Genomic DNA, 57671 nt, shown 5'->3' with positions numbered 1-57671 from the left:
GCGCCGTCCTCGCTTGTCGACAGATCGCATCTCGCCGGCGGGGCTGGTCGGAGTTCCTGCGGATCAAGCGTGCGGCGGCGCGGGAGCTTTTCCGGCGCCCGAGCTGTCGGCGGACGCCGTGTCGGTCATTCGGCGTCTTCAGCCCCGAAGGAGCGGCGGAACGGAACACCTGCGAGCGAGGTCGCGCGGTTTCGTCTCGACTGGCTCTGCGGGGCTCCCGCGAATTCGATTCCGGATGGATCCACCGGTTTTGCGTCGGTGACTCTGCCGCCCGCCGCTGCACCCGTGGCCTTGAAGCGTCGCCTCTGCCGGGGCGAGGAGCCGCCCGGGCGTCGGCGGTCTCGAAACGGAATCCGGCAGAGTTTACTCACATTTTGGCTTTGCCCGATGGCGGGGGCGGAACGTCCGCGCCTGGAACGGGCAACTCGGCAGCTTCCGCGGGAGCGGGCGGCACGGGCTGCTGATCGGGGGCGGTCATGACGTCCTCGGAGAAGTAGCCGGCGAATTCCTCCTCGGAATTCGCCATCAAGCCGCCGCCGAGGGCCTGGTAGGCGTTGACGATGGCGGAGAGCTGCTGCTGCTTGGTTTCGATCAGGACGGTTCTGGCATCCAGGAGGTCGCGCTGGGCGAACAGGACGTCCATGTATTCGACTTCGGGCTGAGCCCCCTGGAACAGGTCGGTGGCGACGGTGACGGATCGTTCCAGGGCCTGGACCTGTTCGCCCTTGATGGCGACGCTCTGGCGGTAGTTTTCAACTTTGGAGACGCTGTTGGCGACTTCGGTGAAGGCGTTGAGGACGGTGCGTTGATAGTTGTAGACGGCCTGCAACTGCCGGGCGTTCGCGTTGAGGTATTCGGCCCGAATGGCCTGCTTGTTGATCAGCGGCGCGACGAGCCCGCCCGCCGCATTGGCGACGAATGAGCCCGGATCGAACAGGTATCTGGGATTGAAGGCCTCGAAGCCGACGCCCGCCGTGATGTCGAGGCGGGGATAGAAATTCGCCTTGGCGACGAGGACGTCGAGCCCTGTGGCGGCCAGCTCGCGTTCGGCGGCGAGGATGTCGCGTCGGTTCTGGAGGAGTTGTGCGGGGACGCCGACGTTCAGGATGCGCGAGTCGAGCTTGATGAAATCCCAGGACTCGCGTTCGACGGGCTGCGGATAGCGACCGACGAGGAAGTTGATGCGGTTCTGAACCTCGATCATCTTCTGTTTGATGATCAGGCTCTGACTTTCGTTCTTGCGGACTTCGGCCAGGAATCGCACGACAGCCAGCTCGGTGCCGCGGGCCGCCTCCTTTTGAAATTTGGCGACTTCGAGGCTTTTCTGCTGCAGCTCGATGGTCTGATTCAGATAGATCAGGCGCTGATCGAGAGAGGCGAGTTCGTAGTAGTTTTCGGCGGTTTCCGCCACCAGCCGGGTGATGAAGTAGTTTCGCGCCTCGATGGCTTCGCAATAGCGCTGCATCGCCGCGTCCCGGGCATTGCGCAACTGCCGCCAGATATCGACCTGCCAGTTGAGATTGGCGGAAAGTCCGACATTCGGCACCGGGCTGGGAAAATGCCTGTCGCCCGGATAAGTGAGCTGGTCCTCCGCGGCTCCCAGCGGAGTGTAGCGACTCCCTTTCATGAACCCGCCCCCGGCGCCGGCGGTGACGAAGGGGAGGTAGGCACCGCGACGGGCCATGATTTCGTTGCTGGCGATCTCGACTTCCTGATTCCGGATCTTCAACTCCTGGTTCTGCGCCAGGCCTTCCGAGATCAGTTGCGTCAGGACCGGTTCGTTGAAGAACTCGGCGAGGCCGATGTGGGCCGAGTTCTCGGCGCTGGTCGCCCCGTTGAAGTTCTCCGGCAGAACGGGACCCGGTTCGGGTCCGTAAAGCTGGGGAGTGCGGCATCCGGACAGAGCCAGCAGCACGATGCCGGCCAGCATGCCGGCTGCGAGTCGCTGCGGGGGACGGGCGCGCAAGGACCGCGCGGAGGGATTTTGCTGTCGCATTGACCAACCTTCGACTGTCGCCATTCAGCGTAAGGCGGAAGACTTCCCTTCCCCGCACTCCATTTGCGGAGAGCCGGCGCTCCGTTAACGCGGCATCGGCGCTGGCGGAATCCCGATGTCTCGACCCTGCGGTCGATCGGGATGGGGCTGCGTGCGGATGGGCGGAGTCGGAGTCGGCTCAGTCCTCATCGGCAGAACAATCGAACCAGTCCGCAGAAAAACGTCGCCCGCTACACGCGGTCGCCGCTATCTGGCCTATTTTTCCCGCAGAAAGGGCCTCGGACTGCTGGAAAATGCCCCGTTGTGGGACCGTGGGAGAATTTCATTACAACCCCTTCAGGGTCCCTCACTTCGGGAAAAAGCTCTGTACGGGCATTCATATCCGGTTTCGAAAGGATTCGGACGTTGCTGCAGAATGCTTCTCGAAGGGCTGGGAGGAACCGCTCTGACGGCGACGGAATCGCGGGCCGATGAGCTGGAGGATGTGGAGATGCGGACACGTCAGTTGCTCTTCTTGCTTTCGTTCTGCCGTCGCGGTTGGTCTCCGGGAGGGCGATGAATCGGACTGCAAGCCGGCCCCGCCTCGAGCTGACTCACGGCGAGTGTTTTGTCCCAGGGGTTGCACTCCGTCCGTCTTGGGACGGACTCTGTTTCGGTCGTGGCTCCTGAGGAACACGCCGGTTCTGTGTTTGGGAAAAAATGAGTTGTCGGCGAGCCCCCCCGGGGTTGAAGCCAGTCTGCATTCGCTGGGGCGGTCGCAGACGCCCGACCCCAGCCACCCGTCCTGCGCGGAGCCCGCGTTTCCCTGACGAACGCCCCCGCGGCAGCGGAGCAACTTCCTTCCGTCTCCTCTGTGGGGATCAAGGGGCGGAACAAATCCTTACGGCCTCCACAGTGCCCGTTTTCTCACCACCGAACTTCGACAGCTCCTTGAGCGTCAGCCTGCAGGGCTGGTCGTGACCTGACGAGATCGGGCTTGTCAGCCCTTGCCCGTGGGCGAGAAATGGGGGGCGACCGCGAGCGGGAGTATGGCCGCGGGGATGCCATAGGGGTTGCGCCGCGGGATCTATCATCCGCGGGGCCATTGGAAATCACTCCGCAGCAGCCGGCTGAAGAATCGGAGACAGACTGGAATGTCTGCCTCACCCAAACGAGAGATCCCTGAGTCAGGCCGCCCGCATCGTCAATGGGGTTTCCCGGCGAAAGGTTCCAACGGACGGCTCACCCTGCGGCCAGCTCGGACGCCGGTTGCCGATTCCGCAGGCGTTCGCCGTTCGGCTCACTTGGAGGAGTCCGATGCGGCCAAGCCGAGGCGTTCGAGATCCGATCCCCTCGGTCTTCGCCGCCGCCCGGCAGACGTCAGGCGGCTGCGAGGCGGAGGAAGAGATCGGGTTCCGAAAACCGTCTGCTTTCACGCCGGCGGGTCACGGGGCGATCGCCCGGCAACGTCAACCGATCCTCCCGGCTCGCGAGATCAGGAATGCTCAGCGGGCTCGTGGCGCTCAAAGATTTCGGTGACCGGCGCATCATGTTCGTCCTGGATCAGTTTGCGACCGTCGGACATCTTGGCGAACAGGTAGTACAGGCCGGGAATTACGAGGACTCCGATCAATGTTCCCATCAGCATACCGCCGACGGCGGTCGTGCCGATCGTGCGGTTGCCGATGGCGCCGGGACCGGTTGCGCGGACCAGCGGAATCAGACCGGCGATGAAGGCGAAGGAGGTCATGACGATCGGCCGGAATCGGAGTTTTCCCCCTTCGATGGCTGCGTCCTTGATGCTGAGGCCCTCGTGGCGGCGCTGGACGGCGAATTCGATGATCAGAATGGCGTTCTTGCCCAGCAGGCCGACCAGCATGACGAGGCCGATCTGACAGTAGACGTCGTTGGCCAGTCCCATTCCCTTGAGCATCAGGAACGAGCCGAACAGACCGACCGGCAGCGAAATGATCACCGCCAGGGGGAGCAGGAAGCTTTCATATTGTCCGGTCAGAACGAGATAGACGAAGACGATGACGATCAGGAAGATGTAGATGGCCATGTTCCCCTTGTTGGCCTCGTCGTAGGAGAGGCCCTGCCAGCCGATGCCGTAGCCGTAGGGGAGCGTTTCTTTGGCGATTTCCTGAATCGCCGCGATGGCCTGGCCGCTGCTGTAGCCCGGGGCCGGAGCCCCCTGAATGATCGCGGTCGTATACAGGTTGTAGCGGTTGATTTCGTTCATGCCCTGCCGCTTCTCGATTTTCATGAACGCGGAGTAGGGGACCATTTCTCCTTCGTGGTTCTTGACGAACATGTTCTCCAGATCCGAGGGGTACCGTCGGAACTCGGGGGAGGCCTGGACGTAGACTTTGTAGAATTGACCGAAGCGAATAAAGCCCTGCTCCCAGGTGCTGCCCACCACGATCGAGAGGTTGTCCATTGCGTCGGCGATCGACACCCCTTTCTGCATGGCCACGTCGTTGTCGATGATGATTTCGTACTGCGGATAGTTGTTGGCGAAGAAGGTGAAAATGCCCTTCAGCTCTTTACGTTTCTCCAGGGTTGCCAGGAAATCCTGGGTGACCTTTCCGAAGGCGTCGTAGTCGCCGCTGTTCGTCTTGTCGAGCAGGCAGAGGGAGAAGCCGCCGGCGGCGCCGAAACCGGGGACGGCGGGAGGCTCAAAGAACTCGAGCTTCACGTTGGAGATTTCGCGTCCTTTTTTCTCCAGCCGCTCGATGATCTCTTTCGACGTCAGCTCGCGCTCGGCCCAGGGCTTCAGGTTGATCAGGCAGGTTCCGGCGTTCGAACCCCGGCCTTCCGTCAGAATTTCGTAGCCGGCCAGCGAGGTGACCGACGTGATTTCGTCGAACTCTTTGCAGATCGCCTGCAGCTCGTGGGACTTGGAGTTGGTGTATTCGAGCGTCGATCCCGGAGGGGTCTGAATGATCCCGTAGATGACCCCCTGGTCTTCGAGCGGAATGAAGCCGGCGGGGAGGACCTGGTTGACCAGCAGGATGCCGTAGCTGAACGCTCCGATGACGAGCATGGTCAGCAGGCGTCGGGTGACGATCCGGCTGACGATGGCGACGAAGCCGCCCGTGACCCATTCCACGGCCCGGTCGAAGACGCGCAGGAACATGCCGATCGGCCCGCGTTTTTTGACTTCGCCCGGTTCGCTGCCCGAGAACATCGAGCGGAAGGTGAGTGCGAACAGCACGGCCATGACGCCGCCGATCACGGCGGTCGTCGTATCGGTCAATTCGATCTGTTCCGACACCACTTCGTGGACGAGTTCGATGTGCAGGAGCTCGTAGACGCCGTACCCGGCCGCCAGGCCGAGGAGGAGGGCCAGCACGCCGCGCACGGCGTTGGCGCCGCGGCCTGCGAGGCGCTTGATGCAGCGGTTGACGAAGCCGATCAGGCCGCGCTGCTGTTCGTGTTTTGTGTGGGGTTTCAGAATCATGGCGCAGAGGACGGGGGTGAGGGTCAGGGCGACGACGCCGGAGAGGACGATGGACATGGCCATCGTGAGTGCGAATTCGCGATAGAAGACGCCGACTGCGCCGGGCACGAAGGTGACGGGAATGAACACGGAGGTCATCACCAGGGTGATGGCGATGATGGCGCCGCTGATTTCGCCGACGACTTCTTTAGTTGCGGCGTAGGGGGAGAGGTGTTTCTCGTGCATTTTGGCATGCACCGCCTCGACGACGACGATGGCGTCGTCGACGACGACGCCGATCGCCAGCACGAGCGCGAAAAGCGTGATCAGATTGACCGACATGCCGAACATGCTCATGAAGAAAAAGGTTCCGATCAGCGAGACCGGAACCGCGAGGGTGGGGATGAGCGTGCTTCGAAAGTCTCCCAGGAACAGGAAGACGACGAGGGAGACGAGAATGAACGCCTCAAACAGCGTGTGCAGCACCTTTTCGATCGAGGCGTCGAGAAAGTTGGAGACGTCGTAGCTGATGGCATAGTCCATGCCGGGCGGAAAGGTTTCTTCTTTGAAGACCTTGAGCTTCTCTTTGACTTCCTTAATGACGTCTGCGGCGTTGGAGCCGGGGATCTGCTTGAGCACGATGGAGGCGGAAGGGAGGCCGTCGATGTCCGAATAGAGGTCGTAGAATGCGGAGCCGAGGGTGACTTTCGCGACGTCTTTGATCCGGAGGATCTCGCCGTTCGGGTTGGACCTCAAGATAATGTTCGCGTATTGCTCCGGCTTGTCGTAGCGTCCGATCCAGGTGAGGACGTACTCGATCGTCTGGGAGGTGGTTCCGGTCGCCTGGCCGAGGCGGCCGGGGGAACCGATCATGCTCTGCTCTTTGATCGCCTCCATGATGTCGGCGGAGGAGATGGAATAGGCGCGCATGCGTTCGAGGTTGAGTTCGACGCGCATGGCGTAGGCGCGGTTGCCGAGGATCTGGGCCCGGCCGACGCCGCGGGTCCGCTGGATTTCGGGGAGGAGGTTGGCGCTGACGTAGTTGTAAAGAAAGTTCTGATCGATATTCGGGTCTCGGCTGAAGACGTTCACGTACATGAGCATGCTGGTCATGTTCTGCATGACGATGATGCCCTCGCGCTCGACGATCGGAGGGAGCTGGTTCTTGACCATCTGGATGCGGTTGTTGACGTTCAGGACCGCGACGTTCGGATCGGTGCCCGGTTCGAAGGTGATCATGATGGTGGCTTCGCCGGCGCTGGTGGCGGCGGAGGTCATGTAGCGCATGTCCGGAACGCCGTTGATGGCGCGTTCGAGGATCACGAGCGTCGAATCGACGAGGATTTTGGCGCTGGAGCCGGGGAAGGAGACCGCGACGACGACGCTCGGGGGGGCGACGTCAGGGAACTGAGAAATCGGCAGAGCGAAAATCGCCAGTCCGCCCATGAGCAGGATCAACAGGGAGATGACGATTGCCAGAGCGGGCCGATGCAGGAACTTTGAGAACATTTCTGAGGGCTGCCTATTTCGCGGAACGCATCAGGTTGCCGGGGATCTCTGCGGGGAGGGAACGTCGTCGGCGGTCTGGTCGCCGTCGCGACCCTGGCGGGATCCTTCGCAGAAAAGTCCGTCGTCCTGTTGAAGGCCGAATTCGAAGATCAAAACACCGTCCAGTTTACTCTGGACGGGAGATATTGCGCTGGTGCAAGTCGGGGGATTGGTCGATGGCGGAAACGCTGCGTCTGCCGGGACGCTCGAAGGCGCCCGCCGGGGGGGACAAAGACATTCCGCGCCGGGCGCAGGGTAGGAACCGCGTCGGGGACGACGACGTCCGGCGTTGCGACGGCGGGGGAGAAAACGGCAGGATCGTGATCGCCAGTCCGTCCGGGAGCAGGATTCTGCAGCGAGATGGGGATCGCCGACGCCGGCGGCTGCAGAATCCTTGGGGCCATGTTTGCGGGTCGCCTATTCCGCGTGATGCTTCTGGTTGCCGAGGATGTCTTCGGGGGCGAGGAATTCGTATTCGATCTTTTCGCCGTCGCGAACCTGGCGAATGCCTTCGAAGATGATTTTGTCGTTCTCGTGCAGGCCGTCTTCGATGATGAAGATGTCGTCCTGCTCGCTCTGAGTCGTGATGTCGCGCTGGTGCACGACGTGATCGTCGTCGACGACGTAAACGTAGCGTTTATCGAGAATCTCGAAGGTGGCCCGCTGAGGAATGACGAAGACGTCCTTCATGTGGCGGCGGATCAGAATGGTGCCGGTCTGGCCATTGCGCAGCAGGCCCTCGGGGTTGGAGAAGTCGGCGCGGAAGGGAATGTTTCCGGTCACGTTGTTGAAATCGGCTTCGATGGCGCCGATCTTGCCTTTGTGAGGGAAAATCTGGCCGTCGGCCAGTCGGAGTTCGATCTGCAGGCGTTTGTCGTTTCCGTCGTCGTCTGCTCCGTCCGCTTTCAGTTCGGCCTTGTACTCGAGATAGCGAGCTTCGGGGACGTTGAAGTAGACCCACATGAGGCTGTTGTCGGAGAACGTGGTGAGGACGTCGCCCTCTTCGATGAGGCTTCCCAACTGGTTGTGCTGGCGGTCGACGATGCCGTCGAACGGGGCCTGGACGCTGGTGAAGTTCAACTCGGCCTGCGCCAACTGCACCTTGGCCTGGGCCTTGGCCAGTTCGGCCTTTTTAAGGGCGATTTCCTGGGGGGAGACGATCCCCTTCTGGTTCAAGGTGATGGCGTTGTTGAGGGCGATCTGGAGCCGCTGGGCTTCGGCGATTTCGGAGTCGAGCTCGGCCTGGTAGAGCGTCGGGAGGATCTGGAACATCAGATCTCCCTTCTTGACCGCCTGTCCTTCCTTGACGCAGATCTCCTGCAGATATCCCCCTTTGAGGGCGCGGACTTCGATGTGCTTGCAGGAGTGGATCTGGCAGACGTAGGGTTGAGTGTTGATCACGTCCTGTTTGACGGGGCTGGTGACCACGATTTTATGAGCGTGGTGCTCGGCGCCCTCTTCGGAATCGGATTCGGAGTGGGAGTCTTCGTGCGACTGTTCGTGCGAAGCGGCCTCCGACATGCAGCCGGACAGGGAGGGGAGCATCAGCGCCAGGAAAATGAATGGAATCGCTGAGATCTTCATCGTGTCTGTGCGTACCTCTCGATTCGACGTGTTCGAGTCTGGCTCTGGGAGTGCGGCGGAAAGCGAAACCGGAGATGGTCAGTCATCTGGCGGGAATTCGGCGGGGGGTATCGTCAGTGCTCGTTGAGAATAATACCGGGGTGCAAACCGAAAGGGATATGTCAGGTTGAAGTGTGAACGATTTGTAATGCTTAAAGGTCCTCGACATTGCGGAATCGCAAGCTTCCGCAGTTGGCTGAGGCGGGACTGCGACGGAGAGGCTGTATCGGGGGAGGGGGCGCGATCGGTCGGAGGGATTTGACGACGGGCGATGTCGAAGCACGCCGTTGAATGCCTCGATCAGTCCGAGGCGGGAATTGCGATCAGCGGGGCACGGATTTGCCGCCGCTCCCGGCGCCTCCGCCGCGGTCATCGTTGACGGAAGGCGGCATGAAGTGCAGGACCTGGCGCGCCCGGTGCTCCTGCACTCGGAGAACTTGTGCAGGGGGCTGCTCCGATCACAGACGGTACGCCACTTGCGCGCGACTTTTCTCGCGCCGCTCGCCACCGCCAGTTTTGTGGTTATGCGCGCACTTCTGGTTGGGGAGCTGGTCTCTGCACAGTGCAGACGATTGGCGCCTATGCCTTTCCGAAGCGTTCCAGGGCGAGCTGTTTGATCGCCTTGAGATCGGCTTTGCCGGTTCCCAGCAGCGGGATTGACGGGACCTCGACGAAGCAGTCGTTACCGGGGAGCCAGAGGTTGGGGAGGTCGCATTCGGCAAGTTCCTTGAGGACCTGCGGGATGGGCTTCTTGCCGGGCTTGTGCAGCACGACGATCCGCTCGCCCTTTTTCTCGTCGGGGACGGCGGTGACGGCGACGACGGGGCCGGGTTCGTCGTTTTCGGCGTCTTCCATGATTCGGACGAGGTGTTCTTCGATCTTGATATGCGGCACCATTTCGCCGCCGATCTTGGAGAACCGGCTGAGGCGGCCGGTGATGAAGATGAAACCTTCGGAGTCGACTCTGGCCATGTCGCCGGTGTTGTACCAGCCGTCGTGGATGACCGCGGCGGTTTTGTCGGGGCGGTTGAGGTAGCCCTGCATGATGTTCGGGCCTTTGATGAGCAGCAGGCCTTCCTTGTCGATCCCCAGGTCGGCGCCGGTGTCGGGGTCGACCGTTTTGACGACGACGTTGGGGAGGGGCCGGCCGACGGAGCCGAGCTTGGTCCCTTTCTGGCTGGTCATGTCGCTGCGGTGATCGGGGATGTTGACCGCGGCGACGGGAGAAGTTTCGGTGGCGCCGTAGCCTTCGGAGGGCATGACGCCGAATTTCTCGCGGAACTGCTCGGCGAGATCGAGGGGCATTTTCTCGGCCCCGACGATTACGAGGTCGAGTTTGGAGAACTGCTCTTTGTCGATGCGTTTGATGTAACTGCGGAGGAAGGTGGCGGTGGCCATGAGGATGGTCATGCCGTGCTTCTCGGCGAGTTTGCCGATCTCGCGGGCGTCGAGGGGGTTGTAGTGATAGACGGCGCGGAGTTTAAGGGCGATGACCAGCCAGAGGCAGGCGGTGTAACCGAACGAATGGAAGAAGGGGAGTACGCCCATCATGCAGTCGTTGTCGTCGAACTGGAACAGTTGATCGACCGCAGTCACGTTCGAACCGACGTTGTGATAGGAGAGCATGACCCCCTTGGGTTCGCCGGTGGAGCCAGACGTAAAGATGATGGTCATGAGATCGTCGGGCTTGAGGCGGGTCAGGCCGAGCCAGCGGTCGAGAATGAACATCGGGGTGGCGTAGGTCTGGAGGCCGGCGATGGCTTTGTCGAAGCCGGTGATTTCGGTCTTGAGATCTTCGAGGAAGATCCACTGGACGCCTGGGAGTTCGACGGGCCGTTTTTCCAGCATTTTCTTGCTGGTGAGGACGTGTTTGAGGCCGGCTTCGCGGACGCAGAACTGCAGATCGGTGTCGGAGAGGGTGTAGTTGAGGTTGACCGACACGCGGCCGGCGAGGGTGACGGCGGTGTTGGCCAGGACGCCGCCGACGGAGGGAGGGACGAGAATGCCGATCATTTTTTCGTCGGGGGCGAAGTGCTTGGCGACGAGCTTGTTGCGGAGCGCGAGGGAGCCGGCCATGAGTTTTGCGCCGGTCAGTTGCGCGCCGCCGGAGTCGGCGACTTTGGTGCGGTTCATGCCGCGGCGGCAGGCTCTGAGGAACATTCTCGGCAGGACGAACTCGGTCGACTTGGCCCGCTCCACGGCTTCCACTCCCAGTTGACGAACAGCGCTGGCGACAGTTTCTACGTTTTCGACGACGGCGATCGGCTCGCCGAAATGGATCGAGACCGGATACGGAATGCGGGAGGGCCACTTCCAGAAGAATTTGCCCCCCCGATAGCTGAAGATGCTCCCCCAGAGTCCGTGCAGATAGACGGGGATCACGGGGGCGTTGGTGCCGTTGATGATGCGGAGCAGGCCGCCCTGGAAGGGCTGCATCTGTCCGGTGCGGGTGAGGGTGCCTTCGGCGAAGATGCAGACCAGGCTGCCCTGTTCGACGGCTTCGCGGGCGGTTTTGAGGGACTGCAGCAGGGCCTTGGGGCCGGCGTCGGCTTTGATCGGGATGACTTCGTAGATTTTCGCGAGCCATCTCAGCCGGGGGTGATGGACGAAATCGGCGAAAGCGATAAAGCGGACGGGGCGGGGGGCGGCGAGCATCAGCAGGATGCCGTCGACCCAGGTGACGTGGTTGGAGACCATAAGGGCTCCGCCGGCGAGGGGGACGCGCTGCCGGTCGTAGATCCGCATGCGGTAGCAGAGCTTGACGAAGAGACCGAAGAGGAGACGGATGCAGGCTCCGGGGAGGAGCACGACGATGTAGATCAGGACGGGAATCGTGGCGAGTCCCGCGAGGAGAAAGACCTGACTTGCCGACCAGCCCCACATGCCGCGCAACACCCAGAACAGCCCTGCGATCAGCAGAATGCCGCAGAAGGCGAGAAAGTTCGTCGCCCCGACCACGACCCCCAGCCGGGCGGGGTTGCTACGGTACTGCAGGTAGGCTTCGAGGGGAACGTCAAACAGGCCCGCGCTGACGCCCAGGCAGAAGAGCGCGCCGCAGGCGATCTGGAAGTCGAGATTGAGTGAAGAGAATTCGAAGTGCGAGCCGGCGGCAAAGAGGACGAACGAGCAGAGAGTGATGCCCAGGGCACCGACCGGCACAATGCCTAGCCCGAATTATTCACGGCGCTCCAATGCAAAGGCCTCCCGCGGCGTAGAAGGTGTTGTCAGATCAGCACTTCAACGCCACAAGGAGGCCGGGCATGAGTTTACAGGGTGTGCTGCCGTTTGTCCTCGATTTCCTCCCCCGAAAACCGATCGAAATCGAAGTCTCCCGGGCGCAGCTCACCGGCGACGCCGGGCTCTTGCCGATCCGCCAGTTCGATGAGGCGATTTGTCTGACGCAGCGCTTCGCCGACGCGCTGACCGACGCCCGAACCGGGGATGTCCGGCATTCGAATCGGTCGCTGGTCCGGCAGCGGATCTACGGCATCCTGGCCGACTACGAGGACCAGAACGACCACGATGCGCTGCGCAGCGACCCCGCCTTCAAGCTGGTCTGCGATCGCCAGCCGGACGGGCGCGATCTGGCCAGCCAGCCGACGCTCTCGCGGTTCGAAAACGCCGTCACGATCGCCGACCTCAAACGTCTGCGGGACGTCCTGTGCGATCAGTTCCTCGACGCCTTCGCCGCGCCCCCGTCCCGCATCACGCTCGACATCGACGCCTTCGACGATCCCGCACACGGCCGGCAGCAGTTGATCGCCTTTCACGGCTACTACGAGCAGTACCAGTACCTGCCGATCGCCATCACCTGCGCCGAGACGGACACGGTCGCGCTGGTCGGGCTGCGTCACGGCACCTGCGCGGCGTTCCTCGGAGCGGACGACGACCTGCGGTATCTCGCCCGCCGCATCCGCGAGCGATTCCCGGACGTGGAGATCGTCGTCCGCGGCGACAGCGGCTTCGGCGTGCCGCTGATGTACGACGTCTGCGCCGAACTGGGGCTGACGCACACCTTCGGCTTGGCGATGAATGCCCGCCTGAAAGCCGCCAGCGACGCCCTGCTGGCGCAGGCCCAGCAGCAGTTCGACGAGACCGGCGAAAAGCAGCGGCTGTTCCTGGCGCTGGAGTACCAGGCCGATGCGTGGCCGCAGCCGCGGCAGGTCGTCGTCAAGTGCGAAGTCCACGAACAGGGGACCAACCGCCGGGCCGTGTCGACCAACCGGCCCGGCTGGACCGTCAACCCGGCGGCCGTTTACGACGAGTACGCCGAGCGGGGCGAGAGCGAGAACCGGAACAAGGAGCTGAAGCGGGAGCTGGCGGCGGATCGGCTCAGCGATCACCGCTTCCTCGCAAACTTCTTCCGGCTGCACCTGCACACAGCGGCGTTGAACCTGCTCGTGCGTCTGCGGCGGGCGACCGCGCGCCCGCTCCCCACGATCGATCCGAGCGGAGAGATCCCGGTGGAAGCGTTCGCCGACCGGCAGCGGCGAGGCTGGTTCAATCGTCGTCGTCGCGAGGATCCGCTGGGCGAGGGGTTCGCTACGACATGGCGTCAGCATCTGATCAAGGCGGCGGCGGAGATTACGGTCAGCGCCCGCCGGGTGGTCGTGAAGTTGAGCGCGAGCTGGCCGTATGCGGAAGAGTACCGCCGGATCTCGCAGGCGGTGCTGGCTTGGCCGCGCACCTCCTGACTGGCCTCCTCCGTCGCGCCGCCACGGACCCGACATCACCATTCAACGTCCCCGGGGAGGGGGGCCTTCCGCGCACCGCCCGGCGCAGATCACCGTTCAACGGCCACTTGCTCTCAGACCGCTGCGACGAACCGGGTGATGAATAATGCGGGCTAGCTCAATCTGATGGCCCGACCACAGCCCGGCCATCACGCTGCCGACGGCGACGCCGAGGACGAGCGTCATGCCAAGGACGCCGATCCCCATCTGGGAGAGCCCCAGGTCGTGGATGCCGAAGGGGTCGATGTTCATGTTGGCGAGGGAGGCGAGCATCCAGAAGAAGGCGATCCCGAGTGCGGTGCGGAGCAGGGCGCCGTCGCGGGCGAGCTCGACGACCCCTTCGATCGACTGTTTCGGCAGATTCCACGAGAACGGCCGGCCGGGATCGGCGGCGGGGACCCGCTTGACGAGCAGGCTCGCTCCCCAGCCGGCGACGGCGATGGTCATGACGATGACGATGGCAGGGACCAGGCGGGCGAAGGTGATGGCGGTTTCCGGGGTGGGCTGGATGAGGCCGGCGAGGTAGTTGCCGAGCAGGAAACCGAGCGCGCAGGGGACGACGTTCATCAGGCCCATCAGGCCGTTGGCGTTGGAGAGCTGGCTGTCGTGGACGAGCTCGGGGAGGCTGCCGAGTTTCGACGGAGCGAAAAGGGCCGACATCGACCCGGTCAGGAAGATCGTCAGAAATAGCAGCGGCACACTGCCGGTCAGGATGGCGAGCATGCCGCCGGCGAGGATCACGATCTCGGAGAACTTACAGGCCGAGATGACTCGACCCTTGGCGAACCGGTCGGCCAGATATCCCGCCGGCGCTGACAGCAGAATAAAGGGCAGGGTGATGGCCACAAGGCCGAGCGAGAGCGCGGCGGCGTCGTCTTTCAGCAACGGTTTCGCGAGCGGGACGACGAGCCAGCGGAAGGTGTTGTCGTTGAGGGCGGTGAGGAACTGGACGCCGAGCAGACTCAGGAAGCTGACGGATCGCAGGCGTTCCTGGGAGTCGGAGGTCGGAGGATTGTTCATAGGAACTCGGCCCGCGGGACGCGTCGGGGAATGCGGATCAGCCGAACCCGAGATACCGGGCGGGGATAGGTCAATGGATTCGTAGAGACTATTGCGAAAAACTGGCGAAATGGAAAGGGCGGAAGGCCGATTACCAACGGGGCTGGAAGTTTCACGAATGGCGGAAAAATCAGGGGACGAACGTGTAGCGTCCGCGATTGTGCTCGGCGAGCTGCCGGAGGACGTCTTCGCCGAGGCGTTCGCCGAAGGCAAACGTGTCGATGGCGGTTCGTTCCTGGCGGAGTTTGATGAGCGCCAGATTGGCGCCGCGTTCGAATTCGCCGTCGGTGAGAAAGTAGATTCGATCGGGTTGGAGGCGGAGGCCAAGCGCGACAGCCTGGCGGGGATCGGTGGGGCTGCCGCCCGATTCCATGCCGCCGACCCAGCGGAGCGCGGCGTCTTTGGTGGCCGGGTCGGCGGATCGCAGGCCCGGGGCCGGGAGGGGATAGACTTCGCGGGAGAAGAAGATCACCGAGAACCTGCCATCCGCGGGCATCTGGGCGATGCACTGGATGAGCTCGGCTTTGACGCGGCGAAAGCGCGTCTTGAACTCGCTGTCGTGGGGGTGGTTCATACTGCGGGAATTGTCGACGATGAACACGATGCTTTCGCCGGGACCGGGGATGTCGAAGAAGGGTTGACCGGCCCCGGTTCCCTGTCCGGTCCCCCGGCCTGTGCCGGAGCGACCTTTCCGAGGGCCGGTTGCGGCCTTCGGTTTTGCGGCGTTCTGCCCGGTGGCGATCGAGCCGACTTCGATCGTGAGATCCGGGATTTCCGCCGCTGACGACTCGGGGGTCAGGTCCATCGCCGGGAGGGCTGTCGCCGCGACGGGCGCCCGGTTGGGTGCAATCGGCAATTCCGGTTCGATCATGAGCGCCGGAGCTTCTGTCGGGGACCAGCGGGAGGTGACGGGGTCGGTGGGGAATTCGGCCGGGATCGGGAAGTGAATGAGCAGCAACACACCCAGCGCGGCGGCATGGAGAGTTATTGAGACTCCGACGCCGTAGAGCGAATTGACGCGGGGGGGGCTGGCGAGAGGCATGACGTCGATCCCGGGGCGGGCGGTCAACCTCGGGTAATCATCGTCGGAGCGAGAGGGATTTCCCAGCGAAATCGGAGTCTGCGAAGCAGGAATCGGACTTCGCGACAGAGCATCACGCATCGCGGGCGGCCTGAATGAGAGGCCGCCCGCGGTTTGGTTTCAGTTTCTCGATCAGCCGATTCAGGCGGCTTCGGACTTTGACAGACGACGTCGGCGCCACGCGCTTGCGGCCATTCCGATGCCGGCGAAACCGGCGAGAGCCAGCGAAGTCGGTTCGGGAACAACGGGACTGTTCGGAGGAACGCGGATGGCATCCCCGTAGATCGTGAATGCGTGGGAAGGAATTGTGCCGCTGCCGAACACGCCAATCGGCGTCGATCTCGCCGTTACTGCGATATCGAGTTCGGGGTTTGCGAAGGAAACTTCAGCGGATCTTGCGGACTCGCTCTGCAAGCCACTTCCGGGCTATGCCACGTCGGCGCGATTTCAAGTCGACTCTCCCCAGAGTCGCTGCGCTCGTCGGATATCTCCATCCGCCAGAGTCGCCGTTCGACCGGCTGAGAGAGTCGGGTACATCAGATCTGCCGGGTTGCCGCTGTGATCCAGTCCCAGGAGGTGTCCGATCTCATGGCAGACCGTCGCCAGAAACCTATCCTTGGTCCACGTTTCGGAGCTGTCAATCAGAAAACTGTAGTTCTGGATCGACCCTGGGCCTCCTCCAAGCGTGGCTCTGGCCAGTTCCCCTCCGCTGCCATCCGTAACGACAGATCGGACGATCACGTTAGCGGTTCCCGGGGCTTCTTCGCGCTGGACCAATAGCCGAGTATTCGACGTCCAGCGATCAAAGGCCTCGTCGAGAAGCTGGAGCGCCGAGTCCGGGCCAGGAGCATCCACGATTGGCGGAAGATTTCCGTCGATCCGATAGATCATGAGCCGGCGACGGCGAGAGGGATCAAGGTGCTTATCCTTCTTCAATTCGGGGAGCTGGATCGGCGCCACGCTCGTTCTCGTCCGAGGCAGGCTCAGCGGATCTGCGCCGTTGTCCGAACTGGTGGAGCCATTGCACCGTTCCAGAAAGGCTTTCACAAAATCGACGTCAATCACGTCGTTGTTGCCCATGCCCAGTTGCAGCTTGGTCATCCGTACGACAGTGCGGATCAGGGGGACACTCAGGCTGCCCGGCATCACCGTCCAGTCGAGCAGATTCGAGGCCAGAATTCGTTCAATTACTCGCGCAACATCGGTTTTGTCCTTTGGAAGCCTCGCCAGATCGGCGGTCGACTGGGCGAATTCCTGCTTCATCTGTTCCAAGAGCGTCTTGGCGGTAGTTGCGATTTTCTTTTTGAAACTCCCGACCAACTCGTCCGCCATAGTCCAGGACTCCTCAATCAGCAATTGAAGTCATTGAAGGGATCTTTAATTGATTGAACTCGAAAGTCTTTGAAACCCTCAGCGGCCGATCCGGCCGCAACTTTCAGTCCGAGCTTGAACAAGCGGCGATGAATCGCAGGGCGACTGCCATCCGGGCGAGAGCTTGCTCGAAGGGGCCTCTGGCGTTCGGAGCTTTAGAATCCGAACAGCAGAGAAGCGCATCGACATCGCCGTTTTCGGCAACGATCACATGCGCCGGCAGAGGTTCCGGCCGCTCCGGACGTATTGCCGTATCCGCTATTGACTCCTGCGGGAGTCAGTGCCTGGGTAGTCCCCAACTGTTCGTCGAGGAAGTAGGCCCGAAGTTCGCGGAAGGCCTCTGCGATTTCCAGCAGCACGAACTGCGCATGTGCGACGTTTGTCAATTGGATGGCGGGAAACTTGGTCGACAGAGTTTCATCAAGGTGGCGAAGGAACGGCTGCCAGTCTTCGATGGCGGGATTGATCGTGCGCAGGGGTTTCTTCTGAGACTCGTAGAAAGTCTGCAGTCGGGCCTTCAATGAATCTTTTGCGCCCGCCAGGTCTGCATCCGTCTTGAGCGGCGACGCCGTCTCTTCGAAGATCTTTGCGATCGACTCGCATGTGGCGGCGGGAGTGCGATCGAATCTCTGGATGTAGTTCTCGCGTCCCGCGCCGGTCGAACCCCAGGTTGCCGCGGTTTCGAGGACCCATTTCTTGACCTGACCCTGGAGATTCAGGCCTGCGGTATTCGCCACCGAAGCCGCACTGGGCGTCGTCGCCCCCGAGAGGTTCATGCTGACTGGCGTCGGAGGCGCCGCTGCAGGCGGGCCAGGTGAAATCGGCGTCAGATTGACGCCGTCGTATTGAAGGACTTGCGCCGTCGCGGTAGTGCCGTCTTTGAACTTCAATACAAACAGACCGGGACTGCCGCCCAGGAGCGTGTGAGTGCGATTGTCGCTACTGTGTTGCCAGAAGGGCTTGGCGTCTTCCAGCAGTACGCCATCTTTACTGATCCACTGGGCGGATTCTAATGCTGCTGGTTTGCTGAGCGTAACGACCTTGCCATTCAGCGTCGGAGGCTGAGCGGAAGCGAAACTGAGGAGAGAAAGGGCTGTTCCGACAGCCAGAACCAACGAACGGAATCGATTCATCGAACTCTCCCGATTATTCAGACTCAAAAGGCATCTCGATCAAATTCTGCCAGGAGCAGCCGACAGTCAATGCGTCCGCGTACATTGCCGGGACGGAGGAGAGTATAGCTGCCTGGAACGAGTCGATTCCAACAAAAAACGGGGTGTTCCGATCGAGAGACGTCTGGAGTGATTCAATTCTTCCGGTTCGGCCCAGGCTGCATCGATGTCCGTGATCGTATTCACTTGTAATTGACCTGCGTCATTGGGGGGCTGGATCGTCTGAATCCTCTTCCAGCCAGCCGCTAAGTTTGAATTTCGACGATCGGACTTCGTCATCTGCGCCGGCGTTGGTCACTTCGGAAGGCGGTGCGGGCTGCGGGACCAGATCCCCGGAATGGATCGGGGCCGGAACTGGTGGTACCGGGATTTGGGTGGGCTGACCGATGTTCTTCGACGGAGATCCAGGGACTTCGCAGCTTGGTGCAAGCGGGGCCTGTCGTGCGCATCCATTGCCGCGCCTGCAGCCTTCACATTGCTGGCAGGGTGCATTCAATGCCGACATTCCGCGTTGCGGCAATCGCCGGACGTTGCTTTGGGCAATCCGTGAATTTGTCATTCCGACTTCAATTGTCACAGGCAACATTAACGGAATCTGCGCGGCCGTCAGTGGTTCCTGGACAGGGCGGGTCGGGGCTTCGCGGAACGGTCGAGTTCCGGCGCAGTCGTTGGAGTAGAGCGGTTGTTGCGGCAGCCCGCATCGTTGGCAGCAGCCAGCAACGTGTGGCGTATCGCATCCGGGCTCGGGGGCATCGCAGGAGGGACGTGAGCATGTGCAGCAGGGACCCGCAAGTTGAGCCTGCTTCCATTGTTCAAACTGTGATCGGGCCTGCTGTTCCTTGAGTTGTTTGTAGACGCGCATCCGGTCGGCGTGGTCGCGCTCTCGCTCTTCCAGCAATTGCTGTAGTTCTTCCGGATTGACTTGAAGCTGTCCGATCGTGATGCGCTGGTCGAGATCCAGTCCCAGTTGAGTTCGGACTGATTCTTCGTACTGACTGCGGAGTTGGCAGTTTTGTTTTTCGGCGTCGGCCTGCAGGCAGGCGAGTTCGTGTTCGCGTTCGGCTTTGAGGGCGGCGAGCTCGGCTTCGCGCTGGGCGCGGATGGCGGCCCGTTCGAGCTCCAGTTCCTGCTTCAGGGCTTCCAGTTCGGACTGGCGGAACTCGTTGCGGGCGACATGCTTTTCCGCCTTGCACTCCAGGTAGGCGTTCCAGCGGGCGGCCATGGAGGCGCAGCCGGAGTTTGCGCCGAGCGTGAGTGCGGCGAGGATCAAAGATCTGCAGACGCGATCCGTGCGCATGGCGTCATCCCTGATGCCAGTTCTGTCCTGGCCGGCCGCCGACTCCATCCTGGAGCGGTGAGCTCGACCTGAATCCCTTGAAGGACATTTTCGTATCGTCAAGAGTGTACGAACGAGTGAATCGGCCGGGGTGCGGCTTGTAGCGGTTGTTACGGTCCTGCGGAGCGAAGTTGTGCGGGGCGTGACGATTGTTCGGGGGGAGAGGCCGATCGTCGCTGGGGGGACTCCGTGGTTCTACTGAGTCGGAGACGTCTGCTCGGGGGACGGGCTGACTCCTACCGCCTGACGCCCAGCACGTTCACGCCGCTGCCGATCAGCAGATTGTTTTCGTAGATCCGGCGGTAGATGGGGCCAGTCCGTTCCGGCGGGAGGACCTGCAGGTCGGTGAAGCCGGCGACTTCGAACCAGTGGAGGAGTTCGGCGACGGTGTGGTGGTGCTGGTACTCGGGGGCCCACCAGTCGAACGTGTCGCAGACGCGGTTTTCGAAGTTCGGGTGTGCGCTGAAGTTGATGACTTTGTTGAGAGTCCTGTTGACGACCGGCAGCCCTCCCAGTCGGGCGCCCCAGACGCACCAGCGTTCGAGATTGTCGGGGGGCATGCGCGTCGTCTTCGACCGCAGCCAGGTATTGAGCCGTTCCTGCCAGGACTGGTTGCGGCGATAGAGCCAGACGGCGTAGCGTCCGCCCGGTTTGACCATGCTGGCGACGGAATCGAAGACCATCCGGGTGTCGGCGTCGTGATGCATGACGCCGATCGAAAAGACCAGGTCGAACGACTGCGGCGCCAGCGGGAGCGCCTTCAGGTCGGCCTGCAGAAACGCCGCGTCGAGCCCGGCGCAGAGCGAACGGGCTTTCTCGACGGCGGAGGAGTGATCGGCGCCGATGACGGTCGCTCCGGCCTGGGCGCAGACTTTGCTGTAGCGTCCGCCGCCGCAGCCGGCGTCGAGAACTTTGAGGCCGCGCAGATCGCTGAGCGGTACGCCGGTCTTGGCGGCGAAGGTGGCGCGGTCTTCGTCGTCGTGGGCGACTTCGTAGCGGTTCCACTGCCGGCCGAAGCTGGCGAGGTGCTGGTCGTGGACGAAGCGCGGGAGGCCGTCCTGGATGGGCCAGGCGCCGTTGCAGACGGGACAGCGGACTTCGGCTTCGGTGACGTCGAGCGCTCGGACGCAATGCGGACAGCGGAGGGCGTCAGTCAGCAGGGTCGGCAGCACGTCGGAAGTCCCGGAAGAGTTTCACCGCGGAGACACGGAGGACGCGGAGTGAAGAAGAGGAAATGTCGAATGTCGAAGGCGGAATGTCGAAAGGCCCTCAATTCAATTCGTGATTCCTTTGGCGTCGTTGCGTGAAATGTTTTCTGCCTTTGTCTGCTCCGCGTCCTCCGCGTTTCCGCGGTGAATCCTCTTGTTTCAGGCCGGCGGTCAAACTTCGATCTCCAGCAGATCTTCGGCCAGATACGTTTCGGGGAAGATGGCTCGGGCGGTGGCCAGGTCGACGGGATCGTCGTCGGGGCGATGGGGGTCGATGTGGGTCAGGTAGAGTCGGCCGACGCGCGAGTCGCGGGCTTTCGAGGCGACGAGCGTTGTCGAGCTGTGGCCGGTCTTCGGGCCCCATTCGGCGAGGTCGTCAGAGAAGTAGCATTCGTGTACCAGCAGGTCGACGCCGCGGATGAAGTCCCCGTAGTCGGCGTCGGTGGTGGTGTCGGTGATGTAGGCGAGGCTGCGGCCGCCGGGCAATTCGAGGCGATAGCCGACGGAGCCGCCGGGATGATTCAGCGGGACATGGGTGATGACGGCGCCGCGGAGTTCGACGCGGGGGGCCAGTTCGACGTATTCGAATTCCGGTTCGACCGGAAAGATGGCGTCTGCGAACAGGTGCATCCGGACGGCGTCGATGACCGCCGGCGCGGCGTGGACGCGGCAGTGCGGAATTGTTTCGAGCAGCAGCGGCACGAGCAAATAGGTCAGGCCCTGGATGTGGTCCAGGTGGGCGTGGGTCAGGAAAAGATCGAGGTCCGTTCCAGCGGCCAGGGCCGGCAGGCGGAACGTTCCCGAGCCGGCGTCGAATGCGATCCCCAGCTCCGGCAGGAACAGCCCTGCGGTCTGCCGCCGTTCGTTGGGGTGGTACCCGCCGGTGCCGAGGAATACGAGTCGCATGGAGGATGTCGACTTCTCAAGTCTAAGAACGGGTCATTGGACAGATTCTCACACGTAGTCGGCCAGAAACGCTTCCAGAAACTGATTCGCGTCGGTCCCTTGTCTGCGAACGGCATCCAGCAACTGGCGCCGGCCTTTTGAGACCGGCCAGACCCAGACAGGCTCACCCGCTGAAGTGACGAACTCGATCCGAATCATCGAACTCGTAAACTTGCCATACTCATCGGACTCCGATGGAAACGAGTATTCGTAGACGGCAATGTACTTACCTTCGACTTCAGCAACATACTGAGGCCCGACAAAATCCTGCATCAAAGGTCGTAACTGCAGTCGCACCTCATGCCACTTCAACTGACCGACCTCCGTCAGTCGAATCAGTTTGTCGACCGCGATGTCCCAGGACTGGTCATCTGCTGGATCAACCATCGCTTCCTCCTGATTCGAACTCAACCAGCATTAACTGAATGATCGTACGATACCGTTCAATATCCGGAAGGTGATCGTCAGCCATTCGCGGAAACGATCGATTATCCAACGACTGGAGGACTTGCAGGCGGCTCAGCAACAATTCTACGTCGCCAGCGACTTGAACATGAAGGTCTAAACGTTCCAGCACACCACGAATCCGTCCAAACGCCTGCCTGGCAGTCGTCCAGCTCTTGGATTCCATCGCCTGGCGGATCAGCGTGACGTCCTTCGTCAATCGCTCAAGGCAGTCCCTGAGCATCACATGTCGAACGTGCCGGACGCGTAGCTCCCAGACGATTCTCCCGGTAAATGCCGTGACGGACAGACCGAGAATTGAAACCAGTCCGCCGAAGACGCCCACGCCGGAATCGCGACCGATCCACCAGAACAGCCACAATAGCACGCCGCCCGCGATTCCGATTTCGCAGGCCATTCCGCCGGGCGAACGGATTCCGTCACGAAAGGCGGCGTGCATTGCGCCGGTTCCTTACGATAGCTTGCGCTCGTGGATCCAGTCGGTGTGGAACATTTCGCCGCGGGGTTTGTCGGTTCGCTCGTAGGTGTGGGCGCCGAAGTAATCCCGCTGGGCCTGGAGCAGGTTCGCCGGCAGGCGGCCGTTGCGGTAGCCGTCGTAGTAGCTGAGGGCGGCGCTGAAGACCGGGATCGGCAGGCCGAGCTGGACGGCGGTGGCGACCGTCCGTCGCCAGCCGGGCTGGGCCTTGTCGACGGCGGCCTTGAAGAAGTCGTCGAGGAGGAGGTTTTCGAGGTTGGGGTTCTTGTCGAACGCCGCCTTGATGTCTCCCAGGAACGCGCTGCGGATGATGCAGCCGCCGCGCCAGAGCAGGGCGATGTTGCCGTTATTGAGCTTCCAGCCGAACTCCTTGGCGGCGGCGTCGAGCTGGACGTAGCCCTGGGCGTAGCTGCAGAGCTTGGAGGCGTACAGCGCCTGGCGGACGTCTTCGATGAACTGCTTCTTATCGCCGGTGAATTTCTCGGTCTTGGGCCCGCTCAGGACCTGGCTGGCGCGGACGCGGGCGTCCTTCTGGGCGGAGAGGCAGCGGGCGTAGACGGCTTCGGTGATGAGGGTGGTCGGCACGCCGAGGTCGAGGGCGTGCTGGCTCATCCACTTGCCGGTCCCCTTCTGCTGGGCGGTGTCGAGGATCTTGTCGACGAGGTACTCGCCGGAGGCGTCTTTGACGGTGAAGATGTCGCGAGTGATCTCGATCAGGTAGCTTTCCAGCTCCCCTTCGTTCCAGGACTTGAAGACCTGGTACAGTTCTTCGTTCGACAGGCCGAGGGCGTGCTTGAGGATGAAATAGGCTTCGCAGATGAGCTGCATGTCGCCGTATTCGATCCCGTTGTGGACCATCTTCACGTAGTGGCCGGCGCCGGCTTCGCCGACCCAGTCGCAGCAGGGGATGTCGTTGTTCGGTCCGACCTTGGCGGAGATCGCCTGGAAGATGTCTTTGACGAACGGCCAGGCTTCGACGTGGCCCCCCGGCATGATGCTCGGGCCCTTGAGGGCCCCTTCTTCTCCGCCCGACACCCCGGTGCCGATGAAACGGAGGCCGGCGGCTTTCAGCTCAGCGTCGCGGCGGTTGGTGTCGACGAAATCGCTGTTTCCGCCGTCGATGATGATGTCGCCGGGAGAGAGGAGCGGCTTGAGCTGGTCGATGACTGCGTCGACCGGCTTGCCGGCCTTGACCATGATCATTACGCGGCGGGGGGCTTTGAGGCTGGAGACGAAGTCTTCGACGGTGTGGTAGCCCTGAATGCGATCGGCGGTCCCCGGATGGACCTTGTCGGCCGGCTCCGTCTTCAGCCCGCCGACGAATTCGTCGGTCGTGGCGGTGGTGCGGTTGTAGACCGCCACGGAGAAGCCATGATTGGCCATGTTGAGAACGAGGTTCTGGCCCATGACGGCCAGGCCGATCAAACCGATGTCGTGCTGAGACATTTTCAAGGAATCCAAGGCGGCAAGAGGCGACGGCCCGGCCGACCGGCCCCCACGGTGCACAGTCGTCCCGACACTGAAGCCCGGATTGTATTCGCGACACGCCCCCAACAGCAAACGTTGCCGCCGGCCGCGGCCCGGGTGCCGACTCAGAGATGGGTTGGGCGTGGATGCTCCGTTCGGCGGCGTTGGGAGGGGACTGGCGAATGAGCCGCCGGCCGCGGCCCGGGTGCCGACTTAGAGATGGGTTGGGCGTGGATGCTCCGTTCGGCGGCGTTGGGAGGGGACTGACGGACAAGCCGCCGGACGCGGTCCGGGTGCCGACTCAGAGATGGGTCGGGCGTGGATGCTCCATTCGGCGGCGTTGGGGAGCGGACTGGCGAATGAGCCGCCGGCCGCGGCCCGGGTGCCGACTCAGAGATGGGTTGGGCGTGGATGCTCCATTCGGCGGCGTTGGGGAGGGCATCCACGTGACGTGGCTGTTTTTTAGTGATTGGCGGCGGGAAGTTAAGATCGCCCGGGGCCGCTTACGCTGCCGGGCTATAGTGGATCGCCCCTGACGGGCCGCTGGCGGGGCGGCTTGGATGCCGGCTGGGGGGCTGTCATGATGGGGTTTCGCAGATAGGTCTGTGGTGCGGATCACGAGATGGCCGGGGGGACTTGGGATGCGGGCTGGATTTGGTCTACTGCTGTTTTTTCTGGTGAGCTTCGCTGGCGGAGGCGAGGCCAGAGCTGCGGACGTTGCTCGGCCGAATGTGCTGTTCATCATTTCCGATGATCTCACGGCGACTGCGCTGTCGTGTTACGGAAATACTGTCTGCCGGACGCCAAACATCGATCGGCTGGCGGGACGCGGGACGCGTTTTACGCGGGCGTATTGTCAGGCGACGTTCTGCGGGCCCTCGCGGGCGTCGCTGATGTCGGGCTACTACCCGCATGCGACCGGCGTATTCGGGTATGTCAGCGGGCGGGAGGCGATTGGGGACCGGGCGACGTGGGCGCAGCATTTCAAGAATTCGGGTTACTACACGGCCCGCGTCAGCAAGATTTTTCATATGGGAGTGCCGGGGGATATCGAGAAGGGCTCGGATGGCACCGACGATCCGGCGTCGTGGACGGAGCGGTTCAACAGTCCGGGGCCGGAGTGGAAGGCGGCAGGGACCGGCGAGACGCTTGAAGGGAATCCCGACGGCAAGAAGCCGGTCGTGGGGGGGAACACGTTCGTGACAGTCGCCGCCGATGGCGATGACCTGGTGCATTCGGACGGCAAGACGGCCGCGAAGGCCTGTGAGCTGATCCGGCTGCACAAGGGGGAGCCGTTCTTTCTGGGGGTGGGTTTTGTCCGGCCGCACGTGCCGTTCGTATCGCCGCGGTCGTATCACGTGCCGTATCCGTGGGAACGGATGACGCTGCCGGAGAAGGCGCCGGGGGACTGGGACGACATTCCGAAGGCGGGGATCAACTACAAGACCAGCGTGAACATGAAAATGGACGTCACCCGGCAGCAGAAGTCGGTCGCCGGCTACTACGCGGCTGTGGCTTACATGGACGCCCAGGTCGGAAAGGTGCTCGACGCGCTGCACGAAGCGGGGCTTGATGACAAGACGATCGTGATCTTCACCAGCGACCACGGCTACCACCTGGGGGAGCACGATTTCTGGGCAAAGGTGAGCTGCCATGATGAGTCGGCTGCGGTGCCGCTGATTATCAGCGTGCCGGGGAAGCGGCCGGCGGTCTGCCGGAGTTTCGTCGAGCTGCTGGATCTTTATCCGACCATTTCCAGCCTGTGCGGACTGGACGTTCCCGCGCGGATTCAGGGTAAGGATCTTACGCCGTTGTTTGATGATCCCGGCCGCAAGGTGCGCGATGCGGCGTTCACGATCAACGGCAAGGACAACGCCTTTCTGCTGCGGGAGGAGAAGTGGGCGTACATTCAATACGGGGAGGATGCGAAGAAGGGGATCGAACTGTTCGACATGGAACGGGACCCGCAGCAGTTTACGAACCTGGCCGATTCGCCGGAGCATCAGCCGGTGGTGGCGGAGTTCAAGGGGAAGCTGGCGGCGAAACTGGCGGAGGTGTGGCGGAATGATCTGGGGGAGAAACGGTGAGACCGCGGCGGGCTCGTAACCGGGGGTGTCGGAGCGAAGCGCCCCTCAACCCCCGGCTACCGTCTTGCCATCCCTGCGGGATGGCCGGAGGGGTTGATACGATTGTTTGCGAGGGTGGTTTTCGGTCGGTACGGGAAACGTAAAGAGCACTGGGGCTGAAGGCCACCAATGGCGCCCGCTGGAGGGAAGCGCAAACCTTTCCCACTTCAGAAATCATCGGTGCGGGTGGATGGATCCCTCTTCATGCGGCGTGTTATTTCATGCGACGAGTCATCCGGTCACTCCACGCCGTCAGTGTCCAGCCCAATGCGAGCACGAGGCTCAGTCCGGCCAGCGCCCCAATCCAGGGGTGATTCCACCGGCTCCCGACCCACTCGCCTGCTGCGACGATGAGCATGGGAATCCCGAACAGCACAATCATCGCTCCGGGCGCTTTCAGGAATGCCATCAACGGCCATAATGCGCAATCGAGAACGGTCGCTTGGGGGCAACCCGGCCTCGGTTGATGCAAGTAGATGGCGATTCCCACACCGAACCACGTGACCGCCAGGAGAGAGAGCAGCGCGCCCGGGCTTTCCCCATTCGCCGTCGAAGTGATCATGCCCCCGATGAGAATCGCTGCGATCGCCAACACCGCGGCACTGATGAGCCAGTCATAGAACCGTTCCGCCCATCTCTGTCGTGCCGCAATTCCGACACCGGCTGCCGTCATGCCACCGAGCCATACGGTGAAAGCAATGGCCAACATCCAAGTGAAGTGCGTCACCTGTGGATCGCGAGGGCCGAAATACAGTCCGATCGTAAAGAACGAGAAGAACGGTCCGAAGACTCCAGCGAGACACATTCCCAACAGCCGGCCTGACGGCGGCGTCGGATGATCGGTGTCGGGCATGGCGGGGCGACTCAGGGATCCTCGGGACTCGCATCCAGCAATCTGCCGTTTCTTCTCACCGCCGCCGAATCCGGCGTCCACGCAGAAACTCATCTCTGAGCCGGCAGCGGGGCCGGCCCCGCCGGCCTAGGTCACCGGGCGTGAGTTCGCGATGGTCTGCCGCAGCAGGTCCAGCGCCCCGGGATCGCTGTGCAGGAGGCAGATGTAGACGGTGCTTCCTTCGGTCCAGGCGACGAAGCCGTGGGGGCCGTGGTAGCGGATTTCGCCGTCCAGCATGTTCGTTGCGGCGGGGGGCTGCACGAACCAGGTGACCGGGACCAGCATCAGTTGGCCGCCGACTTTCGCGGCGAGCCGCCGATGGCGGAATTCGAACTCCGCGACGGCCAGCGTTGCGCCGTCGGTCCGGCCGGGAACGGGGGCGGCTTTCCAGCTTTGGAGTTTCAGGCCGGAGACCGATTTCCAGCCGTCCGGCCAGTTGGCGGGGGGGGCACCGGCGTAGGCGGGCAGCGATTTGAGATTCCATTGCGCCGTCAGCAGGTCGGCCATGGCGATCGTCGGTCGTCCGGCGGGGGTAAGCCAGCCGGTCCACCAGGCGCCGCAGAGGACGAACAGGGCGATGGCCGCCGAGAGAAGGCTCCGCCGGGCGAGGCGGGATCGTCTGCGGCTGGCCGCGGCGACATCGTCCGACTGCGGAGCGACTGTCTGCAAAGGGGCCGCCTGCGATGCTGCCGGGAGTTCGAGCCGGTTGAGGATCCGTTGCTTCAAATCTGCCGGCACGGCAACGTCGCGCACGGCCGCTCCCAGCGCCTGATCCCAGGGGTCGCGCGGCGCGGAATCGCTCCGCCCGCCTCCCGCTGAGGCATTCGAAGACGCTGAAAGTGATCGGTCCAGATCCATGATCGTTGGAGCAGAGAATAGGGGGTAGGGAATCGGGAATCGCCAGAGAAGAGGGCTTATCGCTTATCGCAGATCGCCGGAAAAGAGGCGATGCACATTGACTCTTCGTCTGGCTCTCGACTCTCGACCCTCAGCTCTCGGCTTCTTCCTTTCGACATTTCGTGAAACTCGTCCTGACTTAGCTCACGCCCGCCGACTTCAGCCGGCGGGCCGGGGGTTGCTCTTCGCGCCGTCCGAGTCGCTGCTTCAGATGGGATTTGCCCCGGGCCAGCCGGCTCATGACCGTCCCGATCGGAACGTCGAGCTGTTCGGCGATCTCCTGATAGCGGAATTCTTCGAAGTAGAACAAGATCAAGGGCGTCCGAAACGCCTCCGGCAGTTCCTGCAAGGCCGCCTGCAGCTCTTCCGGATCGATGGCTCCGTCCGGCGGACCCGGTTCACGACAGTCCACTGGTTCGAGTTCCAGGGACTGCGGTTCAACGTGCCGACGGCTCTTCAAATACAGATTTCTCAGAATCGTACAGAGCCAGCCGCGGGCGTTCTCGGCGGACCGCAACTGTTCCAGCCGCTCCTGAGCGATGAGAAACGTCTGCTGAGTGAGGTCATCCGCGTCCGCCGCTTGGCCGCACAACCGATACGCGTACCGATAGAGCAGCGAGGCATGCTCTTCGACAAGCTGCGTCAGTGTGGGGAATTCGCCTGCGTCGGTCATGGAGACCTCACCGGAAGTGTGATCCGTCCGATACTCCATTATTCCCGCAAATCTGCCGGGGCAGGCGGATTGCGGGGGATGTTGCGGGCTCCGTCCCTGTGACTGCGTTGTTTGACCTGCGGGGTGGCACGCTCTGAGTTCTCGAAGGACTTGGATTCGGTGGAAAGTTCACGCCCTTCGCGAAGCCTCTGGGCGTGCCACCCGGACTTTGCAACTCCATCCAACACGGACATCAGCCTAACACGGCCGATTGACGGATGCACCGGTCCAGCCGGGAGGGGACCGGTTCGGGGGACTGGCGGAGTGCGCGGACTGCCGGGAGTCCGGCGGCGTCCCGGACCAGTTCGATCGCCGGGTCGGCCAGATCTGCGACGTAGAACCGGCTGGACGGGAAAATGTCGGCCGGGTAGGTGAAGTTCGGCAGCATGGCCAGAGCCACGCAGGTCGACGCCCCAACCGCGCTTTCCAGCATGCCGCCGACCCAGCAGGGAATCCCGGCCTGAGCGCACAAGTCGTGGATCTGCACGGCGGGCGTCAGTCCGCCGACGCGTCCCGGTTTGACGTTGACGAACCGGCAGCTCTGCTGGTCGAGCGCCTGCCGGGCGACGCGGAGGCTGGTCACGCTTTCGTCGAGGCAGACTGGCGTCCGGATCTGCCGCTGGAGTGCGGCGTGATCGAGGACGTCGTCGTAGGGGAGGGGCTGTTCGATCATCGCCAGCTCGAATTCGTCGAGGCTTTGAAACAGAGGCACGTCGGCCAGCGAATATCCGCTGTTGCAGTCGATGTGGATCGTCTGCCGCGGGTACTGCCGGCGGACGGCGGCGACCATGTCGCGGTCCCAGCCGGGGCGGAACTTGAGCTTGATGCGGGGAAAGCCCTCGTCGACCGCCTTCCCGACTCCGGCGAGCAGATCGTCGAGGGAGTCCATCACGCCGAAGTCGGCGCCGACGGCGACGGTCTCCCGCGTCGCGCCGAGGAGTTCGTGCAGCGGCCGATTCTCGATTCGCGACTGGAGATTCCACCAGGCGGTGTCGAGAACCGCTTTGGCGAAGGGATTTCCCTTGAACATCCCCAGCCGCTGCTGCAGGTCGGCTCCGGACGGGATGTTCTGATGGAGCAGGGTGGGGCCGAGCCAGTCGCGGCAGACGGCGAAGACGCCTCCCGCCCATTCGGGGCTGTAGCAGGGGGCTGCAAAGGGGCTGCTTTCGCCCCATGCGGAGACGGACCCGCTGGTCAGCCGGCAGAGGACCGACTCGACGGCGGCATCTTCGCCGTAGGCGGTCCGCCAGGGGAAGATCAGTGGCATAGCCACGTGGAAGAGTTCGATGCGATCAATGCGCATGGAGGGCGTTCATTCTGAATTGTTGAGAGTTGAGAGTTGAGAGTTGAGAGTTGAGAGTTGAGAGTTGAGAAGAGGTTCCCCTGCTTGCTTCTCTTCACCAGCCACTATCCACTAACCACTACCTCACCTCTTCTTGGGCAGGGGGGGGAGCGGTTGCGGTTTGACTTTGGGGACGGCCTGCAGCGGCGGGGCCGAGGCTTTGGGCCTCGCTCGCGGGGGCTCGCTGACCGGTTCGAGGTCGATGATTTCGTCGTCCATGGGCAAGGGGGGCGGTGCGGGGCGCGAGCTGGAGCTTTTCGCTGGTCCGGCGGGCCTTTGCGGCTCCGGGATCGCACGGGGTTTGAGGCGGGGATCGCGTTGGCCGGCCGGTTCCCGCACAGGGACGGGGACTTCCTGGGAATCGAGGTCGAACTGTTTCGGCTGCGGTTTTGCCCCCACGCTGGAGGGGGCTGGCACTTGCGGGGCGTTCGTCGGCATGGCGGCTTCGTCCTGAAGCGCGCTGACCAGCACGTTTTCGGTCCGTACGATCTCGGTGTGGGCTTCCTGCCCGGTTTCGACGACCTTGGCCGACACGTGAACCCGCGCTTGTTCATCGTATTGAATGGAGACTTCGATCTCGGTCCCCTCGGGGAGGTTCGGGGGGAGCGGGTCGATGACGCAGGTTCCCAACTCGACGAACTGCTGATCGGCGGCCGTTCCGCTTTCCACGATGTGCAGGTGGACGCGTTTCTGGTTCGGCATCACCGTGCCGACCATCTGGGTGACGGACGCGGGCAACTGGGTGTTGGCCGGCAGCATGTAGTGGGGGACGCGCTGTTCGTCGTCGAGATCCCGGACGAGGATTCCGAGTGCGCGCGCGTTGACGCTCTGCTGGCGGAACTGCTGCAGGCGGGCGGCGGCGGTGGGATTGAGGATCGATCGGGCGAAGGCGTTGTTCGACAGCAGCATGCCGGCGTAATAGGTCGCCCCGTGGGCGATCGACTGGTCGGGCGAGAGCGACGTGTTCAGCGTCGTGCCGCTCAGTTTTTTGAGCAGCGTGCGCACCATTGGCATCCGCGAGGCGCCGCCGGTGGTCAGCACGACGTCGACGTGAGCCCAGCCGAGTTTGTTCTCTTCCAGCAGTCCGACCGTGAGCTGCTCCATGCGCTCGACGAGGTGCTGGGTCAGTCGCTCGAACTGCTCCTGTTCGACCTGGTAGGTTTTGCGATGGCCGCCCGCCTGGCAGGTGAGGGCCGCGCGCGGTCGGACCGACAGGCTCCGTTTGACCTGTTCGACTTCGAGGGAGAGGGCCTGGGCGCTTTCGCGATCGGCCAGCGGGTCGGGACCGAATTCCCGCTGGAACTGGCGAGCGATGGCTTTCTGCAGGGCCTGGTTCCAGTCGAGGCCGCCCAGATGCAGATCGCCGCCGCTGGCGACGACGCGGACTTCGTTTTTCTGGTAGCGCACCAGCGAGAGGTCGAACGTGCCGCCGCCGAGATCGGCGACCATGATGAGCTGCGACGTGGCCAGTTCGGTAAACCAGATGCCTTCGGTCCCGAGCACGAAGCAAAGGGCGGCGGCGACCGGTTCGTTGATGATGTCGACGTGCTTCAAACCGGCCCGACGGCCGGCTTCGGCGGTGGCCTGCCGCTGGATGTCGCTGAACTGAGCGGGGACGGTGATGACCGCTCGGTCGATTTCACCGATCCGCTGACGGGCGTTTTCCAGCAGCGACCTGAGAATGATCGTGGCGACGTCCACGGGTGTGAAGCGTTTGCCGGCGATCTGCCAGACTTTGGAGGCGTCTCCCATCCAGCGTTTGGAATCCTGGATGACGCGGTCGGGGTGGCGGATCGAGTTCCGGATGGCTTCCATGCCCACGAGGAACCGGTCGCCGTCGACCAGGACGGCGGAGGGGGTGCTCAGTTCGCCGTCGGGATTCGGGATGGTGATCGGTTCGCCGTGCTCGTTGAGATACGCGATGCAGGAGTAGGTGGTGCCCAGATCGATGCCGACGGCATGCGTGGGAAGCATGGTCTTCGCGTCCTTCGGAGTGGCGGAATGGTGCGACTGGCGTGGTGGAGATGTCGAAATCAATGCTACCATGACCTGTACGCAGCCACCAACTCCCGTTCAACAGCGTTCGACAAAAGTTCTGCCCCGGACCGGACATGCCCCGTATCCAACGGATGATCCGCGACGCCTGTACGATGGACGTCCACGTCCGTCGACGGCGGAAGCGTTACGGCCACAACGAAGAGATCGACGGACGTGGACGTCCGTCGTACGGGACTCTGTCCGTCGCCAGGCCGTCGTTTCTCAACCGCTCGTCCGTTGCGGTCCTGGGGCGAAGCTTGCCGATCGCGCCAGCTCCCCTGTCGGTGCTGATTCTGCTGCTGGTCTTGCAGGCCGAGGCCATCGCGCAACCTGGCCCCCCCGACCTGCCGGCCGATCCCGTCACGGGCGTCAAGCTCCGCCAGGATCTCGATCGGCCGCTGCTTGGAAGCTGGGAGAACGTGGAACTGCGGGACCTGCTGCGAAGGGTGGGAGTCCTGCGGAATCTGTCGGTGATTCTGGACCGGCGCATCGATCCCACGGTGCAGCCGGAGATCCAGTTGACGGGGGCGCCGCTCCGGCAGGGCTTCGATCAGATTGCCCGGATGACGGGGGGCGGCGCCAGCTTTCCGCAGAGCGTGGTTTACATTGGGCCGTCGGCAGCGGCCCGGACGCTGCGGACGTGGATCGAGGTGAAGATCGCCGAATTGTCGAGTGCCGGGCTGCAGATCCCGGAGAATCGCCAGTTTCAGTTGCTGGCCCGGCACAACTGGCGGTGGGATGATCTTGAGACCCCGGGGGAGATTCTGCAGCAGATCGCCGGTACGACCGATCTCGAAATCCGTGGTTTCGAGCGAATCCCGCACGACCTGTGGGCCGGGGCGATACTGCCCGACACGACGACGCCCGAAGCATTGGCTCTGGTGCTGATTCAGTTCGAGCTGACTTGGAACTGGGCGGAACAGGGGCGAGCGATTGAGATTGTTCCGATTGCGGCGGCGCCGGTCGTTGAGCGTCGGTTGAAGCTGCCCCGAGGCCTGAGCGCTGAGAAAGCGGTGGAAAGGCTGCAGGCCGAGCTGCCGGACCTTGCCCTCGAACCAGCTCGGGGGGAGATCCTGGCCCGGGGCTACCTCGAAGATCTCGACGAGGCTCCGCAGGTGATGTCCTCGGCAAACGGACGTCGGCCGACCGCTTTGAAGGGGCCGGAGCCGGTTCGGAACCGGAAGCTGACGCTCCGCACGGTCCGGACGCCGATTCGAGCGATTCTTGGCGAGTTGGAGAAGACCGGGGTCGTCTTCGAGTACGACGCCGACGAGCTCCGTGAGGCGGGGGTCGATCTGGGGGCAGAGGTCACGGTGGAAATACGCGATGCGGATGCGGACGCGTTTTTCAAAGTCCTCTTTGCGGGGCAGGGGGTGCGGTGGGAGATTGAGGGGCTGGTGGTGCGGTTGCGGGGGGATGAAATCGGGAAGTGATGCTGACGTCGAAATCAGATTGGAAAGTCTGGATTTCGGACAGGAATTGTTGCGCTGACAGCGGTCGCCGGCAATGGGCCGCGAACTGTCGCCCGAGATTTGGCGCCGGGAATGAATGGGCGCTCGCAACACAGGTAGAAGGCATAGCACATCAAAGATGTGAGGCCGATCACGCTCACGTCAAAGGCGATGCTGTTCTCCGGGAAAAACTGCCGCAGCGGCTGCATCGCCAGGAATCTCAGCCTGCCGTGCAGCAGATAGAGTGAATACGACATGGCTCCCACTGCCCCTGTCAGCCAAGCTGCGATACGTATTGCCCGGAATCGCGAACCGACGAAGAGTTCCGCATAGGGTTCGTCGAAGACGTTTAGAGCGAGCAGAAAGACGCCAAATCCTGCGGCAAAAGCGATCGGCAAAAGCGAGACTTCGAATGTCAGCAGCGTCAGCAGGGCGATCACCAGAGCCGTAGCGAGGATCGCTGCGATCGAGCGGACGACGGGGTTCGGACCGAGTTTCGGGAACTGTAATCGAGCGATGATCCAGTAGACGGCGATTCCGACGGCAAACATTGGCCAGTACGGCAGAAACAGTCCGCTGAGGCCGGCGCCGGGAACCCATTGGCTGGCAATGGCCGCTGCCGTAATCAGCCAGAGCGTCGCGGCATAGAATCGTCCGGTTGCAACAGCGGCGGCCATCGCGAGATAGAACTGTACTTCAATTGCCAAGGTCCAGTAGACCGCGTTGATCGTCGTGAACTTGTATTGCAGCGATGTCGCCTCTGGAACGTACTGAAACACTTGAACGAGAGTCGTCAGCCTCAGCCAATCCCAGACGGAGTACGTCAGGAAGCCGTAGTTCAGATGGCTGGCAGACGGAGCCGTGTACGTTCCGGTCTTCAAGCTGCTGAGAAACTCGATGACGAATGGGACAGCGACCGTTACTGCGATCGAGCACCAGAACGGGGGATAGATGCGCCAAGCTCGACGCTTCATGAAGTCACCGGGAGTTCGTCCGGTTTCGAGCGTCTTACAGGCGGCTGCGGTGATGCAGAATCCGGAGATCACAAAGAACATCGGGACGCCGAGTTCCCCGTGCCGCAGAATCTGGTAGATCCATGGCAGCTTGTGCTGAAATTCCTCCGAGAACCCCAGATGAAAGCAGAAGACCCACAGCGCGGCTAAACCTCGCAAGGGATCGAGCAGTGCGAATCGCATCAGTCAGCGCCAGGGTTGGACGGGAGTTGATAGGACGCGGTTCCGCCTCCATCGCAACGAAGTCAGAATCTTATCAGATCGTGCGGCGTGGGCTGCTCGCTACGGGGGGATTGCAATTTGAGCGAATGTTCACTGCGGCCGCGAACGATTCGATGGTTGTAGCGATTGTAGCGGGGCTCTGTGCAGGAATGACGACGATCCAGGCGGTGACAATCGACTGCCAGGTTTCAATTGCTGGGTCACGCCCAGAATCCGGGCGTCGGTCAGCGTCGGTTGTCCGCCGCAGCGGGGGGACGATCGTCAATGCCCGTTGCGAATCAGTCGGACCACTGGCTCTGTCGCATGGATGGATCGACGGGGGTCCGGCGGCGGCCGAAGTAGGTTTCGTTAATCGCCGATCCGAGTCGATTCAGATCGATCTGCAACGTGTCGATGAATTCGTGCAGGCCGCCGTTGATGATCGTGTCATTGGTCGTCACGGCGAGGCGCTGTTCGATTTCGCCGGCGAGCTGCAGGGCGGGATTGGAATTGAATTCCGGGCCGCCGACCTGGTTCAGCGATCTTGCTGCGGTGCGGACGCAGTAGTGAATGGCGCGCGGGAAGCGGGTGTTCAAGACCAGGAAATCGACGATCCGGTGAATTGTGATCGTGTGGTAGCGTTTGCGGAACATTTCGAAGCCGCTGACCGAGCGGAGCACCGCCGACCACAGCAGGTCGTCGACGGTCGTGCCGACGGAGGAGACGTCCGGCAGCAGCGTGAAGTATTTGACGTCGAGGATGCGGCTGATCTTGTCGGCCCGTTCGACGAAGCGGCCGATGTTGGCGAAGTACCAGCCCTTGTCGCGCGACATAGTGCTGTCGAAGACCCCGCTGAAGAGGTGGCTCTGTTTTTTGACTTCGCTGTAGAATTCCGAGTTCGCGGCGGAGACGCCGGGGTCGGCCGCCTGTTTGACAAACAAGTAGAACTCGTTGAGAGTTTCCCACGCTTCCGAGGAGATCGCTTCGCGGACGGTCCGGGCGTTTTCGCGGGCCCGGCTGACGGAAGAAAAGATCGAGTGCGGATAGTCGCGGTCGAAGGTCAGGAAATGTCGGACGTTCTCGGACGAAAACTCGCCGTAGTGTTCGCGAAAGTACTCGGTGTCTCCCGTGGCGCGGACGAGCGGCTCCCACTGCTCTTCGGTGCTGTGATCGAGGATCACGTTGAGCGTGACGTCGATGAATCGTGCGAGATTCTCGGCGCGTTCCACGTAGCGAGCCATCCAGTAAATTGAACTCGCGACCCGGCTCAGCATGACTTTGGTCTCGTATCTGGCAGCGAATAGGGAGTCGGGAATAGGGAATAGCCAGAGGAAGGAGGCTGATCGCAAATCGCTGATCGCGAATCGCCAGAGGAAGGGGCTGGGGGCCGTCTCTGGCTCTGGACTCTCGTCTCTAGACTCTCGACAACTTTCGGCATTTCCTTGCACTACATGGCTGCATCCGTTTCGCTGGCGTCGGTGGGGCGGCCGTCGATGACCCAGGTGTCTTTGCTGCCGCCTCCCTGCGAGGAGTTGACGACCAGCGATCCCTTCTTGAGGGCGACGCGGGTCAGGCCGCCGGGCAGGACCCAGACCGAGTCGCCGCCGTAGAGAACGTAGGGTCGCAGGTCGACGTGTCGACCTTCGAAGTGATCGCCCACGACGGTCGGCACGCGCGACAGGGAGAGCGTCGGCTGGGCGATGTAGTTGCGGGGATCGGCTTCGATCCGGCGGGCGAAATCGCGCTGCTCTTCGACGGTCGAATGCGGCCCGATCAGCATGCCGTAGCCGCCGGCTTCGTTCGCCGCTTTGACGACCAGTTCGTCGAGATGCGCCAGCACGTACTTGCGATCCTCTTCGCGCTGGCAGATATAGGTCGGCACGTTCGGCAGAATCGGCTCCTGACGCAAGTAGAAGCGGATCATCTCCGGGACGTAGGCGTAGATGACCTTGTCGTCGGCGACTCCGGTGCCGGGGGCGTTGCAGAGGGCGACGTTCCCTTCCCGGTAGGCATTCATCAGGCCAGGGACTCCCAGCATGGAGTCCTTGCGGAAACATTCCGGATCCAGGAAGTCGTCGTCGATCCGTCGGTAGATGACATCGACCTGCGCGAGTCCGTCGGTCGTGAACATGTAGACGCGATTGTTTTCGACGACGAGGTCTTCTCCCTGGACGAGTTCGACTCCCATCTGCTGCGCGAGGAAGGAATGTTCGTAGTAGGCCGAGTTATAGATGCCCGGCGTGAGTACGACGACGGTCGGATCGGGTTTGCCGTGCGGCGCGACGCTGGAGAGGGTGTGGAAGAGCTGGGTCGGGTAGTTCACGACGGGGCGCACTTCGGACGCGGCGAAAGCGACCGGGAAGCTGCGCTTCATCACGAGCCGGTTCTGGAGGACGTAGGAGACGCCGGACGGGCAGCGCAGATTGTCCTCCAGAACGTAGATCGCTCCGTCGCTGTGCCGCACGAGGTCGGTGCCGGTGATGTGGCACCAGATGCCTCCGGGGGGCTTCAGTCCGACGCATTCGGGACGAAAAGACTTGGCCTTATCGAGCATTTCCCGCGGGATGAGCCCCTCTTGAACGATCAACTGGTCGTGATAGATGTCGTCGAGAAACCGGTTGAGCGCGGTGATCCGCTGCTTCAGTCCGGCTTCGATGTGTCGCCAGTCGGAAGCCTGCACGATCCGCGGAATGACGTCGAACGGGAAAATCTTCTCCGTTCCCGCATCGTCGCCGTAGACGGTGAAGGTGATGCCCATCCGCAGCAGCGCGCTCTCGATCGACTGCTGCCGGGCGCGCAATTCGCCGGGTGGCAGGTCGTTGATCCGCTCGATCAGCCGTTCGGCGCCCTGGCGGGGCGTGCCGTTGGGGAGGAACATCTCGTCGAAAAAACCGTCCGTGTCGTAGTCTGCAAACGTCAGTTCTGCCATATTCGCGCATCTATCATTCGGGGCGTCGGCTTCGTGATCTGTCGCGGCAGGGTGTCTCCGGACGATAGCGTAATTCGTCGTCAAAGGCGACCGGTCGCGAGGAGTCGTGGCAGCCAGCCGGCCCCGGGGTCGAGTCGTTCACGTCGAAGCCGTTGTCGGCGGCCGATCGGCGACCGCCAGCCATGCCCCGCAATTCTGACGGACCTGTGAAATCAGGTCCCATTGGCACTGCCTCTGGAATCCGCTCTGGCGGCGGCGTAGCGTGTCTGGTCGGGATCAGGGCGGCCAGGAGGGCTTGCGGAACGGCGACGGAATCTGCGGGGTGTGCGGGAAATGTCGGCGAGAGAGTCTCGGCGTCCTCGGAGGCGTCACAGGCGGGCATTTCCGTCGCGGGGGCCGGAACCGACGTTGCTGGCGCGATTGATCGCCGGCGTGTCCCTGCTGGCGGGCGAATGGCTGCTGGTGAGCCTGCTGTTCGACACTGGCGACATGAATACCGGTCGCGAATGGTGGGCGATCGTCGTTCGGAAGGGGCCGGTTCTGGTGCAGATCGGCGTCGGCGCCGGCCTGCTGCTGTGCGCGGGGCTGTGGTGGTCGCTAAGGCCGTCGTTTCGCGAACGGTCGCGCCCCAACTGGAACTGGCTGGCGGCGCACCTGGCGAGTTTCGTCGTGCTGCTGCTGGCGCTGCGCTTTGTCCTGAGCGCCGAATTGCGGACTGCCGCCGACCCGGGACGCTGGGTGGCGGGGACCGGTGTGCTGGCGCTGGTCACCGCCGGGCTCTGGTTCCGGGCCATGATTCCGGCGGCACGGATGCCCGACGCCTGGCGCGGCATCGGGGTCGCCGGCCTGCTGGCCGCGCCGGCTGGCGTACTGGCCTGGGGGGCCGGGCGGGCCGCGCGCGAGCTGTGGCTGGCGCTGCCGGACGCGACGCTGCGGTTCGCCGAGCCACTCCTGCGGCTGACGGGCGGTGAGGTGATCTGCCGCCCGAACGAGCTCGTCATCGGGCTGGAAACGTTTTCGGTGACGGTGTCGGAGGACTGCTCGGGGTATCAGGGGATCGGGCTGATCTGGCTGTTTCTGGCGGTCTATCTGTGGGTGTTTCGCGAAGGGCTGCGGTTTCCCCAGGCGCTGCTGCTGATTCCGCTGGGGACGCTGGCGGTCTATGTGATGAACGTCGTGCGAATCGTAGCGCTCGTGCTGTTGGGGGCCTATGTCTCGCCGGGATTGGCGCTGGAAGCGTTTCATGCGCAGGCGGGATGGATGGCGTTCGATGCGGTGGGGATCGCACTGGTGCTGCTGACGCAGCGGACGTCGTTCCTGTCCCGGAATGTTCCGGGCGCGGCAGTCAACGAACCCGGGCGCGACGCCACCGTGTGGTATGTCGCGCCTTTCCTGGTGCTGGTCGCCAGCGCAATCGGGACGGCGGCATTCAGCAACGACCCGGCGTTGTGGTATCCGGCGCGGATCTCCGCCGCGGCGCTGACGCTGTTGCTGTTCCAGCAGCACTACGGCGAACTGCGCACGTTGTGGTCCTGGGAAGCGGTGGGGTATGGACTGATCGTCGGGGGGCTGTGGCTGCTGCTGGAGCCCGCAGAAACCGGTTCCGGGCGAATCGACCTGCCGTCGGCCTGGTCGCCGATTGCCGTCGATGCCTGGTGGGGATTTCGACTGGCCGGGACGATCGTGGTGGTGCCGCTGGTCGAAGAGCTGGCGTTTCGCGGGTATCTGATGCGCCGGATGGACAGCTTGTATTTCGAGCGAGTGTCGCTGCAGGTCGTTTCGTGGAAGGGGATGATCGGCTCCTCGGTCCTGTTCGGCCTGCTCCATCCGGGGCACTGGGTTGCTGGAACCGTTGCGGGACTGCTCTTTGCGGCTGCCGTCCAGCGCAGGGGACGGCTCCTGGATGGCGTGGTCGCGCACGGCGTGGCGAATGCGCTGGTTGCCGGCGTGGCCGTGGCGACCGGACGGCACGGCCTGCTAACGTAAGTGTGATGTCGAACGCTCCGACTGCAACGGAGCCCAGTTCCATTGAGTGCAAACCATGAGTCCGGAACGCGAGTCGCTGAATTCCCACCAGACCTGGCAGACGCCGTCGGACTCGGTCGAGCAGACGGCGAACTTGCCGGAATCGCCGGGGGATTCCGCGACAGGTCGTGGCGATCAGACGGTGGTCGAGAGTGAATTCGTCGCTGGAGCGACGTTCATCGATGTTGCCCAGGAAGCCGGGCCGTCGCCGGGTGGCGGCCAGACTCTGCAGATGGAAAGCGGTCCGACGAACGGCGGCGCCGATCGGACACTGGTGGACAGTGAACCGTCGGCCGATGCGACGTTCGTGTTGTCGGGCGCGGTACTGTCGCCGGTCGAGGATGCCGGTCAGACGGTTCGGATGGAAGAGGCCGCCTCGTCCGACGGCACGCTGATTATGACGGGCGCGGGGCCGTCCGATCCTTCGAAGACGGAAATTCTCGACGTTTCCGCGACGTTCCTCGATCCATCACAGACCGGCGCCGGCGGCGACGGAACGATCATCTTCGGGTCGAGCGATGGCGGTCCGCGGCCGGACGGGGCGAGCGATCGGACGCTGGTCAGCGGGGACGGCGATACCGATCCGGCGCCGGCGGGCGTCAGCGGGTCGCTGATCGGGCGGTTCAAGGTCGAAAAGCTGCTTGGCGAAGGGGCGTTCGGAGCCGTCTATCTGGCCTACGATCCGCATCTCGACCGCAAAGTGGCGATCAAGCTGGCCAAAACCGGGGTGCTGTCGGGGCGGAAGGATGTTGACCGGTTTCTGCGGGAAGCACGCGCCGCGGCGCATCTGCGGCATCCTAATATCGTGCCGCTGTACGAGATGGGATCGCTGGGAGCGAACAACTACCTCGTTTACGAATTCGTCCAGGGGCGGACGCTGGGGAATTTTTTGAAGGAGCGGAAGCGGCTGCCGCCTGCGGAAGCGGCGGAGCTGATGCAGAAGATCGCCGCCGCGCTGCACTATGCCCATACCGAGAAGATCATTCACCGGGACATGAAGCCGGACAATGTGCTGCTGGACGAAGCGGGCCAGCCCCACATCGCCGACTTCGGCCTGGCGCGGCAGGATGATCGCCGGGTGGGCGAAACGCGCGAGGGCTCATTCATGGGGACCCCACTCTACATGAGCCCGGAGCAGGCCAGCGGCCGGTCGCATGCGGCCGACGCCCGGTCGGACGTCTGGGCGCTGGGGGTGATGCTCCAGGAGATGCTGACGGGAGTGCTGCCGTTCCAGGGGAACCTGACTCAGATCCTGGTGGCGGTCCAGAAGACCGAAGCGCCTTCGATTCGGGCCACGCTGGCCGACTTGCCGCGGGATCTGGAGACGATCTGCCAGAAGTGCCTGACGAAAGACGTCGCGCAGCGTTACCAGTCGGCTGGCGAGCTGGCCGATGAACTGGCCCGCTGGCTGCGGGGCGAGCCGATTCTGGCCCGGCGGATCAGCGTCTGGGATCGCATGTTGCGCTGGAGCCGGCGGCATCCGACGGAGGCCGGGCTGATTGCCGCCGTGTGCGCGACGTTGCTGGTGGGGACTGTCGTTTCGACCTACTTCGGAATTCAGGCCAGCCGACAGGCGGCCCTGGTCCGCAAAGGGCAGCAGGAGCGGGCGCTGGTGCAATTGAGGGCTCTGAGAACGGCAGTCCCGGGCTCGGTGCCGGTTCTGCTGGACGGCCTGCGTCCTGTCCGGGAGGACATTGCGGCTGAGTTGCAGAGCGAACTGGATTCGAAGGACCTGCCTGCAGCAGAGCTGCAGCGGTTGAAGCTGACGCTGGCGAGTCTGTTTCCGGACGATCCCGCCGTCAAAGAACAGGTTCGAAAGGCGGCCGAAGGGTTGTTAACAGCATCCCCCGCGGAACTGGCGATGACGGTCCAGGTCCTCCGGCCGTATGCCGACGACATTGCACCGCAGCTCCGGACCACGGCGGCCGACGCGACGGGTGATCGGGAGCGGCGGTTCCGCAGTCTCGCGGCGCTGGCGACGCTGAAGCCGGAGGATGCGATCTGGAACGAACGGGCCGCGGATCTGGCGGCGGGACTGCTGGCATGCAATCCGACCGAACTGCGGTCGTGGACCGACCTCGCCGAACCGGTTCGGGCGAAGCTGCTGGGAGCGCTGGAAGCCCCGCTCGCAACCGGCGAACCCGCAGTGCAACTGGCGGCGGCGCGCGCATTGGCCCTGTTGTTCGCCGACGCCCCCCTGACGGTCTACGCCGCGGCGTTGAAAGCGGAAGGAGATGCCTTGCAACCGCTGCTGTCGGTCTTGCGCGAACGGGCCGGTGTCGTGCGGCCGAAGCTGCTGATCGACCTCAAAGAGCAGTCCTCGCAGCCCGAAACGGACGCAGAAATCCGGGCCGTGGAGAACCGATTTCTGCTGGCGCTGAATCTGGCGCCGGGTGAAACCCCGTGGGAGCTGCTCGACCGGCAGGATGATCCACGCTTGCGGACCGATCTTATTCAGTCCGCGCCGGTTTCGGGGACCCCCTGGAGAGTGCTGCTGGACCGACTTGCGGAGGAATCGCGGCCCGTGGTCCGCACAGCCCAGGTTCTGATGCTGGCAGGGTATTCACCGGCGGAGCTGCCGCCGGGAGATCGGGCGCGAATTCACGGAACCTTCCTGAAACTGCTGGAAACGGATCCCGATCCCGGAGTCCATAGCGCGAGCCGCTGGCTGCTGGCGCAATGGGGCTATGGGGAGGCCATTGCCGCGGCCGAGCAGTTGCTGAAGACTCCCACGCTGGTTCCGGACCGGGACTGGCACATCGATACCTTGGGTCAGACGTTTTCGGTTGTGCGGGGGCCGGTGACATTTTCGATGGGAGCGGAACCGGACGACGAATCGCAGACCGAGGTCGAACGGCAGCACGTCCGCGTGATCCCACGCGTGTTTGGCATCGCCGACCACGAAGTCACCGTGGCGGAGTTCCAGCGTTTTCAGTCGGAACACGAGGTCAATACGGAGATCAGTCCCGAACCGGATTGCCCGGTGAACGAGGTGAGCTGGTTTGATGCGGCGAAGTATTGCCGATGGCTCAGCGTACAGGCGGGGATTCCGGAGGCCGAGATGTGCTATCCCCCTGTGGAAGAAATCGGACCGGAGATGCAGCTTCCTTCCGACATCTTGAACCGGACAGGCTATCGGCTGCCGACCGCGGCGGAATGGGAATACGCCTGCCGGGCCGGGGCGGCTACGTCGCGGCCGTTCGGCGGATCGCCCCGGTTCGCCGCGAAATATGCCTGGTTCGACCCGAATTCGAACCATCGGACATCGATTGTGGGACGACTGATGCCCAACGATCTGGGGCTGTTTGATATGCATGGCAACGTGCTGGAATGGTGCCAGGATTGGTATTTTGACGAATATCCCGAGGGGTCTTCCACAGCCCCGGCGATTGACGGGGCTGTTTCGCGGGACGGCGTCTATCGCGAAATCCGCGGCGGAGCGTTCGACTCGTCGATCGAGCTGATCCGCACGCCTGATCGGGACTATGATCTTCCCGGCAACAAGAGCTTCGTAATCGGATTTCGGATTGCTCGAACCTATCGCCCGTGAGTACCCTGTTTGTGGAATCGCCAGAGATTGATCTGGCGCATGCTGACCGTGGGGGTGGTCCGGTCTGGTATTGAGTCCTCGGGACTGAATTCGCCGGTCGACGGAAAGAGTCGTCGAAACGGGTGAAAAAAGGCCGTTGCTATGCGCCGCGTCGCGCTTGTCGTCTTTGTCATGTCGTGCCTCGTTTGGGGATTGCGCCCCGGTCTGGCTCAGCAGAACGACCGGAACCGGAGAGGTCCCGCGGCGGGGGCCGATCGCAATCGCGATGCGCGGGGGGACGCCGAGGCGATCGAAAAGAGTCTGCGGAACTATCGCATCCGCCTGTCCGACGACCGGAAAGTGTCGGGGATGGTCAATCTGATCGACCCCAACACGAGCGCCATCGCCCCCGTGACCGATATGACGGTGGCGTTTCTGAAGAACGGCGAACAGAAGGCCAAAGTCGGCCCGGACAAGGACGGCGTGTTTCTCGTCGAGGGGCTGGAGCCGGGAATCTATGCCGTCGTGGGCTGGTGTCGCAGCGGCTATATCGCGACCTCGGTGCAGTTACTGGAACCGAGCGGCGAAGAAAAACGAGCCTGGCTGCCGCCGCGCGACGACGGGCGGGGCAAGTCTCCGTTTCGCCTGGCCCGCTTTCAGGAGGTCGAACATCGGTTGCAGATCGATTCGCTGGCGGTTCCGCCGCGCGATTTCCGGACGGTGACGCAGCTCGTAAAGATGTACATTCCGCCGGCGATCCTGAATGCAAAGCCGACGGAGATGCCGGAGATCGCCAGTCCCGACCGGGAACTGGAGAACGAGGTGGAACCGACGGACGCCGCCCCGACGTCGACGATTCTGCAGCGGCACTCGGTCAAAATCGCCGCGGACGGCAGCCTCTCCGGACGGACGCGCCGCGTTCATCCGGAGACCGGTCGTCCGACCCGGATGCGGCGGATGAACGTGTTTCTGGTGAAGAACGATGAGATCGTCGGCCAGGCGCCGGTGACCGAGACTGGCGAATTTCGCTTCCGGACCGTCGAGCCGGGGCTGTATTCGTTCGTCGCCGCGGGGCTGGAAGGCTTCGCCGCGTTCTCCGTGCAGGTGGTGGGGGCCGACGAGAAAGTGGCCGGGGCTCTGGCGGAACTGATCGTGCCGGTGGCATTTCAGGTGGGCGGCGTGCTGAATATGGACGGGACGCTGATCGACGGCGGAAACATCCCGCTGGCCTACGCCGCTCTCCAGAGTGTGTCGGAGAGCAATCCGCCCGGTCCCGGCGACGGAACCAACGACGGGACTCAGGGGGCCGGCGGTGGTGGGGGCGGAGGCGGTGGCGGTGGCGGAGGAGCGGGCGCCTTCGGGGGCGGTGGTGGAGGAGGCGGTGGCGGTGGTGGAGGAGGCAGCGGAGCGGCCGCCCAGACCACCGGCGTCCCCGAGATTGATCCGGGCTCCGCGGCCGGCGCATTGGCGCTGCTGATCGGCGGAGTCCTGATCCTGACGGATCGCTGGCGCCGGGTTGGCGGGCGGGTGTGAGGGCGGGGAAAACTGGAATCGCGAGCGAGGATTTGCAGACGTCAATTGAGCGGATTGCGGATGACTTCCGCAGTCAACTTGTCGGGCATATCTACAAACATCGTGTCTCGCGTTGTCAGCAAGCCGTCTCCATATTCCTGCTGGACCGCCGCAAGAATCTGCCGAAGTTCCTCCCGTGGGGAGAAATCCTTAACGGGCAGCGTGTACAACTCGCGTGATTTGAGGTTCCAATGCATGCGCATGGCAGAGCGATCGATGTGACGATCGTCCTTCTTGATCGTTCGCACGCGAATGCGACCAGTGTCATCTAATCTCAGCCGGCCAACCAGAAAGTCTGCCATGTCGTGTGACTCCTTGTTGCAGCGACAGTCCGGGCTCTGCCGAAGTCACTCCCCCCGCGTCAGCAGGTCGAACACGACGTGACCGCGCGTGTGTTGCCGCTCGATCAGGTGGAACTTGCGTCCGAAGACGGTCGACGGGCAGAACCCGGCCTCGTCCGCCGGAACGTGCTCGAAGGCCGAGGTTCCCCGTGTGAGAATCTCGAAGACGAGCGGCTTGCTGCGCGCGTCGACGATCCAGTATTCGCGGACGCCCGCCGCATAGTAGGCGGTCGGCAGGCGTTCCAGGTCTTTCGACATCGACGACGGACTGACAACTTCGACGACCAGATCGGGACCCCCTTCGATCTCGATCGCGCCCGTCGCCTGTCGACGTCGGCCGGGAACCAGTCGGACGCGGCCGGCGTCGAGACTGTCGTAACTGATAAACAGGACGTCCGGCTCGCACGACAACTGGGCTTCGGGGCTGACGATTCGCGTGGAATCGAGATGCACGTCGCCCAGATCCTCGGCCCGCGCCAGGTTGGCCAGCACCCGCCCGATCTCCACCTTGGGGCCACTGTGCTCGTAATACTGTTCCGGAGACATGTCGATCATCACTTCCCGATCGAGAAAATCGATCCGTCCGGACTGGGGAAACGTTGCCGATGTCGACCACTTCCGGAAGTCGTCGAGCGACCGGATTCCCGCCGGAATGGCGATCGGTTCGTCGAGGTCGTTCGCGCAGGCGGCCATGATCGGACTTTTCGGAGTTGAGCAAGAATTTGCGGGTGAAGTCGAGCGTCAACCCCTTGAGCTTACGTGGACTCATCGGGCGAGGAAAGGGGATTCCGGGTTCACGTGGCAGGGACGGGCGCTCCTGGCCGAGCAGACCAGCGGGTTGCGACCATCCGGCCGCAAAAAACGCCCCGGAGAATGGCTTCTCCGGGGCGTTGAGAATCGGCGTTCATCGACCCGTCGGATTACTCCGCCGGGGCGGGCGTGCCCGGCTCCCGGAGGAGCTGAATGAACAGACCGCCGCCGGAGCCGGAGTTGACGATCACCCGGCCCTCCAGGACCTGCTTGATCCGTTCGACCGAATCCTGCGTGTGGGCCTTGGAGTAGTCGTCGAGCTTGAGGTCCTCCTTGGCGAGGGCGGCTTCCATCTTCCCCTTCAGATCGCCGAGGTACATCCGGACGAGGACGCGGGCGTCTTCCGGATGGCTGGAGTCCTTGGAAACCATGTCGGTGAACTGCTCGAGCACGCCCCGCTGCAGCGGACGGCGGAAGGTCGATACGAACGGCTTGCGGTTGGTGTACTCGCCGCCGGCCGGGCTGCCGTACTCGCTGAAGATGCCGTCGACGAGGGTCTTCAGGTGCTCCGCAAGCGTGTAGGCGTCTTCATCGGCCTTGACCTTCAGCTCGCCGTCGAGCAGCCGCTGCATGGTCGTCGCACTCAGCAGCGGAACGGTGATCCGGCTGTAGAGTTTGGCGACGGTGTCGTGAACGGGGAAGTCGATCCGGGAGGGCTGGGAAATTCCCCAGTGGTACCACCTCGTTGACGCCAGAGAATTCAGCACCTGCGGGTCGAACGTGGGGGCGTTGAGGGGCTGTTCCAGGAGCAGTTTGACCGCGGCCCGCTGCTGCTGGGCGGTCATGACCTGGAACGGCAGCCGGTTATTGGCGTCTCCCTTGTGGTCGCGGCGGACTTCGATGCCGCCGGGAATGCGGGCGGCGAACTGCGAAGCGCGCCAGCCTTCGCCGAGGACGATCATGAAGGCCTGGCGGGCGCGCTGGTAGCCGTCCCCCTCCTGCAGCGAGCGTTCCAGAATCTTGGGGAGGAGCTCGCGGGTGACGGTGATCTGCCGCTGCGCGTAGGCGACCGGATCCTTGCCAAGGTCGAAGCGGTTCGACATCGGGTCCGGGTCCATCGAACCGCGGGTGTCTTCGTCGGTGGCGTAATCGAGGCCGGGTTCGCCGCTGCGCGAGGCGATCTTGGCGAGTTCGGCGTTTTCGTCGCCGCTGATCACCTTGTAGCCGTACTCGATGGCCCAGTGGTCGTAGGGGCCGATGGTTTTGGTGTAATAGGCGCTCTGCTTCGAGCCGGGCGGGTTCACGTTGACGGGGGAGTAATCCATCACGCTGGCGACGATGGCCTCGCCGGCCTTGTTGGCGTCTTCGATCTCGGCGAGGCTCTTCCAGGAGCTGGCCTTGAAGTTATGGCGCAGTCCGAGGGTGTGGCCGACTTCGTGCATGACGACTTCTTTGAGCGCCTGCTGGAGGAACTCCTCCGGGAGCTCGCCCCGTTTCTCGACGAGGCCGCGCGTGAGGAGCGCGGCGGCGGCGAAGCCCATCTGCTGCTGCATGCCCGTCGCGAGCCGGCAGGCGTGATGGCCGCGCGGACCGGACCCGGCGGCGGCGAAGGCCTCATCGTCGCCGAACATCATCGCGACCGTCGACGGGGTGAAGTTCTCGTACTCGTGCCGCCACGAACGGAGGAAGCTGGCGTCGAAGATGATATCGGCGTCGAGGATCTGGCCTGTCAGCGGGTTGACGCGGGAGGGGCCCATCGCGAAGCCGGCTTCGGCGGTGATCCAGCGGAACGTGTTGTAGTGGACGTCTTCCGGATCCCAGGTGTCTTCGTCGCGCTGCTGCAGCACCTCAATGGCGTTGGCGAAACCGAGAGTTTCGTAGGCCTTGTTCCATTCTTCGATCCCCTCCCGGACGATCGGTCGGAGATTGAACGGCACCGTCTTTTCGAGGTAGAACGTGATCGGCTTCTTCGGCGGCATGAGACGGGCGGCCCCGTCGGTCTTCTGCAGGTCCCAGCGGTTGATATACCGGACGAAGTGCTCGTCGTCGCTGTTGTCGGTGAAGTCCTTGGCGACGGTGAGGAAGTAGCCGACGCGGTCGTCCGCCTTGCGGGGCTTGTAGCCCGTGCTGGGGAGCTGGCTGATGCTGTAGTGGACCCCGACCTGCATGCCGCGGGAATCGGCGATCGTGTCAAACTCGGAGTTGCCGGAATAGATGGCGACGATGTCGATCTCGACGTTCTTCTCGAACGCTTTGACGCGCGAGACGGTCGAACGGTCCATGGCGAACGCGGCGCGGAGCTGCTGGCCGATCTTCTCGTCGTCACTGAGGAACACGCGAGTCATGTCGACCAGCGAACCGCCGCTGGTATCGGTGATGACGGGGAGCGCATAAAGCACGCTGTCGCTGTAAGCCATCTTGACGGCGGAGGCTTCGGGGCTGCCGGGCTTGGCCTTGAACCGCACGTTCTTGCGGAGCACGTGCATCTTGTCGCCGACTTTGCGGAAAGACCAGAGAACGTCGTCGCCCCAGGTCATGCCGCCATACACGGGCATGACGCTCACGCCGCGGGCGATTGACGAGAGGACGATATAGTCCTGGTTGAGCTGCGAGTTCTTGAGGTCGACGAGGATCTGCTGGTCTTTGTAGTAAACGGTCCAGAGCCCTTCGACCTTTTTGGCGTCCTTGATCGCCGCTTCAAACTTGGAAGGCGCTGTGGGAGCCGCCGGCTTTGCGGTCGCATCCTGACCCCGGGCCGGGCCGAGGACGAAGGCCAACAGGCAGGCGACCAGCGCCTGCCGCGAAAAGACTCGGGACATATCTCGTTCCTCAGGTTGCGGTGATTCCGGATCTGCGGGTTGCGCCGGCCTCAGAAGCTGCGCACAACACCCAATTTTTATAGTATGCCACAGCACGCGGCGGAAAATCACGCGTCGAATTGGCGGAAAATGGGGAACATCTGCCGACTGTGCCCGCTGTTCCCGCCGGGGCGGTACGGCAAAGGCGGGACGATGCGAACAATTGTTCCATCAAAAACAGGACGCAGATCTTCGGCTGGCCTCACCGGCCCCCCCCGGGAAGAGCGGACCGGAGACGATTGCCGGCGCCCGCCGTCCTATGCCTCGGAAGTACGACGGACATCCTCGTCCGTCGGCCTTTTTACCAGAACCTCAACGCCACGGAATTCGGCCGACGCGGTCGGCCGTCGTCCGGAGATCCGACCAGTCAGGCTCCGTCGACCAGCACGACGATGCAGGTGATGTTGTCCTGCGAACCCATGTCGTAAGCGGCCTGGACGATCTGCTCGGCGATCTGGTTCGGGTCGTTTCCGGAGCCGAGTATCTGCGCGAGGTGGAGCTCATTCAGGGAACCGGTCACGCCATCCGTGCAAAGGACGTAGCGGTCGCCCGGACGGATCTCGATATGTCGGGGCGAGGTCGGATTGCCGCCGGTTTTTTCGCCGAGATAGCGGTACAGGACGTTCTTGTACCGATGCGTCAGGGCCTCGTCGGGGGTGATGGTCCCGGCATCGAGCAGGGCTTGAACCAGAGAATGATCGGTCGTGAGCAGCTCCAGCTTGCCGTTGCGGAGGAGATACGTCCGGCTGTCGCCGACGCCGCCGACCAGAATTCCGTCGCCCGCCCGGACCAGGAAGGTCACCGTCGTCCCCATGTTGTGAAAGCGGGGATCGAGCTCGCCGAGGGCGAGAATCTCAGAATTCGCGGCGGCGATGGCGGTATCGATCGCCCGGACGGCCTGATCGCTGCTGGCGTTGTTCCAGTCGAGCTTGGCAAGCTGCTGCGGGATGATTTCCATGGCCAGCGCGCTGGCTTTCTCCCCCGCCGACTGTCCCCCCATGCCGTCGGCGACGAGGAAGTAGCGCTGATCGGGGTCCGCGTGCAGATTGTCCTCGTTGTTCGAGCGTTTGCCCGTGATCGTTTTGGAGCCGGCACGGATCTGCATAACGCAACTTTGCTGTCCCGAGGAAAACCAGCGCCGGAAGGTCGAGAACAAACTGGCGATCACGTTGCACAATCCCGACCGGCTGATATCGCACCTGTCCGCTGACGTCTTACGGACACACCACCTGCATCAGATCGCTCACCCCCAGCATGCCGGCGGTGATCAGCACCTCTCCCGCTTCAAACCCCGCTCCGGCGCCCCAGGTTCGGGCCAGTCCCTCCACCATGCGGAAAACACGCTCCTTCCCCGCGGGGAACTGCGACTGATAAGCCCGGATCGCCTGGAATTTTAGCTCCAGCGTCGAGGAAATATCCACAACCACCCGTCCGCCCCCTTCGGGGAGATCGGGAGAGGCGAATCCCAGCGGATACCAGAGCTGCTTTCGCACCGTATGCACCGGCAGGCCGCCGAACTCGTCGTCCCATTTGGAGAGCCGCGAGTAGAACACCGCCGCATCGGTAATCTGCATCGCCTGCCAGTGATCGGGCGAGGCCATCGGGGTCTTGCCGGCGATGCCGAGGACCATTTGCGGGCGATAGCGCCGAAAGACACGGGCCAGGGCAATGCGGGCGGAGATCGAATCGAACAGGACGCGGTTCGGGAGAGGGAGCGTCTCGCGGACCTGGACTCCCAGGATCCGGGCCGCCTCGCGGGCTTCGGCGAGGCGCGAATCGGGGCCGGGGCTGCCGGGCGTCGGTTCCCCATTGGTGAGGTCGACGATTCCGACGCGGTAGCCCTGCTGAACCAGCCGGGCGAGCGTTCCTCCGCAGGCGATTTCGACATCATCCGGATGAGCGCCGACGGCGATCACATCCAGAGCGTCCGGAAGTTCGAGCGACATGAAGGAACGATCCGTCGCGATGAGAATTCAGGAAATTCGGAGGCGAGACGGGACGTCTCGATGCTGCTGACAGGAGTTTGCCGGAACGACGGGCAGTGGTCAAGCGTAAGTCTTGCCCGATACGAGTCTTCCGCAATGGTCGATCGGGATTTGTTGCCGACGGCGAGGCCTCAGGTCCCCCCCGGCCGCGGCGCTGGCGCCAGCTACCGGGGCAGGCTGCGATCGGCATCGCAAATGATCTGGTAGGCGGCTTGACTATCCTCGGCGGCCCGCAGATCGTCGAGGAACTGCGGCTGCTGAATCATCCGGCCCAGTCGCGCAAGAACCTGCAGATGGGTCCGGCTGTCGCGACACAGGACCAGAAAGAACAGGTCGGTCAGGCCGCGATTGGGGCCGCCGAACGGAATGCCGGACAACGTCCGTCCGAACGCAATAATCGATTCGCCGAGCGCTTCGGGAAGCGGGTTGCGGGGGTGGGGAATGGCGACCCCATTTTCGAACGCAGTCGACATGACCGCCTCGCGTTCCTGAACGGCATTGAGCAGGACGGCGGGCTGCCAGATTTGCCAGGTTCGACCGGCCGCTTCGACGAGACCTTCCAGGACCGACCGCTTCGTGCGCGCTTCCAGCGGGACCTGGACGGCCTCAAGTCGCAGCAGGCTGGCGACGGGCTCGCTTTCGCGGACCTCGTGGGAGCGGTGGGTCTGCTCGACGACCACGAGTTCCCTGTCGGTGTACTCGCGCATTTCCTGTTCGAGCCAGTGCGTCACTTCGGTCGGATGGAACTGCCACTCCCCACCGATCTTGCGCCCCGGAATTCGTCCGCGCTGGACGAGTTTCTCAATCTCGCGACGATCGCGTCCGAGCTGCTGAGCCAGTTCGTCGAGGCTGTACCAATCGTGGGACATTGAGCAACGCCGTGGGTTGAGTGAGGCAGGCAGGGGCACCAGCAGTCGACCGTCACGGCGATCCACGCACGGCAAAGTCTGTCGTGGCGGACGCTGTTTCCGGCCAGGTTCTCGGCAGGAACTTCGCGACGGGCGTCGCAGAAGTCAATTCAACGCGTAGCAGCACCCTGCCGCAGCCTGGAACCGCACGCATCGTGCAGCCCGAAAACCTGGCAGGAAAGTCAACAAAACCAAATGCAGTGTAACGCTCCTGCCGGCCTGTGTCCCCTCCAAAAAGTCCCAGCGGCCTCTGTCATCCGTCCACCACGTCGAATGACGCGGCCGCCGGATCAACGGCTAGCGAGCGGCCTGTCGCGCCGGTCGCCCGGCCGAGGCCGGTGCAGCCGACTGCAGATCGTGCAGCAACCAGGCAAGCTGGGCGCTGCTGGCCGAACGCCAGACCGACTCCGACCAGCACTGAACGTCGAAGTAGCCGGCATAGCCTGCCGCCGCGAACCGACCAATCCAGTCGTTGACCGGGACGCGCCCCTTGCCGGGGAGCGCCTGATCGTACTCGTGGACGGGGCTGGCCGGTCCGTCGCTGACGTGGACCAGACTGGTCCGCGGAGCGATCTCTGCGATTCGCGACTCGAACCGCGGCTCCGAGAGCCACAGGTGATACATGTCGCAGGCCAGTCCAACGGACGGATGCCGGACGGCGTCGAGGACTTCAAGGGCAGGGTCGAGGCCGTCGAGAAACGACCAGCGCCGCCCGAGCGGGGAGAGCGGGCAGAGGGCGAGCTGGACGCCACGGTCGGCGGCAAAGTCGGCCAGCGCCCGGAGCCCCCAGGCGACAAGCCGACGGGCATGGCGGACGGTATGACCGGCGCGGGCGCCGCTGTAGATCACCAGGGTCTCGGCGTTAAGGTCACGCGCCTGCCGGATAGCGTCGCGTCCGTCGGCGACGGCTTCCTCAAACGTCATGCCATGCGAACCGGTGAAGAAGCCGGCCCACGACAGGGAGGCGACCGGAACCTGCGCGTCGTCCAGGTCGCAAGCGGTGAGGAACTCATCGTCGAGCTTGTTGCGCCAGAGGCTGATGGCGTGATAGCCGGCGGAGCGGATCTCGCGAAGCTCGCGGGGGAGGTCCCAGCGATAGGTCGTCATCTGATGCAGAGCGAAGCGCGGGATCGGTTCCGCATGGGCTCTGCCATTCATCAGACGGTCCGGATTGAGCGAGTCGGTTCGCAGCGATTCGGAGGAATCGGAAGTGTCGGTCACTGATTGGCATCCCTGAGGGGGAGGGATTGGCTGAGACCCCAACGAGGTCGTTGCCGGTCATCGCGCTCGCGGAGCAGCGATTGCGATGAGGGGAGATTGTGCGCCGCGCAGTCGATGTTGCCAAGAGCAGCAGCACGCAAGAAAGGCACATTCTGCGAAAGCGGTTTTCCGCAGCATTTCGACGTTGACGAAACGCGACATGCGAGTTCTCGGAAGAGGCGGGCTTCGCTGAGAAGATGGGGGACTTGTTCGGAAACCGACGGTCGACGATGTCATGGTCTGGATATCGAACGGCGCGCAATGAATGTCAGGTTGAGCGATTGGGGCGGGGGAACGCTCTGAGTCCGCAAAGGACGTGGCCTGAACTCCAGTGCGAGCCGGAAGCGTCAGCGCCCGGAGTCATCGTCTCTCTGACCAGATACCGCTTCGGTGTGAGAAGAGAGCAAAACTACTCCACCTTCCGCGCCGTCACAAAATACGCCCCGCGCTCCAGCGCTCCCCCCTCCAGCCACGTCTGCAGCCACATCGCGCCGACCGCAAGCTCCAGCGATACCATCGCCGACTTCGCGGACAGCTCGACATCGACGGAGCCCATTGCTTTCCCCACTTCCACTCGCACCCTCGTTGCTTGCAGGACTTCTTCAAAACCCGCCGGACGCGAGCGCAGCGTGAACTCATACGTCCCCGGCGTCTTGACCTCGATCCACCAGCGACCGTTCGCCGCCGGGTCGCGCTGAATCAGCGTCTGATTCCAGGGGCATTGCTTCTCCTCCGTGTGCCAGTCGTGGCAGTTGAGTGCTACGACCGGGCTGCCCGGACGCCCCAGTTCAATCGGCACGGCCGGTTCGAAGTCCTTGCTCAGACTCTCCCACCAGCGCTCATAGTCGCCCCGCAGTTGCGCGACCAGATCGGGGTGATTGCTGGCGACGTCGCGTTTCTGTTCGGGATCGGCGGAGAGGTCATACAGCTCCTTGCCGTCGACGAGTCGCCAGCGATCGGTCAGCACCGCGCTCGTCTTCCACTTCTGCGGGAACGGAATCCGTTGCGAATGAACAAACAGCGTCCGGGCCGGCCACTCCCGTTTCTCGACGCCGCGCAGCAACGGGGCCAGACTGCGACCGTCGAGCGGTTTGGTCGGCGGGCAGGTCAAGCCGCACAGCTCGACCAGCGTTGGGAGCAAGTCGATGTGTGCGGTCAGCGGCGTCACGTCGCGTCCGCCGCGCAGACCTCCCGCCGGCCAGTGCCAGAAACAGGGGACCCGGTGGCCTCCTTCGTACTGCGAACCTTTCTTGCCGCGCAGGCCGCCGTTGGGACCGGCAGCGGTGCCATTGTCGGTGGTGAAGAGGAAAATCGTGTTCTCCGCGAGGCCGAGCTCCTGCAGCCGTGCCCGCAGGCGGCCGACGTTCTCGTCGATGTTGACCAGCATGCCGTAGAACTCGGCCCGGGGCGACGCAATGCCCGCCCGCTTGAAGGGCTCGCTGGACTTTGGATCGACCAGGTACGGACCGTGCGGCGCGTTGGTTGGCAGATAGAGAAAGAACGGTTCCTCGCCCGGCTGTTCGAGGAACTTCGTCGCGGCGGCGAAGAACACGTCCGTGCAATATCCCTGCTGCGGTTCGGGCTGGCCGTTGTGCCAGTACGTATCATCGAAATAGTCGTTGCCCCAGAAGTCAGGCGTCTGCCCGACTCCGCCGCCGCCGTGGACGAGGCATTCGTCGAACCCCCGATCCTGCGGCCGGAGCGGGGCGGCATCCCCCAGGTGCCACTTACCGAAGATGCCGGTCCGGTAGCCGTTGTGCTTGAAGACGTCGGCGACCGTGGTTTCGTCGGCCCGCATCAGCGACCGGCCGAGGATCGTATGCCAGACGCCGGTTCGGCTGGAGTAACGCCCCGTCATCAGCGCGGCCCGCGTGGGGGAACAGGTCGGATCGACGTGGTAATTCGTCAGCCGGACGCTGTCCTTCTGGAGCGCATCGAGATGCGGCGTCGCCAGTTCGTCGTTGCCGTGGCAGCTCAAATCGCCGTAGCCCTGATCGTCGGTCATGATCAGGATGACATTGGGTTTGGGGGCGGCGGGGAGTGACAGGGGCGTGCAGAGAAGCGCCGCGATCAAACTTCCCAGGCGAATGCGGGCCTGCATCTCGACAACTCCTGTTGGGGCTCCGGCCGGCTGAACTGCCGAGGCATCTTCGGCGCTGCGCGGCGGCCTGGCAAGGTTGGGACGACGCCTGCCCGCGATTCGTCGCCGGTCGTCGTCTTGCAGCAGGCTCGCCGGATTGACCGGCGAAGCTTGGAATATCCCACGCGGTCAGTCCATGTTTCGCAGTTCTTGTGCCGAGGGGCGGGGAAATACTGGGAAGCGACGCGGTTCGCGTCGGGATTCCCCCCTTGCGTCGCGACGACGTTCTCGTCTACAACTTGGCATTCAATGCGAAGTTATGGCCGGGCGGAGTCCCGGTTGCGTATGCCGACTGCAGCCTGCCCAGCCCCACGGAAAGGACTCCGGGATGTCGCTCACCGCGGCCGACCTTGCACGCCTGGTTTCAGCGGAACTGTTCGGTCCTGCCGACCGGTCGATCACCGGCGCCGCGGCTCTGGAAGAAGCCGGACCGGAGGATCTGTCGTTCGTCGCCGATGCGCGGCAATTGAGTCGGATGGGAAACTGCCGCGCAGGAACTCTGCTGGTGCCAGCTTCGCATGCTGCGGCCCTGGCGGCTGCGGCTCCCGCCGTCACGATGCTCGGAGTGGCCGAACCGCAACGGATATTTCAGGAACTGCTGCCCCGCTTTCGCAACGTCCGCCCGCGGCCGGCGCGGGGCGTTTCGCCGCACGCTTTTATCAGCCCGACGGCGACCGTGGGGCCCGACTGCTACGTCGGACCCGGAGCGGTGATCGACGATGAGGCCGTGGTCGGACCGGATTGTGACATTTATCCCGGCGCGGTGATCGGTCGCGGCTGCCGCGTCGCGGAGAGCGTCACGCTCCATCCGCACGTCGTGCTGTATCACGACGTGCAGGTCGGCGCGCGAACCATCATTCATGCCGGAGCCGTGATCGGGGCCGACGGCTTCGGCTACCGGTTTGCGGAAGGAGCCTTCCAGAAGATTCCGCAGCTCGGACACGTCGTGATCGAAGAGGACGTCGAGATCGGCGCCGGGGCGATGGTCGATCGCGGCGCGATCGGAGCGACCGTGATCGGTGCGGGGACCAAGCTCGATAATATGGTCATGGTCGGGCACAACTGCCGGGTCGGCAAACACAACGTGATTGCCTCGCAGGTCGGGCTGGCGGGTTCCTGCAGCACCGGCGACTACGTCCGGCTGGGCGGACAGGTCGGCGTGTGCGACCACGTTCACATCGGAACGGGCTGCGCGATCGGCGCCAAAAGCGGCATTCATAAGAGCATTCCCGCCGGGGAAACGTGGGTCGGTTATCCTGCAACCCCCGAGGCGGAGCAGAAGCGGCTGCTGTTTTCTCTGAAACGCGTCCCCGACATGCGGACTGACTTCAAGGCGCTGCAGAAGCAAGTCCAGGAACTTCAGGCCCGTCTGGAAGCACTGCAGGCGGCGCCGGACCTGCCCCCGTTGCGGGCCGCGGGTTAGTCCAGATGTTTGCATAAGTTCGAATCGGCTCAGGCGGAGCCTGAGCGACGAAGTCGGCCTCGATTTCGTCCAGTGGCAGGGAGACCACGATGGCTGTTTCTTCCCCGACGATCCTTCAGCTCGCGGAGACTCCGTCCGCAGACGCGGGCCGCCGGGTCGGCTTGCTGGCCGGCGCGGGGCGGTTTCCGATCGTCTTTGCCGAAGCGGCCCGTCGTCAGGGGCACCGGGTCTATACGCTCGGCGTGCAGGGGATGGCGGACGAGGAAGAACTGACGCAGCTCTCGCATCGCTATTCTCCCATCCCCCTGGCGCGCATCGGCAAAGCGATCCGGCTGTTCAAGAAATTCCAGATCGATCACGTCGTGATGGCGGGGAAGATCGAGAAGACCGTCCTGTTTCAGCCGTGGCGGATTCTGCGTCTGCTGCCGGACCTGCGCACGCTGCATATGTGGTTTCGCTACGCGATCAACGACCGCAAAGACGACACGCTGCTGCTGGCGGTGATTCGCGAATTCGAACAGGATCAGATCTGGTTCCAGTCGGCCCTCGATTACTGTCCGGAGCTGCTCGTGAAACACGGATTTCTGACGCGACGTCATCCGACCGACGCCCAATGGCGCGACATCCGGTTCGGCTGGGAACTGGCCAAAGAGATGGGGCGGCTGGATATCGGCCAGTCGGTCTGCATCAACGACTGCGCCGCGATTGCGGTGGAGGCCATCGAAGGGACCGACCGCTGCATCCGACGCGCGGGGGAACTCTGCCGCCGGGGCGGGTTTACCGTCGTGAAGGTCGCGAAACCCCAGCAGGACCTGCGGTTCGACGTGCCGACGATCGGAGTGCAGACCATTCACACGATGGCGGAGTCGGGGGCGCGGGTGCTGGCGGTTGAATCGGGAATGACGATTCTGCTCGATGAGCCGGAAGTCGTCCGACTGGCGGACAAGCTCGGGATTGCCGTCGTGGCCATCAACGCGGACGAAGTATCGCTGCGAATCGCTTCATAGGCGCGAGGGCCGGGCGAAGTCAATCGTCCTCCCCGAGCATGCGGACGTCGCTGTCGGACCGGTCGCTTTCGGGCTCGACAAAGCCGAAGTACTCGACGATTTCGGCCTGCGGCAAGACGATTTCTTCGGTAACGGCCCGATCGTCCGGTTCTGCATCGGCCTCCGGCGCATCGGGACCCATCTCGATCCGGAACTTCTCGCTGGCAAACGAAAGTTCGTCTCCCGGCAGGAGGGCTCCGCGAACCACCCGCTGACCGTTGACCTTGGTGCCGTTCGTGCTGCCGAGGTCGCGGATGAACAGCAGCCCGTCGGTGCGGACCACGATGCAATGCATCTTGGAAATGCTGTTTTTATCCAGGACCACGTCGCAGGT

General features: G+C 63.3%; 40 protein-coding genes (1 of these 40 running past the window's edge). 8 read left to right on the top strand and 32 right to left on the bottom strand.

The genetic code is table 11. The features are described from left to right. Nucleotides 1-367: 367 nt before the first annotated feature. The 4 genes from SH412_RS18400 to SH412_RS18385 all read right to left on the bottom strand — a co-directional run bounded on the left by SH412_RS18400 (nt 368) and on the right by SH412_RS18385 (nt 11747). Entirely contained in the window at nt 368-1996 is a 1629-nt protein-coding gene (locus tag SH412_RS18400; protein WP_336519472.1) for a TolC family protein, read from the bottom strand. Between the two features lie 1474 nt (nt 1997-3470). Continuing rightward, nucleotides 3471-6926, bottom strand: a complete 3456-nt coding sequence (locus SH412_RS18395) for an efflux RND transporter permease subunit (RefSeq protein WP_336519471.1) — start codon at nt 6924-6926, stop codon at nt 3471-3473. 456 nt (nt 6927-7382) lie between these two features. Continuing rightward, nucleotides 7383-8549, bottom strand: a complete 1167-nt coding sequence (locus SH412_RS18390; protein ID WP_336519470.1) for an efflux RND transporter periplasmic adaptor subunit — start codon at nt 8547-8549, stop codon at nt 7383-7385. A gap of 618 nt (nt 8550-9167) precedes the next feature. Beyond that, nucleotides 9168-11747: an AMP-binding protein gene (locus tag SH412_RS18385; RefSeq protein WP_336519469.1), complete on the bottom strand. Its 2580-nt coding sequence runs from the start codon at nt 11745-11747 to the stop codon at nt 9168-9170. Between the two features lie 101 nt (nt 11748-11848). Between SH412_RS18385 and SH412_RS18380 the strand changes: the two genes are divergently transcribed. After that, the gene (locus tag SH412_RS18380; RefSeq protein WP_336519468.1) at nt 11849-13282 is read left to right on the top strand and encodes an IS1380 family transposase; all 1434 of its coding nucleotides are present in this window, start codon (nt 11849-11851) and stop codon (nt 13280-13282) included. Nucleotides 13283-13378: 96 nt separating this feature from the next. Here SH412_RS18380 and SH412_RS18375 read toward each other — a convergent pair whose 3' ends face one another. From SH412_RS18375 to gnd, 11 genes are all read right to left on the bottom strand, one after another. Then, entirely contained in the window at nt 13379-14341 is a 963-nt protein-coding gene (locus SH412_RS18375) for an MFS transporter (protein WP_336519467.1), read from the bottom strand. A gap of 169 nt (nt 14342-14510) precedes the next feature. Further along, on the bottom strand, nt 14511-15422 hold the full coding sequence (locus SH412_RS18370; RefSeq protein WP_336519466.1) for a VWA domain-containing protein: 912 nt from the start codon (nt 15420-15422) through the stop codon (nt 14511-14513). 180 nt (nt 15423-15602) lie between these two features. Beyond that, a complete protein-coding gene (locus tag SH412_RS28650; RefSeq protein WP_419555819.1) occupies nt 15603-15785 on the bottom strand; it encodes a PEP-CTERM sorting domain-containing protein in 183 nt (60 codons plus the stop codon). Between the two features lie 123 nt (nt 15786-15908). After that, entirely contained in the window at nt 15909-16793 is an 885-nt protein-coding gene (locus SH412_RS18365; protein ID WP_336519465.1) for a matrixin family metalloprotease, read from the bottom strand. Nucleotides 16794-16987: 194 nt separating this feature from the next. Then, nucleotides 16988-17965, bottom strand: a complete 978-nt coding sequence (locus SH412_RS18360; RefSeq protein WP_336519464.1) for a hypothetical protein — start codon at nt 17963-17965, stop codon at nt 16988-16990. Between the two features lie 241 nt (nt 17966-18206). Continuing rightward, nucleotides 18207-19301 (bottom strand): hypothetical protein, encoded by a 1095-nt coding sequence (locus SH412_RS18355; RefSeq protein WP_336519463.1) that lies wholly within the window; start codon nt 19299-19301, stop codon nt 18207-18209. 275 nt (nt 19302-19576) lie between these two features. Next, the gene (locus tag SH412_RS18350; protein ID WP_336519462.1) at nt 19577-20512 is read right to left on the bottom strand and encodes a methyltransferase domain-containing protein; all 936 of its coding nucleotides are present in this window, start codon (nt 20510-20512) and stop codon (nt 19577-19579) included. 207 nt (nt 20513-20719) lie between these two features. After that, complete coding sequence (locus tag SH412_RS18345) at nt 20720-21454, bottom strand: MBL fold metallo-hydrolase (RefSeq protein WP_336519461.1); 735 nt, start codon at nt 21452-21454, stop codon at nt 20720-20722. Between the two features lie 48 nt (nt 21455-21502). Continuing rightward, nucleotides 21503-21880, bottom strand: a complete 378-nt coding sequence (locus SH412_RS18340) for a hypothetical protein (RefSeq protein WP_336519460.1) — start codon at nt 21878-21880, stop codon at nt 21503-21505. Then, a complete protein-coding gene (locus SH412_RS18335; protein WP_336519459.1) occupies nt 21873-22397 on the bottom strand; it encodes a hypothetical protein in 525 nt (174 codons plus the stop codon). The genes SH412_RS18340 and SH412_RS18335 overlap by 8 nt, the downstream gene beginning before the upstream one ends. A 12-nt stretch (nt 22398-22409) precedes the next feature. Next, nucleotides 22410-23879, bottom strand: coding sequence for a decarboxylating NADP(+)-dependent phosphogluconate dehydrogenase (gnd, locus tag SH412_RS18330; protein WP_336519458.1), 1470 nt, complete (start codon nt 23877-23879; stop codon nt 22410-22412). A 662-nt stretch (nt 23880-24541) separates the two neighbouring features. Here gnd and SH412_RS18325 point away from each other — a divergent pair. After that, nucleotides 24542-25987 (top strand): sulfatase, encoded by a 1446-nt coding sequence (locus SH412_RS18325; protein ID WP_336519457.1) that lies wholly within the window; start codon nt 24542-24544, stop codon nt 25985-25987. A 253-nt stretch (nt 25988-26240) separates the two neighbouring features. Here SH412_RS18325 and SH412_RS18320 read toward each other — a convergent pair whose 3' ends face one another. The 5 genes from SH412_RS18320 to SH412_RS18300 form a co-directional block, all read right to left on the bottom strand. Continuing rightward, complete coding sequence (locus SH412_RS18320) at nt 26241-26753, bottom strand: hypothetical protein (protein WP_336519456.1); 513 nt, start codon at nt 26751-26753, stop codon at nt 26241-26243. 252 nt (nt 26754-27005) lie between these two features. Next, complete coding sequence (locus SH412_RS18315; RefSeq protein WP_336519455.1) at nt 27006-27671, bottom strand: hypothetical protein; 666 nt, start codon at nt 27669-27671, stop codon at nt 27006-27008. A gap of 283 nt (nt 27672-27954) precedes the next feature. Next, entirely contained in the window at nt 27955-28488 is a 534-nt protein-coding gene (locus tag SH412_RS18310) for an RNA polymerase sigma factor (protein WP_336519454.1), read from the bottom strand. A 232-nt stretch (nt 28489-28720) separates the two neighbouring features. Next, the gene (gene menC, locus SH412_RS18305) at nt 28721-29830 is read right to left on the bottom strand and encodes an o-succinylbenzoate synthase (RefSeq protein ID WP_336519453.1); all 1110 of its coding nucleotides are present in this window, start codon (nt 29828-29830) and stop codon (nt 28721-28723) included. 123 nt (nt 29831-29953) lie between these two features. After that, on the bottom strand, nt 29954-31843 hold the full coding sequence (locus SH412_RS18300) for an Hsp70 family protein (protein WP_336519452.1): 1890 nt from the start codon (nt 31841-31843) through the stop codon (nt 29954-29956). Nucleotides 31844-31980: 137 nt separating this feature from the next. On the opposite strand from SH412_RS18300, the gene SH412_RS18295 reads away from it, so the two are divergent. Continuing rightward, nucleotides 31981-33339 (top strand): hypothetical protein, encoded by a 1359-nt coding sequence (locus SH412_RS18295; RefSeq protein WP_336519451.1) that lies wholly within the window; start codon nt 31981-31983, stop codon nt 33337-33339. 14 nt (nt 33340-33353) lie between these two features. Here the strand turns inward: SH412_RS18295 and SH412_RS18290 are convergent, their stop codons facing one another. The 3 genes from SH412_RS18290 to SH412_RS18280 all read right to left on the bottom strand — a co-directional run bounded on the left by SH412_RS18290 (nt 33354) and on the right by SH412_RS18280 (nt 37500). Next, the gene (locus tag SH412_RS18290) at nt 33354-34553 is read right to left on the bottom strand and encodes an acyltransferase family protein (RefSeq protein WP_336519450.1); all 1200 of its coding nucleotides are present in this window, start codon (nt 34551-34553) and stop codon (nt 33354-33356) included. A 317-nt stretch (nt 34554-34870) separates the two neighbouring features. Continuing rightward, a complete protein-coding gene (locus SH412_RS18285) occupies nt 34871-35845 on the bottom strand; it encodes an alpha-E domain-containing protein (protein ID WP_336519449.1) in 975 nt (324 codons plus the stop codon). A 173-nt stretch (nt 35846-36018) separates the two neighbouring features. After that, nucleotides 36019-37500, bottom strand: coding sequence for a circularly permuted type 2 ATP-grasp protein (locus SH412_RS18280; RefSeq protein WP_336519448.1), 1482 nt, complete (start codon nt 37498-37500; stop codon nt 36019-36021). 408 nt (nt 37501-37908) lie between these two features. Here SH412_RS18280 and xrtE point away from each other — a divergent pair, with 408 nt between their 5' ends. The 3 genes from xrtE (at nt 37909) to SH412_RS18265 (ending at nt 44587) form a co-directional block, all read left to right on the top strand. Beyond that, the gene (gene xrtE / locus SH412_RS18275; protein ID WP_336519447.1) at nt 37909-39486 is read left to right on the top strand and encodes an exosortase E/protease, VPEID-CTERM system; all 1578 of its coding nucleotides are present in this window, start codon (nt 37909-37911) and stop codon (nt 39484-39486) included. A 55-nt stretch (nt 39487-39541) separates the two neighbouring features. Next, a complete protein-coding gene (locus SH412_RS18270) occupies nt 39542-43075 on the top strand; it encodes a bifunctional serine/threonine-protein kinase/formylglycine-generating enzyme family protein (protein WP_336519446.1) in 3534 nt (1177 codons plus the stop codon). Nucleotides 43076-43216: 141 nt separating this feature from the next. Next, nucleotides 43217-44587 (top strand): hypothetical protein, encoded by a 1371-nt coding sequence (locus tag SH412_RS18265; protein WP_336519445.1) that lies wholly within the window; start codon nt 43217-43219, stop codon nt 44585-44587. 41 nt (nt 44588-44628) lie between these two features. Here the strand turns inward: SH412_RS18265 and SH412_RS18260 are convergent, their stop codons facing one another. From SH412_RS18260 to SH412_RS18225, 8 genes are all read right to left on the bottom strand, one after another. Continuing rightward, a complete protein-coding gene (locus SH412_RS18260; protein ID WP_336519444.1) occupies nt 44629-44928 on the bottom strand; it encodes a hypothetical protein in 300 nt (99 codons plus the stop codon). Nucleotides 44929-44973: 45 nt separating this feature from the next. Beyond that, nucleotides 44974-45660, bottom strand: a complete 687-nt coding sequence (locus tag SH412_RS18255) for a Uma2 family endonuclease (RefSeq protein ID WP_336519443.1) — start codon at nt 45658-45660, stop codon at nt 44974-44976. A gap of 227 nt (nt 45661-45887) precedes the next feature. Next, nucleotides 45888-48536 carry a zinc-dependent metalloprotease gene (locus SH412_RS18250; RefSeq protein ID WP_336519442.1) on the bottom strand — a complete coding sequence of 883 codons (2649 nt, stop codon included), beginning with the start codon at nt 48534-48536 and terminating at the stop codon, nt 45888-45890. 406 nt (nt 48537-48942) lie between these two features. Next, nucleotides 48943-49680 (bottom strand): PP2C family protein-serine/threonine phosphatase, encoded by a 738-nt coding sequence (locus SH412_RS18245; protein WP_336519441.1) that lies wholly within the window; start codon nt 49678-49680, stop codon nt 48943-48945. 109 nt (nt 49681-49789) lie between these two features. After that, entirely contained in the window at nt 49790-50521 is a 732-nt protein-coding gene (locus tag SH412_RS18240; protein WP_336519440.1) for a PIG-L family deacetylase, read from the bottom strand. A gap of 203 nt (nt 50522-50724) precedes the next feature. Then, nucleotides 50725-51429: a PTS sugar transporter subunit IIA gene (locus SH412_RS18235; protein WP_336519439.1), complete on the bottom strand. Its 705-nt coding sequence runs from the start codon at nt 51427-51429 to the stop codon at nt 50725-50727. Between the two features lie 336 nt (nt 51430-51765). Next, complete coding sequence (locus SH412_RS18230) at nt 51766-52689, bottom strand: sugar phosphate isomerase/epimerase family protein (protein WP_336519438.1); 924 nt, start codon at nt 52687-52689, stop codon at nt 51766-51768. A 448-nt stretch (nt 52690-53137) separates the two neighbouring features. Further along, nucleotides 53138-54829 carry an arylsulfatase gene (locus SH412_RS18225; protein WP_336519437.1) on the bottom strand — a complete coding sequence of 564 codons (1692 nt, stop codon included), beginning with the start codon at nt 54827-54829 and terminating at the stop codon, nt 53138-53140. A gap of 367 nt (nt 54830-55196) precedes the next feature. Here SH412_RS18225 and lpxD point away from each other — a divergent pair, with 367 nt between their 5' ends. Continuing rightward, nucleotides 55197-56291 (top strand): UDP-3-O-(3-hydroxymyristoyl)glucosamine N-acyltransferase, encoded by a 1095-nt coding sequence (gene lpxD, locus SH412_RS18220; protein ID WP_336519436.1) that lies wholly within the window; start codon nt 55197-55199, stop codon nt 56289-56291. 89 nt (nt 56292-56380) lie between these two features. After that, nucleotides 56381-57298 carry an LpxI family protein gene (locus SH412_RS18215; RefSeq protein WP_336519435.1) on the top strand — a complete coding sequence of 306 codons (918 nt, stop codon included), beginning with the start codon at nt 56381-56383 and terminating at the stop codon, nt 57296-57298. Between the two features lie 19 nt (nt 57299-57317). On the opposite strand, the gene SH412_RS18210 is transcribed toward SH412_RS18215, so the two are convergent. Next, nucleotides 57318-57671, bottom strand: the 3' portion of a protein-coding gene (locus SH412_RS18210) for an FHA domain-containing protein (protein WP_336519434.1). 84 nt of this gene lie beyond the right edge of the window; 354 of the gene's 438 nt are visible here — the last part of the coding sequence; its start codon lies off the right edge, out of view; its stop codon occupies nt 57318-57320.

Origin of the sequence: Planctellipticum variicoloris, from assembly GCF_030622045.1 — a bacterium.
GTDB classification, from domain to species: domain Bacteria; phylum Planctomycetota; class Planctomycetia; order Planctomycetales; family Planctomycetaceae; genus Planctellipticum; species Planctellipticum variicoloris.
The sequence above is the reverse complement of the archived record's forward strand: the minus strand, read 5'-3'. Positions and strand labels throughout refer to the sequence as shown.

Excerpts from the sequence above, each read along its gene's own strand:
- SH412_RS18400 (WP_336519472.1), bottom strand. The coding sequence starts at position 1,996 with ATGCGACAGCAAAATCCCTCCGCGCGGTCCTTGCGCGCCCGTCCCCCG.
- SH412_RS18395 (WP_336519471.1), bottom strand. The coding sequence starts at position 6,926 with ATGTTCTCAAAGTTCCTGCATCGGCCCGCTCTGGCAATCGTCATCTCC.
- SH412_RS18390 (WP_336519470.1), bottom strand. The coding sequence starts at position 8,549 with ATGAAGATCTCAGCGATTCCATTCATTTTCCTGGCGCTGATGCTCCCC.
- SH412_RS18380 (WP_336519468.1), top strand. The coding sequence starts at position 11,849 with ATGAGTTTACAGGGTGTGCTGCCGTTTGTCCTCGATTTCCTCCCCCGA.
- SH412_RS18375 (WP_336519467.1), bottom strand. The coding sequence starts at position 14,341 with ATGAACAATCCTCCGACCTCCGACTCCCAGGAACGCCTGCGATCCGTC.
- SH412_RS18370 (WP_336519466.1), bottom strand. The coding sequence starts at position 15,422 with ATGCCTCTCGCCAGCCCCCCCCGCGTCAATTCGCTCTACGGCGTCGGA.
- SH412_RS18365 (WP_336519465.1), bottom strand. The coding sequence starts at position 16,793 with ATGGCGGACGAGTTGGTCGGGAGTTTCAAAAAGAAAATCGCAACTACC.
- SH412_RS18360 (WP_336519464.1), bottom strand. The coding sequence starts at position 17,965 with ATGAATCGATTCCGTTCGTTGGTTCTGGCTGTCGGAACAGCCCTTTCT.
- SH412_RS18355 (WP_336519463.1), bottom strand. The coding sequence starts at position 19,301 with ATGCGCACGGATCGCGTCTGCAGATCTTTGATCCTCGCCGCACTCACG.
- SH412_RS18345 (WP_336519461.1), bottom strand. The coding sequence starts at position 21,454 with ATGCGACTCGTATTCCTCGGCACCGGCGGGTACCACCCCAACGAACGG.
- SH412_RS18340 (WP_336519460.1), bottom strand. The coding sequence starts at position 21,880 with ATGGTTGATCCAGCAGATGACCAGTCCTGGGACATCGCGGTCGACAAA.
- SH412_RS18335 (WP_336519459.1), bottom strand. The coding sequence starts at position 22,397 with ATGCACGCCGCCTTTCGTGACGGAATCCGTTCGCCCGGCGGAATGGCC.
- gnd (WP_336519458.1), bottom strand. The coding sequence starts at position 23,879 with ATGTCTCAGCACGACATCGGTTTGATCGGCCTGGCCGTCATGGGCCAG.
- SH412_RS18325 (WP_336519457.1), top strand. The coding sequence starts at position 24,542 with ATGCGGGCTGGATTTGGTCTACTGCTGTTTTTTCTGGTGAGCTTCGCT.
- SH412_RS18310 (WP_336519454.1), bottom strand. The coding sequence starts at position 28,488 with ATGACCGACGCAGGCGAATTCCCCACACTGACGCAGCTTGTCGAAGAG.
- menC (WP_336519453.1), bottom strand. The coding sequence starts at position 29,830 with ATGCGCATTGATCGCATCGAACTCTTCCACGTGGCTATGCCACTGATC.
- SH412_RS18300 (WP_336519452.1), bottom strand. The coding sequence starts at position 31,843 with ATGCTTCCCACGCATGCCGTCGGCATCGATCTGGGCACCACCTACTCC.
- SH412_RS18295 (WP_336519451.1), top strand. The coding sequence starts at position 31,981 with ATGCCCCGTATCCAACGGATGATCCGCGACGCCTGTACGATGGACGTC.
- SH412_RS18290 (WP_336519450.1), bottom strand. The coding sequence starts at position 34,553 with ATGCGATTCGCACTGCTCGATCCCTTGCGAGGTTTAGCCGCGCTGTGG.
- SH412_RS18285 (WP_336519449.1), bottom strand. The coding sequence starts at position 35,845 with ATGCTGAGCCGGGTCGCGAGTTCAATTTACTGGATGGCTCGCTACGTG.
- SH412_RS18280 (WP_336519448.1), bottom strand. The coding sequence starts at position 37,500 with ATGGCAGAACTGACGTTTGCAGACTACGACACGGACGGTTTTTTCGAC.
- SH412_RS18270 (WP_336519446.1), top strand. The coding sequence starts at position 39,542 with ATGAGTCCGGAACGCGAGTCGCTGAATTCCCACCAGACCTGGCAGACG.
- SH412_RS18265 (WP_336519445.1), top strand. The coding sequence starts at position 43,217 with ATGCGCCGCGTCGCGCTTGTCGTCTTTGTCATGTCGTGCCTCGTTTGG.
- SH412_RS18260 (WP_336519444.1), bottom strand. The coding sequence starts at position 44,928 with ATGGCAGACTTTCTGGTTGGCCGGCTGAGATTAGATGACACTGGTCGC.
- SH412_RS18255 (WP_336519443.1), bottom strand. The coding sequence starts at position 45,660 with ATGGCCGCCTGCGCGAACGACCTCGACGAACCGATCGCCATTCCGGCG.
- SH412_RS18250 (WP_336519442.1), bottom strand. The coding sequence starts at position 48,536 with ATGTCCCGAGTCTTTTCGCGGCAGGCGCTGGTCGCCTGCCTGTTGGCC.
- SH412_RS18245 (WP_336519441.1), bottom strand. The coding sequence starts at position 49,680 with ATGCAGATCCGTGCCGGCTCCAAAACGATCACGGGCAAACGCTCGAAC.
- SH412_RS18240 (WP_336519440.1), bottom strand. The coding sequence starts at position 50,521 with ATGTCGCTCGAACTTCCGGACGCTCTGGATGTGATCGCCGTCGGCGCT.
- SH412_RS18235 (WP_336519439.1), bottom strand. The coding sequence starts at position 51,429 with ATGTCCCACGATTGGTACAGCCTCGACGAACTGGCTCAGCAGCTCGGA.
- SH412_RS18225 (WP_336519437.1), bottom strand. The coding sequence starts at position 54,829 with ATGCAGGCCCGCATTCGCCTGGGAAGTTTGATCGCGGCGCTTCTCTGC.
- lpxD (WP_336519436.1), top strand. The coding sequence starts at position 55,197 with ATGTCGCTCACCGCGGCCGACCTTGCACGCCTGGTTTCAGCGGAACTG.
- SH412_RS18215 (WP_336519435.1), top strand. The coding sequence starts at position 56,381 with ATGGCTGTTTCTTCCCCGACGATCCTTCAGCTCGCGGAGACTCCGTCC.